The organism is Pseudomonas putida (assembly GCF_009883635.2).
GTDB lineage: Bacteria > Pseudomonadota > Gammaproteobacteria > Pseudomonadales > Pseudomonadaceae > Aquipseudomonas > Aquipseudomonas putida_W.
Genome location: NZ_CP026115.2, coordinates 280,499 through 337,852, shown reverse-complemented (window position 1 = coordinate 337,852; position 57,354 = coordinate 280,499). Strand labels below are relative to the sequence as shown.

Below are 57,354 nucleotides of genomic sequence, written 5' to 3'. Positions count from 1 at the left end.
CTTGCTCACCTGTTCGCTGAGGTCGCCTTTCATCAGGCCCAGCCAGTTGCGGTAGACGTTGACCTTGTCCTCGGCATCCACCGCCGCGACCGAGTCTTCGCAGTCGATGATGGTGGTCAGCGCCGCCTCGACGAGGATGTCCTTGACCCCGGCACGGTCGGCCTTGCCGATGGTGCTGGCCGGGTCGATCTGGATCTCGAAATGCAGGCGATGGTGTTGCAGCAGGATGGCCGCTGGCTGGCCGGGCTCGCCTTGATAGCCGCGCAGTTGCGCAGGCGCTGCGAGGCCGACCTGGCGGCCATCGCTCAAGGTCACCTGCAGTTTGCCCTGATGGATCGCGTAGGCCTTGGCGTCTGCGTGGGAAGCGTCTGCAAGCGGTGCCGAGCGGTCGAGAAAATCCCGGCCGAAAGCGATCACCCGGGCGCCGCGCACCGGGTTGTAGCCCTGGCCGCGCCCGGCGCCGTCGCTGTCGGGGATGGCATCGGTGCCGTACAGCGCGTCATACAGTGAGCCCCAGCGGGCGTTGGCGGCATTCAGCGCGTAGCGGGCATTGCTCAGCGGGACCACCAGTTGTGGGCCGGCCTGCTCGGCGATTTCGCGGTCGACCTGGGTGGTGCTGATGCGCACTTGCCGTGGGGTTTCAACGAGGTAGCCGATGCTGCGCAGGAAAGCCTGGTAGGCGGCCATGTCGCTGATCGGGCCCGGGTGCTGGCGATGCCAGGTGTCCAGTTCGTGCTGCAGGCGGTCGCGTTCGGCGAGCAGTTCACGGTTGCGCGGGGCGAGGTCGTGGACCAGGGTGCTGAAGCCTTGCCAGAAGCTGGCGGCGTCGATGCCGGTGCCGGGCAGCACTTCATCCTCGATGAAGCGTTGCAGGATCGGGGCGACCTTGAGTGCATGGGTCATTGTCTTCTCGCTCGGTGTTAAGTCTTCGGGGAATGCTTTGCTTGTACTGACCTCGTCGCGGGCATGCCCGCGAAGAGGCCGGCGCAGATTCAAAGGGCGGCCACGCCCGCCTTGGCCACTTGGGCATCCTGCTCCGGCTTGACTCCGGAAACGCCGATGGCGCCCACTACCTGGCCATCGACCAGCACAGGCACGCCGCCTTCCAGGCTGGTCAGCAACGGCGCGGTGACGAAGGCGATGCGCCCGCCATTGACCATCTGTTCGAAGTCACGGGTTTCCTTGCGCCCCAGGGCGGCACTGCGGGCCTTTTCCACGGCGATGTAGGCGCTGGACGGCGCACAGCCGTCCATGCGCTCCAGGGCCAGTGGATGGCCGCCGTCGTCGACCACGGCGATGGTCACGTTCCACTGCTGCGACTCGGCTTCCTGGCGGGCGGCAGCGAGCAGGCGGGACACTTCCGCCTGGCCGATCACGGGCTTGCTATGCATGGCTGTTCTCCTGGTTCAAGGCTGCTTCGACGATTTCGATCCAGTGCCGCACCGGCGTGCGCCCGGCCCCGTCGAGGTGGGTCTGGCAGCCGATGTTGGCGGTGGCGATGACTTGCGGTTTGCCGCTTTCCAGCGCATTCAGGCGGTTGTCGCGTAGTTGCCGCGACAGTGCGGGCTGAGTCAGCGAATAGGTGCCGGCCGAGCCGCAGCACAGGTGGCCGTCCGGCACCGGGGTGAGGGTGAAGCCCAGGCGCGTCAGCAGGCTTTCCACCTGGCCGCCGAGCTTGAGCGCATGCTGCAGGGTGCACGGGCAATGGAAGGCCAGGCGCTGTTCGGCGCACAGGCCGAGCTGTTCGACCGGCTCGTCACGAAGCACTTCGACCAGGTCCCGTGATAGCGCACTGACCCGTGCAGCCTTGACGGCGTAGTGCGGGTCTTTTTCCAGCAGGTGGCCGTAGTCGCGCACGAAGGCACCGCAGCCACTGGCGGTCTGTACGATGGCCTCGGCACCGGCCTCGATGGCCGGCCACCAGGCATCGATATTGCGCCGGGCACGATCCAGGCCCTGCGCCTGGGCATTGAGGTGATAGTCCACCGCGCCGCAGCAGCCGGCTTCGTATACCGGCTCCACGCTGATCCCCAAGCGGTCCAGCAGGCGCGCGGTGGCGGCATTGGTGTTGGGCGACAAGGCGGCCTGCACGCAACCTTCGAGCAGCAGGATGCGCCGGGCATGGCGAGGCGCGGGCCGCTCGCCGGGTGGCGTCACCTGGGCCGGCAGTTTGCTCTTGAGGTTGGCCGGCAGCACCGGCCGCAGGGCCTGACCGGTGCGGGTCAGGGCCTTGAACAGCGCAGGGCGTGGCACCACGGCGCGCAAGCCTTGGCGCAGCAGGCGCTGGCCGAGCGGGCGGGGTACCTGCTGCTCGACCACGGCGCGGCCGATGTCCAGCAGGTCGTGGTACTTCACCCCCGACGGGCAGGTGGTTTCGCAGTTGCGGCAGGTCAGGCAGCGGTCCAGGTGCAGTTGCGTGCTGGCGGTGACCGGCGCGCCTTCGAGCACTTGCTTGATCAGGTAGATGCGCCCACGGGGCCCGTCCAGCTCGTCGCCGAGCAACTGGTAGGTCGGGCAGGTGGCCGTGCAGAAACCGCAGTGCACGCAGGAACGCAGAATGCTTTCGGCTTCTTCGCCACGGGGCAGGCGCTTGGCGCTCTCGCTCAGGTTGGTTTGCATGGGCGTGGCCTCACAGGTCCGGGTACAGGCGGCCAGGGTTGAACACGCCCTGGGGATCGAGTTGCTGCTTGAGCGCGAGGTGGTAGCGCATCAACGCCGCCGGGAGCGGTGCGCTGCTGTCGTCGCCGGGGGCATAGCGGGTGGCGTGGCCGCCGACCTTGGCTGCCTGTTCGCGGATCAAGTGCGCCGGAGCCGTCGACTTCAGCCAGCGCTGCGCGCCGCCCCAGTCGACGAGTTGCTGCCCCGGCAGGTCGAGTTCGCCGCTGGCCGTCGGTACCGACAGCCGCCACAGCGGTGCCGGGTCGTTGAAGAAGGCCAGGCGCTGTTCGCGCAGGTCGCTCCAGAAGCGGCTGTCGAGCACGTCGCCGCCCAGGCGCTGGCGGGCCGATTGCACCGAGCCTTCACCACCTTCCAGGCGCAGGTGCAGTGCTTCGCCATCGTGGCAGGCGGCACTGATCGGCAGCGGCTGCTGGCCCCATTCGGCCAGTTCGGCCAGGGCCTGGTGGCGGTCCATCGGCAGGCGCAAGCTGAGGCATTCGCGTGGGCGTGGCAGTACTTTCAGCGACACCTCGGTCAGCAGCCCCAGGCAGCCAAAGCTGCCGGCCATCAGCCGCGAAACGTCGAAGCCGGCGACGTTCTTCATCACCTCGCCGCCAAAGCGCAGCAGCTTGCCGTGCCCGGTGATGACCCGCGTGCCGAGCACGTAGTCACGTACCGACCCGGCCCAGGGCCGGCGTGGCCCGGACAGCCCGGCCGCGACCATGCCGCCCAGGGTCGCCTCGGCGCCCAGGTGCGGTGGTTCGCAGGGCAGCATCTGCCCGGCCTCGTGCAGTGCCGCCTCAATTTCCAGCAGTGGTGTGCCGGCGCGGGCGGTGAGCACCAGTTCGGTCGGGTCGTAGCTGACGATGCCCCGATGGTTGCGGGTATCGAGGATCTCGCCAGCCACCGGGCGGCCGAGCATGGCCTTGCTGTTGCCGCCCTGGATGCGCAGCGGCGTGCCCAGGTTCAGGGCCTGGTTGACCTGTTCGAGCAGGTCCTGACTCATGTCGCGGTCCATGCTCATCAGAAACGCTCCAGCTCGGGGAAGGGCAGTTGCCCGTGATGCACGTGCAGGGCGCCGAACTCGGCGCAGCGGTGCAGGGTGGGGATGTTCTTGCCCGGGTTGAGCAGCCCTCGGGGGTCGAACGCCGCCTTCACGGCATGGAACAGGGTGATTTCGTCGCTGTTGAACTGCGCGCACATCTGGTTGATCTTCTCGCGCCCCACGCCGTGTTCGCCGGTGATGCTGCCGCCCACCGCAACGCACAGTTCGAGGATGCGCCCGCCAATGGCTTCGGCGCGCTCCAGTTCGCCGGGCAGGTTGGCATCGAACAGGATCAGCGGGTGCATGTTGCCGTCGCCGGCGTGGAACACGTTGGCCACGCGCAGGCCGTATTCCTCGCTCAGCTCGCTGATGCCCTTGAGCACCCTTGGCAATTCGCGGCGCGGGATGGTGCCGTCCATGCAGTAGTAGTCCGGCGAAATCCGCCCCACCGCCGGGAAGGCGTTCTTGCGCCCGGCCCAGAAGCGCACGCGCTCGGCCTCGTCACAAGCCAGGCGCACTTCGCGGGCACCGGCCTGCTTCAGCACCTCGTCTACCCGCTCGCAGTCATCCTGCACATCGGCCTCGACGCCATCCAGCTCGCACAGCAGGATGGCGGCCGCGTCTACCGGGTAGCCGGCGTGGATGAAGTCCTCGGCGGCGCGGATCGCCAGGTTGTCCATCATCTCCAGGCCACCGGGGATGATGCCGGCGGCGATGATTTCGGCCACCGCACGGCCGGCATCCTCGACGCGGTCGAAGCTGGCCAGCAGGACCCGCGCCACCTGGGGCTTGGGCAGCAGCTTGACGGTCACTTCGGTGACGATGCCGAGCATACCCTCGGAACCGGTGAACAGTGCCAGCAGGTCGAAGCCTGGGCTGTCGAGGGCATCACTGCCCAGGGTCAGGCGTTCACCCTCGACGGTGAGAATCTCCACCTTGAGCAGGTTGTGCACGGTCAGGCCATATTTCAGGCAGTGCACGCCACCGGCGTTTTCGGCGACGTTGCCGCCGATCGAACAGGCGATCTGCGAAGAAGGGTCGGGTGCGTAGTACAGGCCGTGGGGCGCGGCAGCCTGGGAGATGGCCAGGTTGCGCACACCAGGCTGAACCCGGGCGAAGCGGCCTTGCGGGTTGACTTCGAGAATGCGGTTGAAGCGCGCCATCACCAGCAGGATGCCCTTGGCCAGCGGCAGCGCGCCGCCCGACAGGCCGGTACCGGCGCCGCGCGCCACCACTGGCACGCCACGCGAGTGGCAGAGCTTGAGCAAGGTCTGCACCTGTTCCAGGCGTTCGGGCAGCACTACCAGCAGCGGCACGGTGCGGTAGGCCGAGAGACCGTCGCACTCGTAAGGCTTGAGGTCTTCTGCGCGGTGCAGGATCTCTAGGTCGGGGAGGGCGTCACGCAGCGCCTGCAGCAGCGCGGGCAGGTCCACTGCGGGCAGCGCTCCGTCGACACGTTCGTCGTAGAGGATGTTCATCAGGCTCACTCAGCGGCAATTTTGTTGTTGTTGGAAAACCGTTCGTTCATGCAGCCTGCGCGCTTGGCTAGGGGTGGTCGAGGGAGCAGGTAACTGGTCCTACCAGTTTTTCCGCGAAGTACTGGTTATCCATGGCTTTAACCGGCTAGATTTGAACCGTCCACAGCAGTGGTCCTACCAGTTGGAGTCTGCGCATGGGTATTGAAGGCAAGGCCAAGGTTGCGGACCAGGTCGCCGAGCGGGTCGAGCGGCTGATCGTCGAAGGCGTGCTCAAGGTCGGCCAGGCCTTGCCATCGGAGCGGCGCCTGGTGGAGAAACTCGGCTGTTCGCGCTCGGCGCTGCGTGAAGGCCTGCGCATTCTGCGTGGGCGCGGCATCATCGATACCGAGCAGGGGCGCGGTTCGTTCGTCGCCGACCTTGCCGGGCAGGCCAGCGCCACGCCGTTGATGCACCTGTTCAGCTCGCAGCCCCGCACGCTGTTCGACCTGCTGGAGGTGCGCGCCTTGCTGGAGGCCGAGTCGGCGCGCCTGGCGGCCTTGCGCGCCACCGATATCGACCGCTTGCTGATCCGCAGGCGCTACGAAGACATGCTGGACGCCCATGCTTCTGCCGAAGCGCTTGACCCACGGGAGCATGCCCGGCGTGACCATGCCTTCCATCGGGCGATCAGCGAGGCGTCGCACAACCCGGTGCTGGTGCATACCCTGCAGTCATTGAGCGACCTGACCCTGAGCACGGTGTTCGCCTCGGTCAACAACCTCTACTGCCGCCCGGCGCAGAAACGCCAGATTGATCGCCAGCATGCGCGCTTGTATCACGCGGTGATGGAGCAGCTGCCCGAGCAGGCACAGCGGGCGGCACGCGAGCATATCAACGGGATTCGCGACAGTTTGCGGGAGATCGAGCAGGAAGAGCAGCGCTTGGTCAGGGCGACCATGCGTATGGATGGGTGGGGGTGAGGTCATCCTGTGCCGGCCCTTTCGCGGGGCAAGCCCGCTCCTACAGGCTATGTGTAGGAGCGGGCTTGCCCCGCGAAAGGACCGGTGCAGGCGCTACATCAATGATGGGCGATCGGGTCATCCTGGGAGAGGATTGCCCGGGCCAGCTCTTCGTCACTGGCCTGCAGCCCAGGATTATCCTTGCGGGCCTGTTCCAGCGCCGACTCCACATAGGCGCCACGGATGGTCCCGCCACTGGCTACGAAGGCGGAAAGCTCATCCCGGGCAGGGATGATCCGTTTGTCATCCTTGAAGGTCGAATACAGCGAGGCGGAAACACCGGCCGAGGTGGCGACGTCGCCCGCATCGACGCGGGCCAGGGCCGCACCGGCAGGCAGCAGGAGCAGCAGCGCAGGGGCGAGGAGTAGGTGGCGCATGTCGTGTTCTCCAGTAACGTGAAGCACAAGGAAAAAACCACTCACTGCTTAAGATGGCGGGCGAGTGGCGGGAGTTCCCTGTTTTCTGCCGGAGCGTCGTTGCGCCTTACACCTTGCTGCCCAGCAAGCGCTGCAGCGAAGCGTCGAAATCGCGCAGGGCATCGGCCTTGGCGGCCTGCTCATCTTCCAGCATCCGCGCCACATTGCTGACATCCTTGCGCGCACGCCCTTCGGCGCGGCCGATGTAGGTCAGCTGGCTGTCGAAGAAGCGCGCCACTACTCGGCTCTCCACGTCTGCCGTAGCCAGGCGGCTTTCGCTGTCCAGCAACACAATCACGTCCGGGTGGTCGGCGAGCAGGCTGTCCAGGTCTTCATAGAAGGTCACCTCGGCGAACTGCTGGGCCAGTGAATGCGCCAGCCAGTCGTAGGCCTGGCTGCCACCTCGCAGTGTGGCCACCGGGATGCTGCGCGGCTGTGATTTGGCCACCGCGTCGCCACGGTGCTGCTGCAGGTAGCTGAGGGTGCTGTCGGCGTTGCGCCCAAGCAGCACGGCCACATGCTGCCCTGGGGCCAGCGCGACGCAGGAAATGGCGGTGGCCGAGTAGAAATGCCCGTAGGGCTGGGCAGCCTGCTGGACAGCCGGCGCGGCACAACCGCCAAGGCCAGCGAACAGGGCGAGCAGGGCAGCGAGCATGCCGGTTTTCATGGGTAGCACCTCATCGATCAGTGAATGCCGCCATCTTCCGTCCGCAGTGGCTGCGGCGGAACTTGATGGCATTCATGGTGGCTATCGATGAGGTCGATGAATCAGCTCGGGCGGGCCATGTACTGCAGGATGCGCTCGCGCAGCCAGCGCTCGGCCGGGTCGTTGTCGTGGGCGCCGCTCCAGACCATCGACAGCTCGGCCTCGGTGATCTCGAAGGGGGCCGGGTCGGCGCGCAGGCTGCCATCGTCGGCCAGGGCACAAGCGGCGTAGTCCGGCACGGTGGCGATCATTTCGGTGTTGCGCAGCAGCGCGCGCAGGCTGCCGAACTGTGGCACGGCCAGCACCACCTTGCGGCAGCGGCCGATACGGGCGAGGTCGAGGTCGATGTTGCCGCTCATGTCACCGGAGAACGACACCATCACATGGGGCCGGGCGCAGTACTCATCGAGGGTCAGCGGGCCCGGGCGGTCGTCGGCGCGCAGCACCCGCACGCCGATATCGCGCAGCTTGCGACGCTTGGCGGTGGCCGGCAGGTCGGTGGTGTAGCTCACACCCACCGAGATCTCGCCGCTGGCCAGCAGGCCCGGCATCAGCAGGAAGTTGGCGCGGCGCACCACCACGCTGATATCCGGCGCCTCTTCGCGCAGCGCCTGCAGCAAGGCGGGGAACAGGCCGAACTCGGCGTCGTCCGACAGGCCCAGGCGGAACTGGTTGCAACTGCTGGCAGGGTCGAAGTCGCGGGCGCGGCTGATGGCGGACGAAATCACATCCATGGCCGGGCCGAGCTCGGCGAAGATCTGCATGGCCCGCGGGGTTGGCTCCATGGCCCGGCCGCTGCGGATCAGCAGCGGGTCGTCGAACAGTTCGCGCAAGCGGGCGAGGGCGGCGCTGACGGTGGACTGGGTGATGAACAGCTTTTCGCCGACGCGGGTCAGGTTGCGTTCGATCATCAGGGCTTCGAACAGCACCAGCAGGTTCATGTCGACGCGGCGCAAGTCGTTGCGGTTCATGGGGCTTGGCTCACCGGGGCTGGAGGGGTTGGCGGTGTATTGAAGCACGACGCTGACGCTTGTGCCTTGTATGGATGTGCCGGGGCTATCAGCCTGGAAGAACCACTCTATTAGAACTCTGCCCAAGCTCGACTAGTCTTTCCCCTGCGCCGCGAAATCCACGTGGACGCGGCGTGTCAGCACCTGCGTGCAAGACCGCGCCGCGCGTGATGTGAAAGCTTCGCAAGCCCCGTGTCGGCACGTGACCGACCAGACCTGATGAGGGGAAGGCATGAGCCCAAGTGCTCGGCTCAAAGAACACCTGGCATAGACCGGAAATCTGAATAACCGACCCAAAGGTAACAGCAGATGTCGAACGAATCGAAATGCCCGTTCCATCAAACCGCAGGTGGCGGCACCACCAACCGTGACTGGTGGCCTGACCAGCTCAACCTCAGGATCCTCCATCAACACTCGTCCAAGTCCAGCCCCGACCCGGACTTCGACTACGCCAAGGCGTTCAAGAGCCTCGACTTCCAGGCCCTGAAAAAAGACCTGACCGCCTTGATGACCGACTCCCAGGACTGGTGGCCGGCCGACTTCGGCCACTACGGCCCGCTGTTCATCCGCATGGCCTGGCACAGCGCCGGTACCTACCGCATCGGCGATGGCCGCGGCGGTGCCGGCTCCGGCCAGCAGCGCTTCGCCCCGCTCAACAGCTGGCCGGACAACGTCAGCCTGGACAAGGCCCGGCGCCTGCTGTGGCCGATCAAGCAGAAGTATGGCAACAAGATCTCCTGGGCCGACCTGATCGTGCTCACCGGCAACGTCGCCCTGGAGTCCATGGGCTTCAAGACCTTCGGTTTCTCGGGTGGCCGCGCCGATGTGTGGGAACCGGACGAAGACGTGTACTGGGGCTCGGAAAAAGTCTGGCTGGGTGGCGACACCCGCTACGGCAAGGATCAGGTCAAGGCGCAGCCGCCAGGCCAGGGTGACCTGGTTGCAGAACCGGCCAAGCGCCCGGAAGAAGAAAGCCGCGATCTCAGTGGCGAGCGCAACCTGGAAAACCCCCTGGCTGCCGTGCAGATGGGCCTGATCTACGTCAACCCGGAGGGCCCGGAAGGCAACCCTGATCCCGTGGCCTCGGGCAAGGACATCCGTGACACCTTCGGCCGCATGGCCATGAACGACGAAGAAACCGTGGCGCTGATCGCCGGCGGCCACGCCTTCGGCAAGACCCACGGTGCCGGCCCGGCTGACAACGTCGGCCCTGAGCCTGAGGCTGCAGGCCTGGAACTGCAGGGCCTGGGCTGGCCCAACAAGTTCGGCACTGGCAAGGGCGGCGATACCATCACCAGTGGCCTGGAAGTGACGTGGACGTCAACGCCGACCCAGTGGAGCAACGAGTACCTCAACAACCTGTTCAACTTCGAGTGGGAACTGACCAAGAGCCCGGCCGGCGCCCACCAGTGGCGACCGAAGGATGGCAAGGGCGCGGGTACCGTGCCGGATGCCCACGACGCGGGCAAGCGCCACGCACCCTCGATGCTCACCTCTGACCTGGCCCTGCGCTTCGACCCGATCTACGGGCCGATCGCCAAGCGCTTCAAGGACAACCCGGACCAGTTGGCAGACGCCTTCGCCCGAGCCTGGTACAAGCTGATCCACCGTGACATGGGCCCGCTGGCGCGCTACCTGGGCCCGGAAATGCCCAACGAAGAGCTGCTGTGGCAAGACCCGCTGCCGAAAGCCGACCAGCCCGCGCTGGGCGAGCAGGACATCGCCGGGCTCAAGGCCAAGATTCTCGCTTCGGGCCTGAGCGTCGCCGAACTGGTCTCCACCGCCTGGGCGGCGGCCTCGACCTTCCGTGGCTCGGACAAGCGCGGTGGCGCCAATGGCGGTCGGCTGCGCCTGGCACCGCAGAAGGACTGGGCGGCGAACCAGGGCACTGGCAAGGTGCTGGCGGCGCTGGAGAAGATCCAGGGCGAATTCAACGCCGGTGGCAAGAAGGTCTCCCTGGCTGACCTGATCGTCCTGGCCGGCTCAGCCGCCGTGGAAAAGGCCGCCAAGGATGCCGGGCACAACGTCACCGTGGGCTTCCGCCCAGGCCGTGTCGATGCCTCCCAGGCACAGACCGACGTCGAGTCATTTGCCGTGCTGGAGCCGCTGGCCGATGGCTTCCGCAACTTCAGCAAGGCCCGCTACAGCGTCAAGGCCGAGAAGCTGTTGCTGGACAAGGCCCAGTTGCTGACCCTCACCGCGCCTGAACTGACCGTGCTGATTGGCGGCCTGCGCGTGCTCGGCGCCAACCACGGAGGCAGCAAGGACGGTGTGTTTACCGACAAGCCCGGCACCCTGAGCAACGACTTCTTCCGCAACCTGCTGGACATGGGCGTGGAATGGAAGCCGACGTCGGCGGATAACGAAAGCTTCGAAGGCCGCGATCGCAAGACCGGGCAGGTGAAGTGGACGGGCAGCCGGGTCGACCTGGTGTTTGGCTCGCATGCCCAGTTGCGGGCGTTGAGCGAGGTGTATGGCAGCAGCGATGGCAACGACAAGTTTGTCAAAGACTTCGTCGCCGCCTGGGAAAAAGTCATGGAGCTGGATCGATTTGATCTGAAGTAAATTGCGGGCGCTTTGCGCGCGATTCGCGGGCAAGCCCGCTCCCACAGGTTCTGCGCCCCCTGAAAGGTGCTCGGGCCCCTGTGGGAGCGGGCTTGCCCGCGAATGGGCTGCTTGCAGCCCCAAGGCCAGTGGCGATAACGCCAATTCCAGGTCGGATAGATACAAAAGCGTCCTTGTTCGTTCTGTTGCAATGCTTCTCAGGCGGCCGGCCTGAACAGCGTGCTCACAACGACAAGGAACACCGACCATGCAAATGCCCCAGACCCTGAAAATCCGCAATGGCGACAAGGTCAAGCCGACCTTCTCCGCACAGGAGTACGCCGCCCGTCATGCCCGCCTGCGGGCCTACATGGCCGAGCAGGATATCGAGGCAGCCATCTTCACCTCGTACCACAACGTCAACTACTACAGCGACTTCCTCTACTGCTCGTTCGGCCGCCCCTACGCGTTGGTGATCACCCAGGACAAGGTGGTGTCGATCAGTGCCAACATCGACGGCGGCCAGCCCTGGCGGCGCACGGTGGGCACCGACAATATCGTCTACACCGACTGGCAGCGCGACAACTACTTCGTCGCCATCCAGCAGGCCCTGCCACTGGCCTCGCGCATCGGCGTCGAATACGACCACCTCAACCTGCAGAACCACGCCAAGCTCGCGGCCTGCTACCCCAAGGCCGAACTGCTGGACATCGGTGCACCGTGCATGCGCATGCGCATGATCAAGTCGGCCGAGGAGCAGGCGCTGATTCGCCATGGCGCGCGGGTTGCCGATATCGGTGGGGCGGCGGTGGTCGAGGCCCTGCGCGACCAGGTGCCGGAATATGAAGTGGCGCTGCATGCCACCCAGGCAATGGTCCGCGAAATCGCCAAAAGCTTGCCGGACAGCGAGCTGATGGACACCTGGACCTGGTTCCAGTCCGGGCTCAACACCGACGGCGCGCATAACCCGGTCACCAGCCGCAAGGTCAACAAGGGCGACATCCTCAGCCTCAACTGCTTCCCGATGATCGCCGGCTACTACACCGCGCTGGAGCGCACCTTGTTCCTCGACCATTGCCCGGACGACCACCTGCGCCTGTGGCAGGCCAACGTCGAGGTGCACGAAGCGGGCCTCAAGCTGGTGCGCCCAGGCATGCGCTGCTGCGACATCGCCCGTGAACTGAACGAGATCTTCCTGAGTCATGACCTGCTGCAGTACCGCACGTTCGGCTATGGCCACTCGTTCGGCACCCTGAGCCACTACTACGGCCGGGAAGCCGGGCTGGAACTGCGCGAAGACATCGACACGGTACTGGAGCCGGGCATGGTGGTGTCGATCGAGCCGATGATCATGCTGCCTGAAGGGCGGCCAGGGGCGGGCGGTTACCGCGAGCATGACATCCTGATCGTCAATGAACACGGGGCTGAGAACATCACCAAGTTCCCGTATGGGCCGGAGCACAACATCATTCGCAAATAAGCACCGGCGTCGCCTGCTTCGCGGCTGAAGCCGCTCCCACAGAGTTACCACCACCCTGAAGGCCGGTGAAATACCTGTGGGAGCGGCTTCAGCCGCGAAGAGGCCGGCCCGGACAACAAAAAAAACTGTATGACCACCAGACCCTGCCGCCAATTAGAAGAATCAGAGGGTACCCGTCATGTCCAGCACCACCTTCAACGCTCCCTCCCTCGACGGCGCCGCACCCGACGCCGAACGCCAGGCCCTGCGCAAGGCCGCGCGCGCCAGTTTCATGGGCAATTTCGTCGAATGGTTCGACTACGCCGCCTACGGCTACCTCGCCACCATCATCGCCGCCACCTTCTTCCCACAGGCCGACAAGACCAGCGGCCTGCTGGCGACCTTCGCCGTCTTTGCCTTGTCATTTCTGGTCCGCCCGCTGGGCGGCGTGGTCTGGGGGCATGTTGGTGATCGCCATGGCCGGCGCAACGCCCTGTCCTTGTCGATCCTGATCATGTCGATTTCAACGTTTTGCATCGGCCTGCTGCCAGGTTATGCGCAGATCGGCCTTTGGGCGCCCGGCCTGCTGTTGCTGATCCGCCTGGTCCAGGGGTTTTCCGCCTCGGGCGAATACGCCGGTGCCGCGGCGTTTCTTGCCGAGTATGCACCGCCCGGCCGGCGTGGCCTGTACACCAGCATCGTCCCGGCCAGCACGGCGGCCGGGCTGCTGTTTGGTGCGGCATTCGTCGCGGTGCTGCATGAGCTGCTGAGCAGCGAGGACCTGCACAGCTGGGGCTGGCGCCTGCCTTTCCTGCTGGCCGCACCGTTCGGCCTGGTCGGCCGTTACATCCGCATGAGCCTGCAGGACACACCGAAATTCCTGGAGATGGAGCAGCGCCTGGAGCACAAGGCCTGCATGACCCCGGCGCCGATCCGCGAGCTGTTGGCGCGCCATCGTCGCAGCCTGGCCATCGGCCTCGGTGTCACCTGCCTCAACGCTGTGGCCTTCTACCTGCTGCTCAGCTACATGCCGACCTACCTGTCCAACGAAATGGGCATGAGCGAGCGCGATTCGTTCATTGCCTCCACGGTATCGTTGGCAACCTACATCGGCCTGATCTTCCTGATGGGACGGCTGTCCGACCAGTTTGGCCGCAAGACCATGCTGGTGGTGGCTTCGTTGCTGTTTCTCGGCCTGACCGTACCCTTGTTCAAACTGCTCGACGGGCAGCCGTTGCTGGTGATCCTGGCCATCCAGATTCTCTTCGGTGCAATGCTGGCGATGAACGACGGTACCTTGCCGTGCCTGCTGGCGGAGATATTCCCGACCCAGGTGCGTTTCAGTGGCTTCGCCCTGAGCTTCAACCTGGCCAACGCGCTGTTTGGCGGGACCGCGCCGTTCATCGCCACCTGGTTGATCCAGGCCACCGGTAGCAAGCTGGCCCCGGCAGGCTACCTGCTGGCAGCCGCACTGGTAGCCTTGCTGGCCATGTTGATGTGCCGGGAAACGGCGCACTCGGCCCTGCAGGACTGAGCCGCTGCCCTCAGTGCAACGAGGCCTGGCGCCGTTCGCCCAACGGTGACAGGCCGAAGAAGCGGCTGTAACTCTTGGAAAAGTGCGCCGGTGAGCTGAACCCGCAGGCCAGCGCCACTTCGCGCACCTGCACATCGCTGCGCAGCAGCAGTTCCCGCGCCCGTGACAGGCGCAACTCCAGGTAATACTGGCTGGGGGTGCGCTGCAGGTATTTATGGAACAACCGCTCCAATTGGCGCACGGTCACTTCGTTGAGGCTGGCCAGCTCCTCCAGCCCCAGCGGCTCCTCCAGGTTCGCCTCCATGATCGCCACCACCTGGCTCAGCTTGGGCTGGGCACTGCCGAGCAAGGTGCGCAACGGCACACGCTGGCGCTCGCGCTCACCCCGTACCCGGTCACACAGCAACAGCTCGGCGGCCTTGGCGGCGATGGCCTGGCCGCCGGCCTGGCGGGCGACCAGTTGCAGCATCATGTCCATGGCCGCCACGCCACCGGAACAGGTGAAACGGTCGCGATCCAGCTCGAACAACTGGCTGGAGATGACAATGTCGGGGAAGTGTTCCTGCAGGGTCTGCAGGTCTTCCCAGTGGATGGTGCAGCGGTAGCCGTTGAGCAGCTCGGCCTTGGCTAGCAGGTAGCTGCCGGTGCAGATCCCGCCCAAAGGCAGGCGCTGGCGGGCCAGTTGGCGCAGCCAGTCGATCAGTGCCCGGTTGTTGCCACGGCTGCGGTCGATCGGGTTGGCGCCGACCACGAACAGGGCGTCCAGTGCCGGGGCGTCGGCGATACTGTGGTCGGGCAGCACACGCATGCCATTGCTGGCTACCACTGGCTCCGGGCTGGCGGCAATCAGCACGGTACGGTACAAGGGGTGGCGCGCTGCCAGGTTGGCCATGCGCAGCGTTTCCACCGCCGATGCCAGGCCGATGGTCGTGAAATTGGGCAACACCAGAAAACCGAAGGTTCTGGTTGGGCAAGGCGTTACGCTGATGGAAGCGGGGTGGACCATTGCGATCTTCCTGTGCAAGCTGAGGCGACGTTCGTCAGGGGCAGTGGCTAAACAGGCCTCGCGTGTTTCTTGTTGTTATGGGTCGTTGCCGGGCTGATCTTACACCCCGGGCACAACGGCCAGGAATGGACCTGATTGCAGAATAAGAAGGTGATCTACGTGAACCCCGAATCCATGCTGGCGGCGCTGCCAGGTTTCGCCATCGCCCCTGAGGCGATCCAGGTATTGCCCGATGCCGCGGCCTACCGTACCTGCCTGCTCGAACGCATCGCCAGCGCGACCCGGCGTATCGTCATCGTCGCCTTGTACCTGCAGGAGGACGAGGCTGGCCAGGAGGTGCTCGATGCCCTGTACCAGGCCAAGGCCGAGCGGCCGGGCCTGGAAATCGTCATCGTGGTCGACTGGTTCCGTGCCCGTCGTGGCCTGCTGGGGGCCGGGCGCCAGCCGGGCAACGCGGCCTGGTACCAGGCCCAGCGCCAGTTGCGTGGGCTCGACGTAGTCATCCATGGCGTGCCGGTGCAGACCCGCGAGCTGTTCGGCGTGCTGCATCTGAAGGGCAGCGTGATCGACGATTGCGTGATCTATACCGGCGCCAGCCTGAACAACGTCTATCTGCACCGCTTCGACCGTTACCGGCTGGACCGTTACCACCTGTTCCAGTCGCCGGACCTGGCCGACGCCATGGTCGACCTGGTCCGGCGCCTGTTGCACCACACCGCCACGCCGCGCCTGGACCTGCCCGCGCCACCGGCTACCCGCAGCCTGCGCGGCGATATCCGGCGCCTGCGCGCCCGCCTGCGGCGCATGGCCTATGAAGCACCCGTCGCCATGGCAGGGCAGGGGCTGCGGGTGATCCCGCTGCTCGGCGTCGGCCGTGGCAACCCGCTCAACCGCACGTTGTGCGCGCTGCTGGCGGCGGCGCGCGCGCAGATCATCATCAGCACGCCGTATTTCAACCCGCCCCGGGTGGTGATGCGCGAGATCGACCATGCCCTGGACCGTGGCGTGCGTATCGAGCTGATTGTCGGCCACCGTACCGCCAATGACTTCTACATCGCGCCGGGCGAGCCGTTCAGCGCAAGCGGCGCATTGCCGTACCTGTACGAAGACAACCTGCGCGCCTTCGCCCGGCGTCGCCACGCGGCGATTGCCAGTGGCCAGTTGCAGATACGTATCTGGAACGACCCAGGGCATACCTTTCACGCCAAGGGGGTGTGGGTGGACCAGCGCTATTCGCTGCTGACCGGCAACAACCTCAACCCGCGCGGCTTCAACCTGGACCTGGAGAACGGGCTGCTGATCGATGACCCGCACGGGCAGTGGCTGGTGCCGCGGGCGGTGGAACTGGAGGGCATTCGCCGGCATGCGCCGCAGATCGGCACGGCGGATGAACTGGGCGAGAAGGCCGAGCATCCCAAGGAAGTGCGCAAGTTTTTGCGGCGCCTGCGCTACAGCCGGCTGGAGCCCCTGATCAAACGGGTGCTGTGAAACCGACACCCGCAGTGCACCAGTCGTCAGTTGTTGCGATCATCGCCAGCCTTTGCCAGTCAACTTCGATGAACCCCTGGCAAAAGGCTCGCCCTGAATGGATGCAACCCTTGGCAATGGCTCGCCGCGCAGCCATGTAGTGCGCCAGCTGATCCTGGCATTCTCTGGTTTGCTGATCCTGACCCTGGTTCTCGGCCTGGTCTCGTTGTATCGCATCGCCCAAACCCTGGATGACCGGGAGCAGGCGCAAAGCCGCTTCCTCGCCGAGTCGGCGCTGGGCCAGCTGCAGAAGAGCGAGCGCAGCTATTTGCTGACCCATGCTTTCTGGCAGGCAGCCTACGACCACCTGGCCGGCCCGGTGAACAGCCACTGGGCCTACGATGAAGACAACGTCGGCCAGACGCTCTACAGCGAAGATGGCTACGAAGGCGTGTTCGTGCTGGATGACAACGGCACCCATTACGCCGTGCTCGACGGGCAACTGAGCGCGCAGGGTTTCGAGCGCCACAGCGCCAGCAGCGGCAGGGTGTTGCAGCAGGCGCGCAAGGCGGGTGAGCAGGAGCAGGCCGCATCCGGCTACTTGCTGTTCCGTGGTCAGCCGGCATTGTTCACGGCGGCGGTGATTCGCCCACCGTCCATGCCACATCATCTGCCTGCGCCCACTGCGGTGCTGCTGTTCGTGCGCGAACTCGACCCGACCATGCTCGACGCCCTGGGCAAGACGGTGGGCCTGTCGGACTTTGCCGTTTCCATCGCAGCGAGCTTCGCGGCCGACCGCGGTTATCTGCCGCTCGAAGGCAGTGGCTACACCTTGACGTGGCACATCGAACAGCCCGGCACTGAACTGATCCGCCAAGTGGTGCTGCCGCTGGCCTTGGCCTTGCTGGTCATCGCCCTGTTCATGGCGGTGTTCGCCCGCCACGCGATGCGCAGCAGTGCCGGTATCGACCGCAGCCACCGCCAGCTGGCGGCCTCCAGGAACGCGCTGGAAACCAGCGAGGCACGGTTCAAGGCGGTGGCCGAGGCGGCGTCGGACTGGATCTGGGAAACCGATGCCCAACAGCACCTGACCTACCTGTCGGCGCGCTTCGCCGAGCTGACCGGGCACCCTGTGGAACACTGGTTGCAGCGTTCCCTCAAGCAATTGCTCGAATGCGATACCGGTCACATCGAAACCTGGCTGCATGGCCTGGCCGCCACTGAATCAACCGGGAGCCTGCGCTGCCAGTACCGTGACCGCCTGGGCCAGCTGCGTGAATGTCGCATCGCGGCGCGGGCGATCATCGAGCAGGGCATCTGCAAAGGCTTTCGCGGCACCTGCAGCGATATCACTGACGAAGTGGCCGCCCACGCGCAGATCCAGCATCTGTCGCAGCACGATGCGCTGACCGGGCTGCCCAATCGCAACAAGCTGTTCCGTTTTCTTGAACAGGGCGAGGCCGCGCCCTTGGCGTTGCTGATGCTCGACCTGGACAACTTCAAACCGATCAACGACAGCCTTGGTCACCCGGCCGGCGACACGGTGCTGATCGAGGTGGCCCGGCGCCTCGGCGAGGTGACCCGTGACAGTGACCTGGTGGCGCGCCTGGGTGGGGACGAATTCATCGTGGTGCTGGCCCGGCCAGGCCAGCGCGAGGAAATGGACCGTTTCTGTGTACGGCTGATCGAAACCTTGCGCCAGCCGATCAAACTCGATGGCCATAGCGTGCAGGTCGGCGCCAGCCTGGGTGTGGTGCTCTCGGCCGAGTATCCAGGTATGGCGGGCGACCTGATTCGCTATGCCGACGTCGCCCTTTACAGTGCCAAACACGCTGGCAAGAACACCTGGCGCTACTTCTCGCCGCAAATGAACGCGGCGCTGCTGGAGAAACGCACCCTTGAAGGTGAACTGCGCGAGGGGATTGCGCGTGGCGAACTGGTATTGCATTTCCAGCCACGTTTCAAGGTCGATGGCACCACGGTGCAGTCTGTCGAGGCGCTGGTGCGCTGGCGTCACCCCCGCCTCGGTTTGCTGCGCCCGGATCGGTTCATCCCGCTGGCGGAAGAGTCGGACCTGATCGTGCAGCTCGGCAACTGGGTGTTGCACGAAGCCTGTAGCCGCGCCTGCAGTTGGCCGCTGGCGGTGATGGTTTCGGTGAACATGTCGCCGGCGCAGTTCCGCCGCAGCGATGTGGTGCGCGACGTCGCCGAGGCGCTAAAGTTTACCGGCCTGCCAGCCCACCGCCTGGAGCTGGAAATCACCGAAAATGTGATGCTCAACGATGTCGAGGGCGCGCTGCACACCATGAATGCGCTCAAGGAGCTGGGGGTACGCCTGAACATGGACGACTTCGGCACCGGTTATTCGTCGCTCGGCTACCTGCGCACCTACCCGTTCGACAGCATCAAGATCGACAAACGCTTCGTGCAGTCGCTGGGCAAGAGCGACAGTGACCGCAGCGTGGTTCAGGCTATCATCAACCTGGGTAACGCCATGGGCATGACGGTCACTGCCGAGGGCGTCGAGACCGAAGAACAGCTGGCGCTGCTCAGCGATGACCAGTGCCACGAGGTACAAGGCTTCCTGCTCAGCAAACCGGTGGAAAACCAGGCGTTGGTGCGTTTGATGGAGGCGGTGAAGACCACGGATCGTGTCGTGCCTTGAACGGTGACATTCATTTGCATGCAACGCGACGCTTCGCCCCTCTGAAAAGTCATCTCAAGCGCATACAATCACGCCTTTTCCACGTTAACCAGACAGGCCAATCCGTATATGGCGCTTGATCCACCCACGATGCTGACGATCACCATCGCCCTGGCCGCTGCGGCGGCATTGTACCTGGCGATCGAGTGGCGCAGTGTCCGCGAACCGTCGCTGCTGTTCTGGAGCGCCGGTTTCGCCACCATCACGGTCGGTTCGACCCTGGCTTTGCTGCGCGGGATTGGCCTGCTGCTGATCGGCATCTGGTTCGCCAACGGCTTGCTGGTGGTCGCCCATGCGTTCTTTCTGCTGGGCGTGGTGCGTTTCACCCAGGTCCGGCTGTCGCGGGCGTGGCTGCTGATCGTGCTGGTATGGTTCGGCTTGTTGTTGCTGCCCGTGGGGCCGCAGTGGTCGAAAGTGATGCTGATGGTCAACTCGCTGCTGGTGGCGTTGCTCACGCTCAAGGCCAGTTACCTGCTGCGCCCCCATGGCAAGTCGCTGAGCGTTGGGGCGGTGCAGTTGCGTTACGTGCTGCTGGTCCATGGGCTGTTCTATGTGGCCAAGGCGATCGTGGCGGTGACGCCGGGCTCGCTGATCGACCTGGCGACCTTTGGCGGCCTGATCATCCAGGTTTCCCTGGTCGAAGGGGCAATGGCGATCATGCTGATCGCACTGTCGATGACCGGCACCGTGCGCTATCGCCGTGAAGAACGGATTGCCCGGCTGGCCGCCCGCGACCCGCTGACTGCGCTGTACAACCGCCGTGCCCTGGAAGTTCGCGCCACGCACCTGTTCAAGGCGGTCACCCCGGCCCAGCCTGGGGCGCTGTTGTTGATCGATATCGACAACTTCAAGCTGGTCAACGACCTGCATGGCCATGCGGCGGGTGACCGCCTGTTGATTGCCTTGAGCGAGATGATCCGCGCCGTGCTGCCGGAACGGTCGTTGGCTGCGCGGCTGGGCGGCGATGAGTTCGTGATCCTGCTCAGCGATGCCAGCAGCGAGAAGGTGGTGGCGCTGGGTAGCCAGCTGCGCGACCAGTTCCAGCAGTTTGCCCGGGAGGCGATGCCTACCCCGCAGGCGGTGACCTTGAGTATCGGTGCCAACTTGTTCGACCAGCCACCGGCCAGCCTGGCGGCGTTGATCGAGCAGGGGGATGTGGCGTTGTATCAGTCCAAGCGTGGCGGGCGTGACAGCATTCGCCTGGTGGGCCGGACCCTGGTCAATTCTGTGAAATAGCAGGGGCCGCAAAGCGGCCCCGTCGATCTCAGGTCACTACCTGATAACAAGGCACATACGCCGCCCCACCCGGCAATTTCATCCGGTGCTGGTCGACAAACGCTTGCAACAGGCGTCCCAGCGGCTCCAGTACCGCCGCATCACCGCGGATCTGATACGGCCCGTGTTCCTCGATCAGCCGGATCCCCTTGTCCTTCACGTTGCCAGCGACGATCCCGGAAAACGCCCGGCGCAGGTTGGCCGCCAGTTCATGGGGCGGTAAATCACGGCGCAGGGCCAGTTCGGCCATGTTGGCGTGGGTCGGATCGAACGGGTGCTGGAAGCCGCCGTCGATCTTCAGCAGCCAGTTGAAGTGGAAGGCGTCGTTGCGCTCGCGGCGGAACTGCTTGACCTCCTTGAGCCCCTCGACCATGTGCCGGGCCACTTCGGCCGGGTCATCGATGATGATCTGGTAGTGACGCTGCGCTGCCTCGCCGAGGGTGGCGCCGACGAACGCATGCAGCTGCAGCAGGAACGGTTCGGCGCTGCGCGGCCCGGTGAGCACCACCGGGAAAGGCAGGGCCTGGTTGTCCGGGTGCATGAGGATGCCGAGCAGGTAGAGGAATTCCTCGGCAGTACCGGCGCCGCCGGGGAAGATGATGATGCCATGGCCGACACGGACGAAGGCTTCCAGGCGCTTCTCGATGTCCGGCAGGATCACCAACTCGTTGACGATCGGGTTCGGCGCCTCGGCGGCGATGATGCCCGGTTCGGTCAGGCCCAGGTAGCGGCTGCCGTGCATGCGCTGCTTGGCATGGGCGATGGTCGCGCCCTTCATCGGGCCCTTCATCACGCCCGGGCCGCAGCCGGTGCAGACGTCCAGCTTGCGCAGGCCCAGTTCGTGGCCGACCTTCTTGGTGTACTGGTACTCCTCGCTGCTGATCGAGTGGCCGCCCCAGCACACCACCATCTTCGGTTCCACCCCAGGGCGCAGGGTGCGGGCGTTGCGCAGCAGGTGGAAGACGTAGTCGGTGATGCCCTGGGAGCTTTCCAGGTCGATGCGCTGGCTGGCCAGCTCGCTTTCGGTGTAGACGATGTCGCGCAGGGCGCTAAACAGCATCTCGCGGGTGCTGGCGATCATTTCGCCATCGACGAAGGCGTCGGCTGGAGCGTTCAGCAGCTCCAGGCGCACGCCGCGGTCTTGCTGGTGAATGCGGACTTCGAAGTCCTTGTACGCCTCGAGAATGGTCTTGGCGTTGTCGACATGGGCGCCGGTATTGAGAATGGCCAGGGCGCACTGGCGGAACAAGGTGTAGAGGCTACCGGTACCGACTTCACTCAGTTGCTGGACTTCACGTTGCGACAGCGTCTCCAGGCTGCCTTTGGGGCTGACGGATGCATTGATGACATGGCGTTGAGGCATCTAAGTCGTTCCTGTGCAGGTAAAAACATCCTTGCAAGACAACACCATACCGATCCCTGCACGTCAACCTAAAAGGCGTTGCACACCCAGGGTGATCGCCATGCCGCCACCCACCAGCCACAGGTTGAGCAGCGCACCGGTGATCAGCGCCTTGGGCCCGGCCTGGCGGATCTGGCTCCAGCGAGTTTCCATGCCCAGCGCGGTCATGGCCATGGTCAGGGCGAAGGTGTCCAGGCTGTTGATCGTCTGGGTCACGCTGCCCGGCAGCACCTGCAGCGAGTTCACCAGCACCAGGGCGAGGAAGCCGAAGGCGAACCAGGGCATGGCGATGCGGCCATTGCCTTGTGCCTGGCCGGGTTGGCGCGACCGGCTGATCCACAGGCCGACCACCAGCAGTACCGGCACCAGCAGCATCACCCGGGTCATCTTGACGATGGTGGCGATGTGCGTGGCTTCGGGGCTGACGTTGCTGGCCGCGCCCACCACCTGCGCCACTTCATGAATGGTACCGCCGAGGAACAGGCCGGTGCCCATCGTGTCCAGGGGCAGCCAGCCGGCATTGATCGCCAGTGGGTAGAGGAACATCGACAAGGTACCGAACAGCACCACGCTGCCCACCGCCATGGCGCTCTTGTGCGGGGCGCTGCGCAGCGCCGATTCGAAGGCCAGCACAGCGGCGGCGCCACAGATCGCGCTGCCCGCTGCGGTGAGCAGGGCGGTGTCGCGGTCGAGTTTGAACAGCTTGGTGCCGCACCACAGGCCGATCAGCAGGGTGCTGGTCACCACCAGCAACGATACGGTCAAGCCGGACCAGCCGACTTCGGCGATCTCCTGCAGGCTCACGCGCAGGCCGAAGAAGGCCACGGCAATGCGCAGCAGCCCGCGGGCCGAGAAGTTGATACCGGCCGCCCAGCTGGCCGGCACGCCATCGCGCAGGGCGTTGCCGTACAGGGCGCCGGCGACGATGCCGACGATCAGCGGGCTGATGCCCAGGCTGGCAATGGCGGGCAGGGCCGCCAGCTGGGTGACGGCAAGCGCGAACAGGGCGACGAACAGGATGCCGTTGAGCCGCCCACGGGTAGAGAGGGTGGGCGCCAACGCAGGGTTGGAAGTTGCCGTGGCCATGTGAGTCCTCCGGGAAAGTGTTTCGACATGGACTACGTTAATCTGGTTATAAGCTTATAAAAAATCGTAATTTAGGATGGCAAATATCCGTCTAGCTGATACTTTGAAGATATGACCCCAGAACAGCTGATAACTTTCGCCACCGTAGCCGAGCACGGCAACATCAGCCATGCGGCCCTGGCCCTGCATCTGTCGCAACCGGCGGTGTCCGGCCAGCTCAAGTTGCTGCAGGAGGACTTTGGCGAGCCCCTGTACCAGCGAGCCGGCCGTGGCGTGCGCCTGACCGCTGCTGGCGAGCAACTGCTGGCCCACGCCCAGCGCCTGCGGGACACCTTTCGCCAGGCCCAAGCCTTGTGCGAGGCAATGCGCGGTCTGGAACGCGGCACCTTGCGCATTGGCGCCAGCACCACGCCGGCCAGCTACCTGCTGCCGTACCTGATTGCCGACTTCCATGGGCGTTATCCAGAGGTGCTGGTGACCACGTCCCACGGCAACACGGCGGAAATCGTCGCAGCGCTGGACAGCGTCGATATCGCCCTCATCGAAGGCCCGCCAGGGCAGGAGCTGCCGCTGGGCACCGAAGTGACGGCGTGGCGCGAGGACGAGATCGTGGCCATCGTGCCGCGCGACCACCCCTTGGCTGGTGCCGAGCAGCAAGGCTTGCAGGCGTTGGGGGCGTACCCGCTGGTGCTGCGAGAGAGTGGTTCGGGGGTGCGCCAGATCGTCGAGCGGGCATTTGCCCGGCACGGTGTGGCCATGCGCGTGGCGCTGGAGATCGCTGGGGTAGAAGGCGTGAAAGAGGCGGTACGGGCCGGGATGGGGATTGGCTTTGTCTCGGCCATGTCGATCCGTCATGAGGATGGCGTATTGCGGCAACTGAGAATCGCGCCTGAACCGCTGGTGCGGCGCTTTTCCATCCTCTTGCCCCATGCCGCCACACCGTCGCGGGCGGCAGCGCGGTTCATGGAGCTGTGCGTGGGCCAGATCACCGAGGCCCCGTAACCCGCCCCTGCTGCCGGGAGCTGCGGCAGCAGAGGCGGGCAAGGCGGCTACTGGATATTGGCCTTGGCCGGCGTGGCCTGGTTGTACTTGATCGACGCTACGCTGTTGCACAGCCCGACCAGTGTCTGCCAGTCCTGATTGGCCAGGTTAAGGTTGCGTTGCAGCTCAGGCAGGTTGAGGTTGTTGACATTGCCCTTGCAGTTGCCGAGGTCGGTCAGAACGGTATTCAGTTCACCCTCGAGTTCCTCCCACACGTTCAACAGCAGGCCGATCAGCGAACCCGCAGACTGGGACAGTTGGATCAGCTTGTTCAGTTGATCATTCAATGCCGCGAGGCTGGCAGATTGCTGGGTCACGGCGTTCATGCGCGTGGTATCGGCTTCGATCTCGCTGCGCAGCTGCTTGATCTTGACCTCGGCGGCGACCATGGTCGCAATCCCCGCCGCTGCGCCGACGATGCCGAAGGCCAGGCCGAATCCGAGGCTGAAGATCGCAATCACGGCCCCGGCGAAGAATGCTACGCCAGCACCGATTGCCGAGGCGGTTTCCACCACCTGCCAGGTCTTGATCTGTTTGCGCATCTCTTCGATCTTGGCCTGATACTGGCGGACCTGGTCGCGATTGACATCCTGCTGTTGGGTGGAGTCAGTGACGGCCTTGGCGAGTATCTGGCTGTCCTGGATCAGGTTGTTGGAATAGTCGTTGATCGACTGGTGCACCGACACGGCGCTTTGGCTGAACGCGCGAAGCTGCGAAATCAGCCCGGTGAACTGCTGCTTGAGCGAACTGATGGCCTGGGTATTGCCTGGGTCGACTTGAAGCACCGCGATCAGCGAGTTGATCGTCGACATGCTGACGTTGAAGGCAATGCCATAGCCGGCAATGGCGTTGGGGATGCTCACCAGGTTTGCGGATATCCCGTACCAGGCGTTGGCGTGGATCTGGGCGTTGCTGAAGGCAGTCTGGAACGTGCTGTACCAGGAAGGGGCAGGGGTGATGGTCGGCAGTTGGGTGTTGGTGATGCCGAGCACGTAGGCCATCACATCGTTGTTGGCATTGAAGGCATCTGCCAGTTGCTGATCGATGGGCAGGTCGTTGGACGCCCTCAGTGCGGCGGGGACGCTGCCGAGCGCGGCGATGCTGACGACGTTTGACAGGGGGTTGAGGGTGAACGGGAAAAACTGTTTCTTCAGTGCATCCATGACACTTCTCCTTGAACAGTGACCGATCGACCGGTGCTGATTGTCGGGGCGTTGTGTGTGAGGCAGATTCCTTGCGCAGGCGCGGGGCGTGCCTGCAATCCACTATGCAGAGGCCCGAAGAGGCTTGGATAGCGAACTCATTTAAGCAGCGCCCAGGGGCAGGGCAAGGTGCTATCAGGTGTGTTTTTCGCTCTCGAACGGTGAGCGAAAAAGCACAAGCAGACAGAACAAGGCCTTAGGCCCGGTGCTGGCAATCGGCACGCAGAGCGGTGCTTTTTCGACGCAGCCCCGGTGCCTGCCCAGGCGGGGTCAATTCACCTTGAACACATGCTTCATGTAGGCCACGAAGTTCTCGTCCCGGCACTGGGTCTTGCCCGGGCTGTCGGAAATCTTCGCCACCGGCGCGCCATTGCAGTCGGTCATCTTGATCACGATGTTCATCGGCTCCACCCCCGGGATATCGCAGGTCAGCCGGGTACCGATGCCGAAGCTCACGTTGATCCGCGAGTGCAATGCCCGATACAGGCCCAGTGCCTTGGCGAAATCCAGCCCGTCGGAGAAGATCAGCGTCTTGCCCTTCGGGTCGATCCCCAGCCGTTCATAGTGGGCGATGGCTTTTTCCGCCCACACCAGCGGGTCTCCGGAGTCGTGGCGCAGGCCATCGAACAGCTTGGCGAAGTACAGGTCGAAATCACCCAGGAAGGCGTCCATGGTGATGCAGTCGGTCAAGGCGATGCCCAGCAGGCCACGGTACTCGCGCACCCAGCCTTCCAGCGCGGCGGCCTGGCTGTCGACCAGCCGTGGGCCGAGTTGCTGGTGCGCCATGAACCATTCGTGGGCCATGGTGCCGAGCGGCTTGAGTTCGAGCTCGCGTGCCAGGTGTACGTTGCTGGTGCCGACGAAGCGGCCGGGGAAGTCGTGCTTGAGCAGGTACACCACTTCTTCCTGCACCCGGTAGGAAAATCGCCGCCGGGTACCGAAGTCGGCCAGCTGGAAACCGGCCAGCTCGTCGGCACTGGCTTCGGCCTTGAGCCAGTCCATCTTCTGGTACAGGCGCTCGCCCACCTGTTCGATCACCACGTCGCGATAGCGGTAGCGGTTGCGCACCTCGCTGATGATCGCCAGCAACGGGATCTCGTAGAGAATCACGTGCAGCCACGGCCCGCGCACGCGAATCGCCAACTGCCCGGCGGCGTCCAGGCCGACCTGCACGTAGCGCAGGTTGAAGCGGAACAGGCTGAGGAAGCGGATGAAGTCCGGCTTGAGGAACGGGATCTTTTCCAGGTAGGCCAGCTGGTCGTGGGTGACGGTGACCTCGCTCAGTTGCTCGATCTGGTAGCGGATTTCTGCCAGGTAAGGGGAGAGGTCTTCATTGTTGCGGCAGCGGAATTCCCACTCCACCTCGGCGTTGGGGTAGTTGTGCAGCACCGCCTGCATCATGGTGATCTTGTAGAAGTCGGTGTCCAGCAGGTTCTGGATGATCCGTGGGCCGAAAACGCTTTCGCTCATGGGCGGCTTTCCTTGATCAGAGAGAGCTGGTAGTCGAGCGCGGCTTCATCTCCGCACAGGATCACGCCCTCGGCGGCCAGCGCACCGCAGGCAGTGATGGCGCCTTCCTGGGTCAGGGCGCGGCAGGCCGGCAGGTAAAGCAGCACCTGGAAGCCGGCCTGGCGCAACTGCCGGGCGGTGGTCTTGACGCAGTAGTCCAGGGCCAGGCCGCCGACGATCACAGCGCCGACCTGGTGCACCTTGAGAAATTCGATGACCCCGGTGGAGCGGCGCTCGGCGAGGTCGTGGAAGCAGGCGCCGTAGGGGTGCAGGTCGGGCTCGACGCCTTTCCAGACAAAGTAGTCGTAGTCGATCGGGGCGGGCAGGCCGGGCAGCAGTTCGAAGCCGGGGGTACCGGGGACGCAGTGGCTGACCCAGGTCAGGTCGGCGTTGGCCAGGGTCAGCGGCTGCAGCATCTGGCCGGGCTCGGCCACCACCCAGGCCGCGTTGGCCGGGTGGGCGTCTTTGCTGCCCAGGCGCAGGTCGGCGCGCAAGGCCATGGCGTTGAGGTCCGGGGCAATCTCGTTGCCTTCCGGCACCGGCAGCTCCTGTGGGGCGTTGGCAGTGAAGCCGTTCTGCGCGTCGACATCGAAACTGGCGATCTTCATGGCGGGTCTCCTCGCTGGAATGACCATATAATTCACCTGGTGCATTAAGTGTGTCAAGTGACACTTGCTACGCGATTGCGGGTTGCCATACTTAGAAGCTCTGGTGGATTATTGCGCTGATGAACAAGGAGTCCCCGGTGAGTACAGTCGAAGTTCTGGCCAGTGTCGATATCGTCGCCCTGCGCCTGGCCCCTGATGCCCAGCATCTGCAAGTGTTGTTGCACCGTCGTGAGCGCGAGCCCCATGTCGGCCAGTGGGCCTTGCCTGGCGTGATCGTCAATGGCCGTACCCCGGACACCAGCCTCGAGGGCGCTGCCGAACGCGCCCTGCGCGAGAAAGCCCTGGTACTGCCGCGCTACCTCGAACAGGTGGGTACCGAAGGCAATGCCTTCCGTGACCCGCGTGGGTGGTCGTTGAGTACCTTCTACCTGGCATTGCTCGATCCGCAGCAGCAGGTCGAGGGTGAGCAGCTGGCGTTTTTCGACCTGGACAGCGTGATTGACCGCAAGGTGCTGCTGCCGTTCGACCATAACCTGCTGGCCGAGCGTGCCCGCGAGCGGTTGGCTTCGAAGACGGTGTACAGCAGCTTGCCGTTGTACCTGCTGGCGCAGAAGTTCACCGTGCTCGATGCGCTGGGGGCGGTGCAGGCGTGCCTGGGGCAGGCGGTGAACAACACCTCGCTGCGCAAGCGCCTGGAGCGTTTGCGCGAGCTGGGGTGGGTGCGGGATACCGGGGAGAAGAACCAGCCCAGGCTGGGGCGGCCGCAGCAGTTGTATCAGTACACGCCGCAGGGGGAGCGGGTGTTCATGTTCGACCGGAGCCTTCTACCCGAAGGCGCCTGAGCGACGCCTTACTTGTGGGAGCGGCCTTGTGTCGCGAAAGGGCCGCGTAGCGGCCCCGGGATTTCAGCGCAAACGCACAAATTGCGGGGGCCGCTTTGCGGCCCTTTCGCGACACAAGGCCGCTCCCACACAGGTCAATGCGCGCAGCGGCTGGTATCGCCTTGTTCAGCCGGGGCCTTGCGTGCCGCTGCCAGAATGGTCGCCAGTACGATCAGCGCAGCACCGGCGGCCATGCGCAGCGTCGGCTGGTCACCGAACAGCCACCAGGCGCCGAGAATCGCATAGACCGGCTCCAGCGCGATGATCATGCCGGCGGTGCGCGCCTCCAGCCCTTCCAGACTCTTGACGAACAGGAACTGCGACAGCCCGGTGCAGAACACCCCCAGCAGCGCCAGGTTGACCCAGTCATTGCTGCCCAGGCTGGTGTTGCCCAGGTGGCTGAAGGCGAACGGCGCGACCAGCGCAGCTACCACCACGTTCTGCCAGAACGCCACCTGCATGGCATTCATGCTCGAGCCGTTACGGCGGTTGGCCACGGTCAGCAGTGCGAACGCCAGGCCCGAGCCCAGGCCCCAGAGCAGGCCGACGGTGCCTTTGTCGAGCAGGTCGAAGGTCGGCACCACCAGCACCAGGCCCGCCGTTACCATCAACAGCAGCAAACCTTGCACGGCGCCGATGCGCTGGCCGAACACGCCGCGTTCGATCATGGCGATGAAGGCCGGGAAGCTGGCAAAACCGAGGGTGGCCACGGCCACGCCGCCCACTTTGACAGCGATGAAGAAGGTCACCCAGTGGGTCGCCAGCAGGGCGCCGGTCAGGCCCAGCACCGGCAGGTTGCGCAGGGTCAGCGCGTCGAGCAGGCGGGTGCCCTTGAGCCCGGCGACGAAGCCCAGGGCGATGAAGGCGAAGGTGGCGCGGCCGAAGGTGATGATGCTGGCGTCGGCGTCAATCAGGTGACCGAGGATACCGGTCAAGCCGAACAGCACAGCGGCGATGTGGGCAACGCACAGGGCGTTACGGTGGCCGGTGGCAGCACCGGCTACGGGGATTGAAGTCGCGATCATGGCAGTCAAGTCTTCACAATGTGGCGCGCGCAAACACTCCCGATTGGCGCGGCGCGGGTCTCTAATACTGGGAGTTTTATCGTTATGAGCCCGGACGAACTGCCCGGTGCAAAAAGGCGCCACAGCGTTGGAATTGTGAAGCGAGGCTGTTTTACTCGCGAATACCACATCGATCAGCCCACGGCGCGGGGCTGGTCGATGTGTGTATTATTTTTGTAGACACGGTTTGCAAGCCGATTGCGGGCGACGTGTGCTTGTCTGATCGCGACATTGGCTGTTGCCTTGCAGCGCCTTGTTATTCCTCACCGTAGTTCATGATCGACAGCAGGCGGATCGGCACCTGTACCAGCTGCTCAGGGCCGTGCGGGGTTTCGCCATCGAAGGTCAGGCTGTCGCCGGCCTGCATGTGGTAGAGCTGGTTGCCGTGGCGGTAGACCAGCTCGCCCTCCAGCAGGTGCAGGAACTCGGTACCGGGGTGGGCGAAGGTCGGGAACTCTTCGCTGGCGTCATCCATGGTCACCATGTACGCCTCGAAGTTTTTCTTCGGGCCCCTGGCGTGATTGAGCAAATGGTAAGTATGGCCCTTCTCGGTGCCGCGGCGCACCACCTCAAGCCCTTCACCGGCCTTGACCAGCAAGGCATTGCCATCGGGCTGGTCATATTGGCTGAACAGCTTGGCCATCGGCATCCCCAACACATCGCACAGTCGGCTCAGGGTATCGAGGCTGGTGGATACCTGGGCGTTCTCGATCTTGCTCAGCATGCCCTGGCTGATGCCGGCGATGCGCGCCACATCGGCGAGCTTGAGCGACTGGGCCTGGCGCTGGCGCTTGATCTGCAGGCCCAGGTATTGCTCCAGGCGAAGGCGCGGTGGGGTTTCGGTTGGCATCGTATGTCCTGCACGGTTTCAGTTCAAGAATAAATTTTTCGCACCGGGAAAGTGCGAAAGGCGGCTGCGTTGGCCGTCGATTTCCTCAGATGAAAACAATTTTCCCATAAATACAGCATGAAAATCTGCCCCATTTATGTGTTGCCTGTACCGGCCTCTTCGCGGAGCAAGCCCGCTCCTACAAGGGATACGCGTCCCTTGTAGGAGCGGGCTTGCCCCGCGAAGGGGCCGGTACAGACGCAACATAACTTGGGTTGATCATGAATTGGCAAGCCCATTGCATTCCTGTGAGGAAAGTAAGTTTCTCATGTGGAATTAGTGCCCCTCACCCAGGAGTGATCAACCCATGTTGCCAGCAGAAACCCAGCGCACCCTCGACCAGTACGGCATCAAGTATGTGCTGGCGCAGTTCGTCGATATCCACGGTTCGGCGAAGACCAAGTCGGTGCCGGTATCGGGCCTCAAGATGGTGGCTGAAGAGGGCGCCGGCTTTGCCGGGTTCGCCATCTGCGGCATGGGCATGGAGCCCCATGGCCCGGATTTCATGGCCCGTGGCGATCTCTCCACGCTGATCCCGGTACCTTGGCAGCCGGGCTATGGGCGGGTGGTGTGCGTGGGCCATGTCAACGGCCAGCCGTGGCCCTACGACAGCCGTTACGTTTTGCAGCAGCAGGTGCAGCGCCTGGCCGACAAGGGCTGGACCCTGAATACCGGCCTTGAGCCCGAGTTCAGCCTGTTCCGCCGCGACGAAGGCGGCAAGCTGCAGCTGGTGGACGCCTCCGACAACCTCGACAAGCCTTGCTACGACTACAAGGGCCTGTCGCGCTCGCGGCTGTTCCTCGAACGCCTTACCGAGGCCTTGCAGCCGGTCGGCTTCGACATCTACCAGATCGACCATGAAGACGCCAACGGCCAGTTCGAGATCAACTACACCTACAGCGACGCTATGGAGTCGGCCGACCGTTTCACCTTCTTTCGCATGGCCGCCGGCGAGATCGCCAACGACCTGGGCATGATCTGCTCGTTCATGCCCAAGCCCGACCCCAAGCGCGCCGGCAACGGCATGCACTTCCACCTGTCGCTGGCCAGCAGCAGCAACAAGAACCTGTTTCACGACCCCTCCGACAGCAGCGGCATGGGCCTGTCGAAACTGGCCTACCACTTCGCCGCCGGCTTGCTGGCCCACGGCCCAGCGCTGTGTGCCTTCGCCGCACCCACGGTCAACTCGTACAAGCGCCTGGTGGTCGGCCGCTCGCTGTCCGGCGCCACCTGGGCGCCGGCCTTTGTCGCCTACGGCGCCAACAACCGTTCGGCGATGGTGCGCATCCCCTATGGCCGCCTTGAGTTCCGCCTGCCGGACGCCGGCTGCAACCCATACCTGGTCACCGCCGCGATCATCGCCGCCGGCCTCGATGGCATCGACCGCCAGCTGGAACCGGGCGAGATGTGCAACGAGAACCTCTACAACCTGAGCCTCGAAGAAATCGCCGCACGCGGCATCAAGACCTTGCCGCAATCGCTCAAGGAAGCCGCTGATGCGCTGGAGGCCGACCCGCTGTTCCGCGAGGTGCTCGGCGCCGAGATCGTCGACGAGTTCATCAAGCTCAAGCGCATGGAGTGGGTGGAGTACTGCCGCCACGTCTCCGACTGGGAAATCCAGCGTTACACCGAATTCTTCTGACCGCCAACCCTATACCTGGGTGGCGGCGAATACAGCGGCTACCCACTGCCTGGAAGGAGTATCACCATGTGTGGAATCGTAGGTCTGTACCTGAAAAAGCCAGCGCTGGAAGCCCAGCTCGGCAAGCTCTTCGAACCCATGCTCGAAGCCATGACCGACCGTGGCCCGGACAGCGCCGGCTTCGCCATCTACGGTGACGAAGTGGCCGAAGGCTGGGTCAAGCTGACCCTGCAGGCAACGGACATCAACTACCCTTGGGCGACCTTGATGGGCCAGCTGGAAGGGCGCCTGGGGTGCTCGCTGGATTGGTTCCAGAACGCCAGCGCGGCGGTTCTCAAGGTGCATGCCGATGAAGCCAGCGCCCGCGCCGCGCTCGCCGAACTGGCGCCGGGCGTGCGCATCATGAGTGCCGGGCAGAGCATCGAGATCCTCAAGGGTATGGGCCTGCCGGCGGAAATCTCCAGCCGCTTCGGCCTGGCTGGCATGCAGGGCAGCCACATCATCGGCCATACCCGCATGGCCACCGAAAGCGCCGTGACCATGGAAGGCAGCCACCCGTTTTCCACCGGTGCCGACCTGTGCCTGGTGCACAACGGCTCGCTGTCCAACCACTTCCGCCTGCGTCAGGCACTCAAGCGCGAAGGCATCAGCTTCGAGACCGACAACGACACCGAGGTGGCGGCCGGCTACCTGGCCTGGCGCCTGCAGCAGGGCGACACCCTGGCCCAGGCCCTGGAAGGCGCGCTGCAAGACCTGGACGGCTTCTTCACCTTCGCCATCGGCACCCGCAACGGATTTGCCGTGATCCGCGACCCGATCGCCTGCAAGCCTGCCGTGCTGGCCGAGACCGACGACTATGTGGCCATGGCCTCCGAATATCAGGCCCTGGCCAGCCTGCCGGGCATCGAGCACGCCAAGGTCTGGGAGCCGGCGCCGGCCACCCTGTACGTCTGGGAACGCGAAAGCGCCTGACCCCCACCGAATCACTGGAGACATTCATGAAGACGATCGACCTTTCCAGCGCCTCGGTGCGCATGCTCAACCAGGCCCTGCATGGCGAGGTGCAGGACCGCGAGTGGCGGGTGACCCACCCTGACGGCAAGCACAACCTGGCGGTGGGCATCAACGCCGCCGTGTCGGTGGATATCGAAGGCCATGCCGGCTACTACTGCGCCGGGATGAACCAGCAGGCCAGCGTCACCGTGCATGGCAACGTCGGCGTGGGCGTGGCCGAGAACATGATGTCCGGCTCGGTGCGGGTCAAGGGCAGTGCCTCCCAGGCCGCTGGCGCCACCGCCCATGGTGGCTTGCTGGTGATCGAGGGCGATGCCGGCGCGCGCTGTGGCATCTCGATGAAGGGTGTGGACATCGTGGTCGGCGGCAGCATCGGCCACATGAGCTGCTTCATGGGCCAGGCCGGGCGCCTGGTGGTGTGTGGCGATGCCGGTGATGCGCTGGGCGATTCGCTGTACGAGGTGCGCATCTACGTCAAGGGTTCGGTGCAGTCGTTGGGTTCGGACTGCATCGAGAAAGAGATGCGCGCCGAGCACCTGCAAGAGCTGCAGGACTTGCTGAACAAGGCGGGGCTGGAACACAAGGCCGCCGATTTCAAACGCTACGGCTCGGCCCGCCAGCTGTACAACTTCAAAGTCGACAACGCCAGCGCGTACTGATCCAGGAGCATTCCCATGAGCGAGCAATTCCCCCCGGTTCTGCGTGAGTCGGCCACCTTCGATCGCCTGACCATCCAGGAAATCCAGCGTGCCGCCGAAACCGGCATCTACGACATCCGCGGCGGCGGCACCAAGCGCCGCGTGCCGCACTTCGACGACCTGCTGCTGCTCGGCGCCAGCGTGTCGCGCTACCCGCTGGAAGGCTACCGCGAAAAATGCGGCACCGACGTGGTGCTGGGCAACCGCTTCGCCAAGAAGCCGATCCACCTGAAAATCCCGGTGACCATTGCCGGCATGAGCTTCGGCGCACTATCGGCCAACGCCAAGGAGGCCCTGGGCCGTGGCGCGACCATTGCCGGCACCAGCACCACTACGGGTGACGGCGGCATGACCCCGGAAGAGCGCGGCCAGTCGCAGCACCTGGTGTACCAGTACCTGCCGTCGCGTTACGGCATGAACCCCGACGACCTGCGCAAGGCCGACGCCATCGAGATCGTCCTCGGCCAGGGTGCCAAGCCCGGCGGTGGCGGCATGCTGCTGGGTATGAAGGTTACCGAGCGCGTCGCTGGCATGCGCACCTTGCCGATCGGCGTCGACCAGCGCAGCGCCTGCCGCCACCCGGACTGGACCGGCCCGGACGACCTGGCGATCAAGATTGCCGAAATCCGCGAAATCACCGACTGGGAGAAACCGATCTACGTGAAGATCGGCGCCAGCCGCCCGTACTACGACGTCAAGCTGGCGGTGAAGGCCGGTGCCGACGTGATCGTGCTCGACGGCATGCAGGGCGGCACCGCGGCCACCCAGGAAGTGTTTATCGAACACGTCGGCATCCCGATTCTGCCGGCCATTCCACAGGCGGTGCAGGCGCTGCAGGAAATGGGCATGCACCGCAAGGTGCAGCTGATCGTCTCTGGTGGCATCCGCAACGGTGCCGACGTGGCCAAGGCCATGGCCCTGGGCGCCGACGCGGTGGCCATCGGCACGGCGGCGCTGATCGCCCTGGGCGACAACCACCCGCGACTGGACAGCGAGCTGAAGACGATCGGCTCGGCTGCCGGCTTCTACGACGACTGGCAGAACGGCCGCGACCCGGCCGGCATCACCACCCAGGACCCGGAACTGGCCAGGCGCCTGAATCCGGAAGAGGCGGGCCGGCGCCTGGCCAACTACCTGCGGGTGCTGGTGCTGGAAGCGCAGACCATGGCCCGCGCCTGCGGTAAGTCGCACCTGCACAACCTCGACCCCGAGGACCTGGTGGCACTGACCGTCGAGGCCGCCGCCATGGCCCGGGTGCCGCTGGCCGGCACCGCCTGGGTGCCGGGCCAGGCCCAGTACTGAACCGCCTCGACACCGCCGGCCTTCGCGCCGGCGGTTCTAATTTGCACAGGAGTGACTCCATGAAGCTTGCCCTAGCTGTTGTGCTGTTCGCGTTGACGCCGTTGGCCTACGCCGCCGAACCTGCCCTGGATACGGGCAACACCGCCTGGATGATCTGCGCCGCGATGTTTGTGCTGATGATGTGCATCCCGGGCCTGGCGCTGTTCTATGGCGGCATGGTACGGGCGAAGAACTTCCTTTCGGTATTCACCCAGCTGTTCGCCGTGGCCGGGGTGATCGGTATCCTCTGGGTGCTGTTCGGCTACAGCCTGGTGGTGGACACCACCGGCATGGTCGAGGGGCAGCTGACCCTCAACAGCTTCATCGGCGGGTTGGACAAGGCACTGATGCTGAACATCGGCCACGACAGCCTGGTCGGCACCATCCCGGAAGGGGTATTCGCGGTATTCCAGCTAACCTTCGCCATCATCACCCCGGCACTGATCGCCGGTGGTTTTGCCGAGCGCATGAAGTTCAGCGCCTCGCTGCTGTTCATGGCGGCCTGGTTCGTCCTGGTGTACGCGCCGATCGCCCATATGGTGTGGGGCGGGCCGGGGGCGCTGATGGTCAACTGGGGGGTGCTGGACTTTGCTGGCGGCACTGCGGTGCACATCAACTCCGGTGTAGCGGCATTGGCCGCCGCGTTGATGCTGGGCAAGCGCAAGGGTTACCCGCAGGTGGCCATGCCGCCGCACAACCTCGGCTTCACCCTGGTCGGCGCGGGACTGCTGTGGGTTGGCTGGTTCGGCTTCAACGTAGGCTCCGGGCTTGCGGCCAACGAAGGGGCAGGGGTGGTGATGCTGGCGACCATGGTGGCGGCGTGTGCCGGGATTGTCGGCTGGTTGCTGACCGAGAAGGTCATGCATGGTCGGCCTACCGCGTTGGGTGCGGCCTCGGGGGCATTGGCCGGGCTGGTGGGGATCACGCCGGCCTGTGCGTTTGTCGGGCCGTTGGGGGCGGTGGTCATCGGCTTGCTGACCGGGGCGATCTGCTTCTTTGCCGTGACCCGCTTGAAGCAGGCGCTGGGGTATGACGACAGCCTGGATGTGTTCGGGCTGCATGGGGTAGGCGGGATGGTCGGGGCGGTGTTGACCGGGGCGTTTGCGGCGCCGGCGTTGGGCGGGTATGTGGAGGGCGCTTCGCCGATCGGACAGGCGCTGGTGCAGCTCAAGGGTGTGGCGTTCACCTTTGTTTACTGCTTCGTGGTGAGCTGGGCGATTCTTGGGGCGATCAAGCTGACAGTGGGGTTGCGGGCCAGCCGGGAAGAGGAAGAGCAGGGGCTGGACCTGGCGAAGCACAATGAGCGGGCTTACAACCTTTAATCGGACACTGTGCGAACGCCCTGACCTGATATTTCTGCCAGTTGGTTTGGTAGGTGCACTTGGCTTAGATTTTTTCTTGGCGCAAGGGGCTTCAAGGGGGGGATATGGCACTTGACGATGGGAAGAAGCTGCATACTGGGACGCCAGATATGACGGTGCTGGCGTGCAGTTCAAAGATTGTTCTGGCTCTGTGCATGCGTCGCTCACCTCACGATGTGCTTACAGGTACCCCCGCCCAGCTGTTGCGCACGCGTACTGAAAGCGAGCCATTAACGCGTACCATTCGGACCTTCGGCCCGCGCAACCTCAAGGTCACTCCAGAGCTGCCCCTGCTGCCTGATTCCGTCATGGTCGCCAGCCTTGGGGGCAAGGTACTGTTCTTTGATACCGCTGACGGCGATGCCAGCCTGGGCTTGTTTGACAGCGCTGGCCGCCCACTGTGGACACGCAACGCTCAAGGTACCGATAGTCGCTGCATGTACGAAGCGCGTGAGAACGGCGGTCGTCTTGTAGCCGTTATTGAACAGCCCGCTGCGGGCCAGCCTCGCGTGCGACAGAAGCTTGCGTACGGGGATGTGCTGGATGGTCAACGGCAACGCAATCTTGTCGGCGTAGTGACTGTAGAGCATGACAATGCCGGGGAGTTGAAGACGCAGGCGGTGGCTTTGACCGGAAAGGTCATGCTGACTGGTCGACGGTTGTTGCATGCACAAGCAGAGCTGCCTGACTGGGCCGGAGAAAGCGCTAATGATCTTGACGATGATGTCCTGACGGTTGCGGCGGGTTTCAATTCAGTTGGGGCGTTACTGATACAAACCAATGCTGCTGATGTCATGACAGCATACAAATACGATATCAGCGGGGCGCCATGCTTGACGTCGCTCGGCAAAGAGTTCGTCGAGGCGATGGAGTTTCGAACGTTGCAAAGACGCGCTGAAGGAGCGCTGCTGTTGCAGGAAATGAGTAACGGCGTAGTTGAAAGGTTTGATTACGAGCCGAAAACGCAGCGTCTCGCGCGCCATCTTGTATTCCGCCCGGCCAGTCACCGTTCCGGAGGTCTGGTCATCAGCGACCTGAATTACCGGTATGATCCGGTGGGTAACGTCATCTCCGTCGTTGATCAGAATGTTGGCCCCTATGTACACCGCAACCGAATCTCCGACGGACAGCGTCTATATACCTATGACACGCTGTACCGATTGGTAGACGCTACGGGTCGGGAGCGCAGCCCGGTCAATCATTTTTCCCAGGAGTCCATTGCTTTCAGTGGAGGTAGTGTTTGGCGCAATTACACCGAGCATTACACTTACGACGACGGTGGCAACTTGACCCATCTCAAACACAATGGTGGGGCAGGTGATCGGACCCGAACACTTGTCGTGTCGGAACGCAGCAATCGGGCGATGGTCGATGGCCACGCACTCACGCCTGATAACGGGTTCTTGTCGGGCGGGCTGCAGATGCAACTGGAAGACGGTCGAGCATTGCATTGGATGGCTGACGGTCAACTAGGCAGCGTCAGTTTGCTCAGACGCTTGAGTGCATCTGATGACACTGAACGTTATTGCTATGCGAGCCGTGGTGAGCGAGTTCGCAAAGTCACAACGCTGAAAACAGCTGGAGGCGTCCAGACGACCACTACCACCTATGCGGGGGGCTGTGAAATCCGTCAGAGAGCGACAGAGGGGCGGGGAGTAACACAACAGTCAGTGCTCATTACCGAGGTAGCGGGTGGGCGTTTGCTAGAGGATCGCCAGGAAGGCAAGCAGTACCTGCGTTTTGCGATCACCGATCATCTGCGCAGTTGTATGGGTGAAACAGATCAAGAGGGAAAACTCACAGCGCGTGAAGAGTTTACGCCATATGGTACAACTGCGGGCCTTGATGAGGGTGTCATTGAAAGTTCTGGCCTTTTGCAGCGAACCTACCGTCATGCCGGAAAAGAACTCGATGCAACGGGGCTCTATTACTACGGATGGCGTTATTATCAACCAGGCCTCGGTAGGTGGTTGAGTGCGGACCCCGGGGGGATGGTTGATGGCAGCAACCTATACACGATGTGCGGTGACAATCCGATAAGCTTTGTTGACCCCGATGGTCGCATGAAGGAGGACGCGACCTCATTGCCTCTGGTTGGGAATTTTCCATCATTTAAAGCTGCCAGAAGGAGCAGTCAAACTGATGTCAGAAAAAATCAGTTCGCGCAGGTCGAGGCCGAAAAAATTGGTGAAAGTGTTATCGGTGAAGGGCTTGCTGATATCGGAAAACGCGATCCGGTTTTTGCGAAAAGTTTGTCGAGGGCTCATGCAGCCGCCAAGCTGGGTATAAGTTTCGCGAAAGGTGTGATGGAGAGAATGAATGTGGGGCAGGGCTCGGACAAAGAGCTTGCTGTTGTCTCGGGTTACTTTTTTGACAAGAATCGAGCGACGCTCACGCCTGAGAACATTGATAAAATCCATGATGATCTAAGTTTGTTGAGTCATGAAATAATGGCGTTTTCAACAGATAATCTGATAGGGGTTTCGAGTCGCGCTTCTTCCAACGTGGCTGCTTGGGTGGTAGAAGGTGACGAGTCCAAGAGAATATTTGTAAGAGATAATTACAAAGCAAGTCCGAGGTTGTTGACGTGGAACATTATTCACGAGCTTACTCATTTTAAACTGGACTCGCTTGATATGTGGTACGTGATGTCGCCTTTTCAAAAGCTTCCCGGTCACGAGGGGGAAGGCAGCTTCAGAAAGATTTTGAACGCCGATATAGTTAATCAGCGAGACATGAATCTCAAAACCAAAGGAGGGTATGTTTTTTTGGGGGCGGATGCCGCTGAGTTTGAGGTCGGCAAATTCAGCGACGTGTCTGAGGCGGATTACGTAGTCGATCAGATGATGAAAAATGCGGACTCCATCGCAATGTTAATCTACGTGGTTAATTATCATTTGAATGGGCCGTTAAAGGCTCAAGCCAATCGTAAGAGCGATTTATCTCGAAATTCTGCAGGCAACCTGCCCGTCAGGCGGTATAGCATATGAGTCTGCTGCCCGCTTTCCTTGCTGGTAGCAGCCTGTTCCTTGCCCGGATTTTTAAAGCCGAATTAGGGACAGGCTGTTTGAATCGCGGTGTTAGGCTGCAGTTGCCAACTTGGCACTGGTCTGCCGACGGCGATAGGCACTGTCACGGCTGGCCAGCCACCAGTACAGCGGCGAGGTCACTGCCAGGCCTACCAGCCACGACAGGTCGGCCCCGTTTATGTGCTCGGAGATCGGCCCGACGTACAGCGGCGTGTTCATGAACGGGATCTGCACCACGATACCCACCGCATAGGCAATCAGCGCCTGCGGGTTGTAACGGCCGTAGATGCCGCCATCGACCTGGAAGATCGACTGGATGTCGTAGTCGCCCTTGTGGATCGCGTAGAAGTCGATCAGGTTGATCGCGGTCCACGGTACCAGCACCACCAGCAGCACCAGCACCATGTCGACGAAGTGGCCGATGAAGTCCGCCGAGGCGAACACCGCCACCACGCAGCAGGCCGACAGCACGATCAGCGACAGTACTGCACGGCTCTTGGCGGTCGGGATCCAGCGGTAGGCGAAGGTCTGCACCAGGGTGATGATCGACAGTACCGCGCCATAAAGGTTGAGGGCGTTGTGGCTGATCACGCTGAGCAGGAACAGCACCAGCATGATCGGGCCGAGGGTGCCGGTGGCCAGCTTGACCGCGTCCATGGTGTCCATGCCGGCCGGGATCGCCAGCACCGCCACGGCACCGAATACGAACGACAGGCTCGAACCCAGGGCAGAGCCCAGGTAGGTGGTCCAGAAGGTCGAGCTGACTTTCACGTCGGCCGGCAGGTAGCGCGAGTAGTCCGACACGTACGGGGCGAAGGCGATCTGCCACAGCGCCGCCAGCGACACGGTGGCCAGCCAGCCGGCCAGGTTGAAGCCGCCGCGGGTGAGGAAGTCGTCACTTTGCACATGGCTGAAGATATAGCCGAAGCCGACCACGATGCCGATGCCCAGCACCCAGGTGCCGATGCGGTTGAGCACGTGGATGAAGCGGTAGCCGATGATGCCGATGATGCCTGAACCCAGCGCACCGATGACGATGCCCACCGGCACCGGGACGGCCTCGACCACGCCATGCAGCGACTTGCCGGCCAGCACGATGTTGGAAGCGAAGAAGCCGATGTACATCACCCCGGCGATCACTACCACCAGCAACGCGCCGAGGGTGCCGAACTGGGCGCGGCTCTGGATCATCTGCGGGATGCCCATCTGCGGCCCTTGGGCCGAGTGCAGCGCCATCAGCACGCCGCCGACCAGGTGGCCAACGAGGATGGCGACGATGCCCCATAGCAGGTTCAGGTGAAACAGTTGCACGCCCAGCGCGCCGGTGACGATGGGCAGCGGCGCGATATTGCCGCCGAACCACAGTGTAAACAGATCCCTCACCTTTCCATGGCGGTCTTCCGGCGGCACGTAGCCGATCGTGTGTTTTTCTATCAGGGGTGCCGAATTGGCTGCACTGGTCATGACTGACTCCAAGGCAAGGTGGGGCATCGGGTGCTGCCCGGGTGCGTGCCGGCGAAGGGCGACGCGTTCTTGTTGGAGCGATGATGCGGGGCGCGGGGATAACGAGAAATTAGTAAATATGTGCCCATAAACCTTAAAAAACCTAAGGCTGACAAAAGCTTAAGCGGTGGACGGTAGCAAGGAGGGTGCCAGCTGGCTGGAGGGCCTGAGGTAGAGGGCGTGCCGGTTGCCGGGGGAAGTTGGGGTGGGCTGTGTTGGTGCGCAGTGCGCATTAGCAGGGCAATTCAAACCGTTGCCTGTGCCGGCCTCTTCGCGGCACAGGAGAAAAAATCTACATGGGCAGCAGTCGATCCTGAATGACTTCCTTCATCACCAGGGTCGAACTCAGGCGCTTCACATTGGGAATGCTGGTCAAGTGCTCGTCATATAGCTTCTGAAATGCCGGCAAGTCCTTGGCCACCACATGCAGCAGGTAATCCGGATCACCGAACAGCCGTTGCGCCTCGACAATCTGCGGGATCTCGGCCAACGCCGCTTCGAAGTCCGCCACGGGCTGGCGTGTGACCTCGCGTAGGGTCACGAACACCAGCGCGGCGAAGTTCAGCCCCAAGGCGCTTGGTGCCAGGCGGGCGTGGTAGCCCAGAATCGCCCCGGACTCTTCCAGTGCCTTCAGGCGCCGATGGCAGGGTGAGAGACTTAGCCCCACGCGGTCGGCCAGCTCGGTGACCGACAGCCGACCGTCTTTTTGCAGCTCGGCAAGGATTTTTCGATCCGTTCTGTCCATTGGCAAGAATCTTCCAGTAAGTGAGTGCTGAAAGGGAATATACGAAAGAAAATCCCCGGGCGGAATCCGTAATCTTTCCTCATCCCAAGGCAGTAGATAAGGAAGATTCAAGTGGCTATCAGTGTGCTGACGGCGTTCTGGGCTGTGTCGATGCTGTTCGTGATTACCCCCGGAGCAGACTGGGCCTATGCCATTTCGGCGGGCATGCGCGGGCGTTGGGTGATGCCCGCAGTGGCGGGGATGTTGTCGGGGCATTTCCTTGCCACGCTGGTGGTGGCGGCCGGGGTCGGCAGCCTGCTGGCGGGCCACCCGCTGGCGTTGACCTTGCTGACCCTGGCGGGGTGCAGCTACCTGCTGTGGCTGGGCGGTAACCTGTTGCTGAGCCCGGCATTGCCTTCGGCCGGGCAGGGCGGGGCGGGGGAGTCGGGCTCGCGCTGGGCATTGAAAGGCTTTTGCGTGAGTGGGCTGAACCCCAAGGTGTTCCTGCTGTTCCTGGCCCTGCTGCCGCAATTCACTGACCCGCAGTCGAACTGGCCGGTGCCGTTGCAGATCTTGCTGCTGGGCCTGGTGCACCTGTGCAGCTCGCTGGTGATCTATTCGCTGGTCGGCTTTGGCGCCAAGGCTGTGCTGAGTACCCGGCCAGGGGCGGCAAAGCTGGTCGGACGGGTGTCAGGGGTGGCGATGATTACCGTGGCGCTGGGTTTGATAGCCGGGCAGATCCACTGACTTCACCGGTTATGAACAGCTTCGGATACACTCGCCGCATTCCCGCGCACCCAGGATGTGCCCCATGCCCGATACCACCCAGCTGCTTACCTTCGCCCTGATCTGCCTGGGCATGGTCCTGACCCCGGGGCCGAACATGATCTACCTGATCTCCCGCTCGATCTGCCAGGGCCGCAAGGCCGGGTTGATTTCCCTTGGCGGTGTGGCGCTGGGCTTCGTCATCTACATGTTCTGCGCTGCACTGGGCATCACCGCGCTGGTTATGGCTGTGCCCTTTGCCTATGACGCACTGCGCATTGGTGGCGCGCTTTACCTGTTGTACCTGGCCTGGCAGGCACTGCGCCCCGGAGGCCGTTCGCCTTTCCAGGTGCGGGACCTGCCTGCCGACAGCCCGCGGCGGCTGTTCACCATGGGGTTTGCCACCAGCCTGCTCAACCCCAAGATTGCCGTGATGTACCTGTCGCTGATGCCGCAGTTCATCGAGCCAGGCCATGGCAGCGTGCTGCTGCAATCGTTGGTACTGGGCACGACGCAGATCGCCATCAGTGTCACGGTCAACGCTCTGATTGCGGTCATGGCCGGCTCTATCGCCGTGTTCCTCGCCGGTCGGCCACTGTGGCAGCAGGTTCAGCGCTGGCTGATGGGCACGGTGCTGGCGGGCCTGGCCGTGCGCATGCTGGCTGAGGGTCGCCGTTGAGTGGCAGCAGAAGCTCAGCGCAATTGTGGCGGTTATGGCTTTACACGCCTAGCACTTTGCCGAGCAGCTGGCACACCTGTTCGGCCGAGTAGGGTTTGGCCAGAAAGGCAAACCCTTGGTGCCCGCCTTCGGCAATCGCTTCGCTGTAGCCGGAGGTGAGGATAACCGGCAACTGCGGCCGCTGGCGGCGCAGCTGCCTTGCCAGTGCCAAGCCGCCCATGCCTGGCATGACCACATCGGAAAACACGGCATCGAAGCCTTCGGGCGCGTTATCAAGCTGCACCAGGGCATCTTCGGCCGAGCTGGCCCAGCTGATCTGGTAGCCGTGGTCTTCAAGGATTTGCGCGGTAAAGCTGCCCACATCGGGATTGTCCTCGACCACCAGGATGCGCCGCCGCTGGCCGCTGAGTTGAGGCCCGTTGTGCGGGTCGCTGGCAGGTGCGTCGCTGGCCGGTGCCGGCTCTTGTGGCAGGTACAAGGTGAAACGGGTGCCCTGGCCCTGGACGCTATCGACCTTGACGTCGCCATCGGACTGCTTGGCAAAGCCAAATACCTGGGACAAGCCCAGACCGGTGCCTTCACCCGGCGCCTTGGTGGTGAAGAACGGATCGAAGATGCGCTCCAGCAACTCGGGGGCAATGCCGACCCCACTGTCACTGACCGAAATGGCCGCGAATAGCCGGTCGTGGCCGGGCATCTGCTGATCGGCCTGCAGGCGCAGGCGCAGGGTGCCTTCACCGGCCATGGCGTCGCGGCCATTGAGCATCAGGTTGATCACTGCGGTTTCCAGCTGGCTGAGGTCGGCGCGGATATGGCAGGGCGATTCTGGCAGCTGCAGCTCAACGTGGATGCGTGCGCCGGTGGCCGTGTCGAGCATGTCGGCCATCGCCTCCAGCCGTGGCCCGGCTTCGAACACTTGCGGGCTCAGTGCCTGGCGGCGGGCGAAGGCGAGCAGTTGGCCGGTCAGCTTGGCGCCGCGGTCGACGGTGTCGGACATGGTCTTGAGGTAGCGTTCGCGGCGCTGTTGGTCGAGATTGGGGCGCTGCAGAAAGTGCAGCGACGAGCGGATGATGGTCAGCAGGTTGTTGAAGTCGTGGGCCACGCCACCGGTCAGCTGGCCGATGGCTTCGAGTTTTTGCGTCTGGCGCAGCACGGCCTCGGTGTGCAGCAACTGCGCGGTACGCTCTTCGACCCGGTGTTCCAGGGTCGCGTTGAGCGCTTCCAGGGCGGCCATTGCCTCGCGCATTTCGGCGTGGGCCTGGATGCGCTGGATGTGCGCCCAGGAGCGCTCGGTGACTTCGCTGAGCAGCGCTTGCTCGTAGAGTGTCCAGGTCCGTGGCTCATGGTCATGGATTGCCATCAGCGCCGTCAGCCGGCCATTCTTGATCAGTGGCATGCAGACGGTGGCGGTGATGCCGATGGCCTGGAAGGTGGCAGACTCTTCGCTGGCCAGTTCGTTGAGGTTGTCGTTGATCACCAGGGGCAGGCCGGCGCGCAGGCGGCTGACGGCCAGGCGGCCGAAATCGGCCAGGCGGTACCGCCCGAGCAGGCGCGGCGAGCCCGGTGCGACCCAATCGCCACAGATGGTGAAGCCGTCTTCGTCGGCGTCCATCACGGCATAGGCGCAGCTCGACAGCTCCAGGTTTTCCACCAGCATGCGCGTGGTGATCGCCATGATGTGGTCCGGGTCGGTGGCATTGGCCACGGCGCGGCCCAGGTTGTCGAGAAAGTTCAGGCGCTGGTTGGTGACCACGCTGGCGGTGGTTTCGGTGACCGTGTCGAGCATCCCCACCACACTGCCATCCTCACTGCGGATAGGGCTGTAGCAGAAGGTGAAATAGGCTTTTTCCAGGCTGCCGCAGCGGTCGATCAGTAGCGGGAAGTCCTCGATGAACACAGCCTCGCCGGCGAGTGCCCGCGCGGCCATGTCAGCGATCTCGTGCCAGGCTTCCTGCCAAACCACACTGAAGGGGCTGCCCAGGGCCAACGGTTTGTCGCCGAGGATCGGGGTGAAGGCGTCGTTGTGCAGGGTGATCAGCTCTGGGCCCCAAAGCACGGCCTGTGGAAAGCGCGAGTCCAGGCACAGGGCTACGCTGGTCCTGAGTGTTTCAGGCCATTGGCCAAGTGGCCCCAGAGGGGTGGCAGCCCAGTCGTGGTTGCGAATGCGCTCGGCCATCAGCCCGCCGCCGTCTAGCCAGTTTGCCATGTGCAGTGCCGGTCCGTTTGCTTGAGGTCTCTAGAGTGCACCGAGAATAGACGGTTGGCGAGGGAAGCGGCGCCTCAGCGCATGAAATGCACCTTGCCGGTGTCGTCATTGCCCATGTAGATGCCATACACCCCGGCCTGCCGTTCAAGGATGTAGCGCTCGAGAATCTGCCGGATCGCCGGATAATAGATCTCGTCCCAGGGGATTTCGTCAGGTTCGAAGAATTTGTACGCCAACGTTTCCGGCCCGTACTGCCCCGTCTCTTCGGTGGCGATGGCGCGGAAGATGATGTAAACCTCGCTGATTTTCGGCACGCTGAAGATCGAGTAGGGCGAGACGATGTCGGCGCGCACGCCGCTTTCTTCCCAGACCTCGCGCAAGGCCGCCTGTTCGGTGGTCTCGCCGGCTTCCATGAACCCGGCCGGCAAGGTCCAGGTGCCGGGGCGCGGCGGGATGGCGCGCTGGCACAATAGATACTTGCCGTCGCGCTCGATGATGCAGCCGGCGATGATCTTCGGGTTGATGTAATGGATATAGCCGCAGCCGGTGCAGTGCAGGCGTTCGTGGGTGTCGCCTGTGGGAACGCCCCGGGCCAGTTCCGTGGTGCAGTGCGGGCAGTAGCGCGGGGCGTTGGGCATGGTCAGCGGCCTATGCGGGGTTCGATGCGGGGTTCCTTCAGCGCCAGGGGCTCGACCATGTCGCGCACCTTACTGTTGTCGTCCTGCTTCTGGCGCAGGTAGTCCAGGGCCACCTTGGCAGCGGCGCGGACGTGGTCGACCGAGGCCTGGTGGGCCACCAGCGGGTCGCCGCCCTTGATCGCCTCGACGATCTTTTCCATTTCGCGGTTGCTGGCGCCGCGGCGGTTTTCCTGCGACACCGAGGTGGCACGCAGGTAGCTGATGCGTGCCTGCAGCTGGCGCAGCTGCTGGGCGGCGACCTGGTTGCCGGAGCCTTCCAGGAGCACGTCGTAGAAACCTTGCACCGAGTCCAGCACCTGCTGCAGTTCGCCTTCTTCGAGGGCTTCGCGGTTGACCTCGAGCGCGCGTTCCAGGGCACGGATGTCCTTGGCCTTGGCGTTGAGGGTGAACAACTGCACGATCAGGCCTTCGAGCACGCAACGCAGCTCGTAGATATCGCGGGCGTCTTCCAGGGTGATGATGGCCACGCGTGGGCCCTTGGCGTCGGCGAACTCCACCAGGCCTTCAGACTCCAGGTGGCGCAGGGCCTCACGCACCGAGGTGCGGCTGACGCCGAGACGGTCGCAGAGGTCGCGCTCGACCAGGCGGTCGCCCGGCAGCAGGTGGAAGTTCATGATCGCGCCGCGCAGCTTGTCGAGCACGATTTCGCGCAGGGTAACGGGGTTGCGGTTGACCTTGAAGCTGTCGTCGAGTGGCTGGCGTTTCATCAGGTGCGCTCTTTATGAGGCTGTTGCGCCAACATCACGGAGCCCCCTGAACCGAGGCACTCCTTGCAGTGGTTCGAACAGCCCGTTGTTAACGGGTTGACTCCGCATCGGCTTCGGCGAATGCCTCGCGGGCCAGGCGGAAGCTGTCCACCGCCGCGGGCACGCCGCAATAAATGCCGACCTGGAGCAGGATCTCGCGAATCTGTTCACGGCTCAGGCCATTACGCAATGCGCCGCGAATGTGCAGCTTGAGCTCGTGGGGCCGGTTGAGCGCGGAAATCATGGCCAAGTTTATCATGCTGCGGTCTTTCAGCGAGAGGCCTTCGCGGCCCCAGACGTGGCCCCAGCAGTACTCGGTGACCAGCTCCTGCAGCGGCTTGGTGAAGTCATCAGCATTCTGGATCGAGCGGTTGACGTATTCCTCGCCCAGCACCTGGGTGCGGATCTGCAGGCCTTTCTCGTACTTTTCATTGCTCATGCGCAGTACTCCGGAATAAAAAGGGGCCGCAACCGAGGGTGAGACGATTAGTGCGGCCCCTGGAAATGGGGCGAAAGGGCTGCACAGCAGCCCCGGCGCTCTCAAGGTCAGCCCAGCGGCGGCAGGGCGCCCAGCTTGCCTTTGTGGTAGACCATCGGGGTCACCGGCTCGGCCGGCAGCACCAGGTTCTTCACCGCGCCGACGATGATCGCGTGGTCACCGCCGTCGTATTCGCGCCACAGCTCACACTCGATGATCGCCGTGGCCTTGGTCAGCAGCGGGTTGCCCAGCTCGCTCAGCTGCCACTCGACGCCCTTGGCCTTGTCCTTGCCCTTGCCGGCGAAGGCATAGGCCTCGGCGGTCTGGTCGGCGGACAGCAGGTGAATGGCGAACTGCTTGCTGTCACGCAGGATCGGGTAGGTGTCCGATGCGTAGTTGGGGCAGAACAGCACCAGCGCCGGCTCGATCGACAGCGCGCTGAACGCGCTGGCGGTGATGCCGACGATGCCGCCGTCGGCGTCCAGGGTGGTGACCACGGTGACGCCGGACGGGAACGAGCCCATCACGTCTTTGTAGATGCCAGGTTCGATCATCTCGTGCTCCCTCTTAGCGCATCACAAACGGGTCGGGCATCGGCGCGGTGGACAGGTTGATCCACACGGTCTTCAGCTCGGTATAGGCCAGCACCGAATCGATGCCGCTCTCACGGCCGTAGCCGCTGTTCTTGAAACCGCCGATCGGCGCCATGGCCGACACCGCGCGGTAGGTGTTGACCCAGATGATCCCCGAACGCACGTCGCGGGCCAGGCGGTGGGCACGGCCCAGGTCGCGGGTCCAGATGCCGGCAGCAAGGCCGAACTGCGAGTCGTTGGCGATGGCCAGGGCCTCTTCCTCGGTCTTGAAGCGGATCACCGCGGCGACCGGGCCGAACACCTCTTCCTGCATGATGGTCATCGAGTTGCTGTCGCACTCGAACAGGGTCGGCTCGTAGAACCAGCCGTCACCCTCGACCTCGGCACGCTTGCCACCCATGTGCAGCTTGGCGCCTTCGGCCTTGGCCGCAGCGACCAGGCCTTCGACCACGGCCAGCTGCTGTGCGGTGGCCATCGGGCCCATTTCGCTGGCGTCGTCCTGCGGGTTGCCGATGCGGATGCGCTTGGCACGGGCGATCAGGCGCTCGACGAACTCGTCGAAGATCTCGTCCTGCACCAGCAGGCGCGAGCCGGCCACGCAGCTCTGGCCCGAGGCGGCATAGATGCCGGCCACGGCACCGTTGATGGCGCTGTCCAGGTCGGCGTCGGCGAAGATGATGTTCGGCGACTTGCCGCCCAGCTCCAGCGACAGCTTGGCGAAGTTCTCGGCACTGCTGCGGACCACGTGGCGGGCAGTGGCGGCGCCGCCGGTGAAAGCGATCTTGCGCACCAGCGGGTGGCGGGTCAGCGCCGCACCAGTGCTTGGGCCGTAGCCGGTGACCACGTTGACCACGCCTGCCGGGAAGCCGGCTTCGAGCGCCAGGCGAGCCAGTTCGAGGATGGTCGCCGAGGCGTGCTCGGAGGGCTTGATCACGATGGTGTTGCCGGCAGCCAGGGCCGGGGCCAGCTTGATCGCGGTCAGGTACAGCGGGCTGTTCCACGGGATGATCGCGGCGACCACGCCGATCGGCTCGTGCACGGTGTAGGCGAACAGGTCTGGCTTGTCGAGGGGCAGGGTGCCGCCTTCGAGCTTGTCGGCCAGGCCCGCGGTGTAGTGGAAGAACTCCGGCAGGTAGCCGACCTGGCCGCGGGTTTCGCGGATCAGCTTGCCGTTGTCACGGCTTTCCAGCTGGGCCAGGTGTTCCTTGTTCTCGGCGATCAGGTCACCCAGGCGACGCAGCAGCTTGCCGCGTGCGGTGGCGGTGATGCTGCGCCACGCCTTGCTGTCGAAGGCACGCTGGGCGGCCTGTACGGCCAGCTCGACATCGGCTTCGTCGGCGTCGGGCAGTTGCGCCCAGGCCTGGGCGGTGGCCGGGTTGAGGCTGTCGAAGGTCTTGCCGCTCTGGGCATCGAGCCATTGGCCGTCGATGCACATCTGGAAACGAACGAGGGTCATGCAACAATCCCCTTGGCGGATTCGGTGAGGGTGCGGGCTTGGGCGAGGAAGTCCAACAGCATCTTGTTGACTTCACGCGGGGCTTCCACGGGCATCATATGCCGTTGCTCGGCGAGGACCACGCTTTGCGCGCCAGGAATGCTGGCGGCGAGCTGGCGGGTCATGGCCGGGGTGGAGCCCGAGTCGAGTTCGCCGGTGGCGATCAGCGTCGGCACCTGGATGTTGCCCAGGTCGCCGGCGCGGTACATGTCCTGGGTGGCGAACAGCGAGTAAGTGGTGTGGTATCCCTGTGGGTCGTTGTTCGCCAGCACCTGGCGAATGGCAGCGACCTGGGCCGGGTTGGCGGCCTTGTATTCACGGCTGAACCAGCGGTCGAGGGCGGCGTCGACGTTGGCGTCGGGGCCGAGCTCCGCGGCCTGAGCGGCGCGGGCGATGACGCCGGCACTCTGCTCGGGGGTGCGGTTGAACACGCTGTTGAGTACCACCAGCGCCGCCAGGCGCTGCGGGTAGTTCAGGGCAAAGGCACGGGCGACCAGGCCACCCATGGAGAAGCCGATCACGCTGGCTTGTTGAATCTGCAGGTGGTCGAGCAGTTCGGCGAGCTGGGCGGCGTAGCCTTCCAGGCCGGTGTCGGCGGCCGGCAATGCGCTTTGGCCGTGGCCGAGCATGTCGTAGGTGATGACGCGGTAGTCATTGGCCAGGCCAACGATCTGCCCGCCCCACATTTCCTTGTTCAGGCCCACGCCGTGGATCAGTACCACGGGTTGGCCCTGGCCGACGGACAGGTAGCTGGTGCCGGCAGGTGTACGTTCAGCGACAGGCTGAATCATGGAGGGCGCTCCTTGAAGGTCGGGCGCGGCGGGTAAGCACGCCACGCCCCGGCCCGTCTTGGTTGTTGTTATTGAGCGTTGGCTTTTTCGGCAGCCAGTTCTTCCAGGTCGATGTAGCGGTTGCCGATGCGCGGGTGCAGGCGGCCGCCGTCGGCTGCGCCCAGGACCACGACGATTTCATCGGCGCGCGGGGCGTCTTCGATCTGCATTTCCAGGGTGATGTAGTGCGAACGCAGGCCTTCGTCGTCCTTCTGCATCATCGGGATCTGGATCGAGGTGCCTGGGCCGCCACGCTTGTTGGTGAAGCTCAGGTAGCTCTTGGCTTGCACCGCTTCGCGGTAGTGATTGCCGAAGCGCAGGGTGTGGATTACCGCCGAGGCGTGCTCGATCTCGCCGTCGGCGCCGACGACTGCAGCCTTACCGTAGGCCTCGATCTTGTCGGCACCGCCGATGGCAGCGGTCAAACGCTCGACCATCAGAGCACCCAGCTCCGAGCAGTTGGCGCGGATTTCCGGCTTCAGATCTTCAACGAAACCGCGACCGGCCCATGGGTTCTTGATCACGACGGCCAGGCCGACCATGGTCACCGGCTTGTCGGTGGCCTTGCCGCCTTCGATGCGGGTCTCTTCGGAGTAGGTGACGATCTTGCGGATTTCGAAACTCATGGGTGGCTCCTGGTGAGGGTTATCAGCTCTTGTTGTCTGATGGTATACCATAATATTTGTTGTGCAAGAGGTGGCTGGAAATTTCTCTTGCGGGGGGACGAAAGGTGGGCATGCCTTGGGTTTTATGGCGCCTGGGAGATCGAGCGCCGCCCGCGCGGCGCATCGCGAGCTTTGCTCGCTCCTACGTTTGTTTCGGGCCAATTATTCCTGGGGGATTTGCGCGCGAACGTCTTGGCGCATGGCACGATGTCGCGTCATAGGAACAAGGCGGTCGCGCGCGCCTGCCACAGGCGTTACTGGCCCGAAACAAACGTAGGAGCGAGCAAAGCTCGCGATGCGCCGCGCGGGCGGCGCTCGATCTCCAACACATCACAAAATCAAAGGCGTACACCCCAAAAAAAGCCCGCTCACGCAGGCCACGGGGGCCCACGGGAGCGGGCGCGTCCCGCAATGTGCCAGGCAATGGGAATTCAGGCGAAGGCCGGCACCACTTCCTTGATGAACAGCTCGAGCGATTTCTTCTTCTCGGCGTGGGGCAGGCTGTTGTCGCACCAGAAGCTGAACTCGTCGACACCGAGCTCCTGGTAGTACTTGATACGGGCGATGATCTCTTCCGGGGTACCAATCATCGTGTTCTTGCGGATGTTCTCCAGCTGGAACGCCGGCACTTCGGCGAACTTCGACTCAGGGCTCGGCTCAAGGAAGCCGTTGACCGGGGTGGACTTGTTGCCGAACCAGGCATCGAAGGTGCGGTAGAAGCGCGAGATGGCCTGGGCGCCGATTTTCCAGCCTTCGGGCTCCGACGGGCTGTGCACGTGGGTGTGGCGCAGCACCATCAGTTGCGGGCGTGGTACGTCCGGGTTGTTGTCGCAGGCGGCCTGGAACTTGTTCTTCAGGTCCAGCACTTCCTCGTCGCCCTTCATCAGCGGGGTGACCATGACGTTGCAGCCGTTGGCCACGGCGAAGTTGTGCGAGTCCGGGTCGCGGGCGGCGATCCACATCGGCGGGGTGGCGTTGAACGGCTTCGGTACGCTGGTGGAGGTCGGGAACTTGTAGACTTCGCCGTCATGGGCATAGTCGCCTTCCCACAGCTTGCGCACCACCGGGACCATTTCGCGCAGGGCCTTGCCACCGTCGGTGGCCGGCATGCCGCCCGCCATGCGGTCGAATTCGAACTGGTAGGCGCCACGGGCCAAGCCCACTTCCATGCGGCCGTTGCTGATCACGTCGAGCAGGGCGCATTCGCCGGCAACGCGGATCGGGTTCCAGAACGGCGCGATGATGGTGCCGGCGCCCAGGCGGATCTTCTCGGTGCGCGCGGCGAGGTACGCCAGCAGCGGCATCGGGCTTGGCGAGATGGTGTATTCCATGGCGTGGTGTTCGCCGATCCACACGGTGCTGAAACCGCCGTGCTCGGCCATCAGGGTCAGTTCGGTCAGGTCTTCGAACAGCTGGCGGTGGCTGACCTGTTCATCCCAACGTTCCATGTGCACGAACAACGAAAATTTCATGGGGCTTTCCTCAACGCTTGAAAGTGTCTGTCGCCCGGCAGGGCAGGCGCCAGGTGTCTCGATTCAGAATAGGCTTCAGGCAAAGGCTGGCAGGCTGGCCATCTTGCCGCGGCAGTAGACCATCGGCCGAGGGGCTTCCTCGGGGACGATCAGGTTGTGCACCTTGCCGACCATGATGGCGTGGTCGCCACCTTCATATTCGCGCCACAGTTCGCATTCGATGACGGCGGTGGCGCCAGCCAGGATCGGGTTGCCCAGTTCGCTCAGGGTCCACTCGATGCCGACGGCCTTGTCCTTGCCCTTCTTGGCGAACGCGTAGGCTTCGGCCTGCTGACCACCGGAGAGCAGGTGAATGGCGAAGCGCTTGTTCTTGATCAGGACAGGGTAGGAGTCGGAGGTGTAGTTGGGGCAGAACAGCACCAGCGGCGGGTCCATCGACAGGGAGGAGAAGGCGCTGGCGGTCAGGCCGACGACCGAGCCGTCGTCGTCCAGGGTGGTGATGACGGTCACGCCGGACGGGAAGGAGCCCAGGACGTTCTTGTAGATGCTTGCGTCGATCATCTGGTGTACCTCTAAAGGGCTGCGGTGGTCCGCGGTTTTTATCGTTGATGTGTCTGATGGTATACCGTAATACCTATTTTGCAAGCGGAATTTTCAGCCCTGGTTTTTCACGATGAACGGCTCTAGGCCACGTAAACCGTGGGATTGAGCGGTGAGGCGGTTTGTCGCAGGGGTTGTGCGAGCAGATCAGCGGGCGTTTTTTACTGCGGATCAGTGTTGTCAAAAGCTTGGAATACCATAATATGGTCCGCAGCTGAGAGGCCGCCTAGATGCGGTTTCCTTACAAAGATAAAAACGACCTTTCGAGCTGAATCCTATGTCCCAACCGTCGTCGCAACACCAGTTTGTCGAGAATCACACGGTCGATTACGTTCCACCTGCCGAGCGCCATGGGAAGGCGCGCGACCTGTTCACCCTCTGGTTCAGTACCAACATCGCGCCACTGCCTATCGTCACCGGCGCCATGGTGGTCCAGGTGTTCCACCTGAACCTGTTGTGGGGGCTGATCGCAATCGTGCTGGGTCATCTCGTCGGGGGCGTGTTCATCGCCCTCGCCTCTGCGCAGGGACCGCAGCTGGGCATTCCGCAAATGGTCCAGAGCCGTGGCCAGTTCGGCCGTTACGGCGCCTTGCTGATCGTGTTCTTCACCGCGCTGATCTATGTCGGCTTCTTCATTTCCAACATCGTCCTGGCGGGCAAGACCATCCACGGCATCGCCCCAAGCGTGCCGATGCCAGGTGCGATCGTGATCGGTGCCTTGAGCGCCACCGCCATCGGCGTGATCGGCTACCGCTTCATCCACATCCTCAACCGCATCGGTACCTGGGTAATGGGTTCGGCGCTGCTGGCCGGCTTCATCATGATGTTCGTCCAGGAACTGCCGGCCGACTTCTTCAGCCGCGGCGCGTTCAACCTGTCGGGCTTCATCGCCACCGTGTCGCTGGGCATCATCTGGCAGATCAGCTTCTCGCCGTACACCTCCGACTACTCGCGCTACCTGCCGCGTGAAGTGGGCATCGCCAAGCCGTTCTGGGCCACCTACTTCGGCGCCACGCTGGGCACCATCCTGTGCTTCAGCTTCGGTACGATCGCGGTGCTGTGCGTGCCGGATGGCACCGACGCAATGGATGCGGTCAAGCAGGCCACCGGCTGGCTGGGCCCGATCCTGATGGTGCTGTTCCTGCTCAACATCATCAGCCACAACGCCCTCAACCTGTATGGTGCGGTGCTGTCGATCGTCACCGCGATCCAGACCTTCATCGCCGAGTGGACGCCGAGCATCAAGGTGCGGGTGATCCTGGCTACGGTGATCCTGGTGGGCTGCGGGATGGTGGCGCTGAATGCATCGGCTGGCTTCATCGGCCAGTTCATCGGCCTGATCCTGGCGCTGCTGCTGGTGCTGGTGCCGTGGGCGTCGATCAACCTGATCGACTTCTACCTGATCAAAAAGGGTCAGTACGACATCGCGTCGATCTTCCGTGCCGACGGCGGCATCTATGGCCGCTTCAACCACCACGCGATCATTGCCTATGCCTGCGGCATCCTGGTGCAGTTGCCGTTTGCCAACACGTCGCTGTATGTGGGGCCGTATTCGAACATTGTCGAAGGGGCTGACCTGTCGTGGCTGTTCGGTTTGCTGGTGACGGTGCCGCTGTACTATTGCCTGGCGACTCGTGGCAAGGCGGCCGAGCGGGCGGGGCGGGTTGTAGGCGTCAACGACTGATAGATGGTTGTTGCTGTGACAGGGGCTGCTTTGCAGCCCATTCGCGGGGCAAGCCCGCTCCTACAGGTACAGCGCAAGCCTTGGGAGCGGGCTTGCCCCGCGAATGGGCCGCAACGCGGCCCCAGCTCTTTCAGGTCAGACCTTGAACTGCGCGACCATGCCATTCAGATCCACGGCAAGGCGCGACAGGTCCTGCGCCGCCGCGCTGGTCTGGTTCGCCCCCGCCGACGTCTGCATCGCCAGGTCCCGAATGTTCACCAGGTTGCGATCCACCTCCCGCGCCACCTGCGCCTGCTCCTCGGAAGCGCTGGCGATTACCAGGTTGCGCTGGTTGATCGAAGCGATCGCCTCGGCAATCACCTCAAGCGCCTGACCCGCACCCTGCGCCACCTCCAGCGTGCCGTTGGCCCGGCCGCGGCTGCTGTGCATCGCCGACACTGCTCGTTCGGTACCGTTCTGGATCCCGGCGATCATCTGCTCGATCTCTGCCGTCGACTGCTGGGTCCGGTGGGCGAGGGCGCGCACCTCATCGGCCACCACGGCAAAGCCACGACCGGCTTCACCGGCGCGGGCCGCTTCGATCGCCGCGTTGAGCGCCAGCAGGTTGGTCTGCCCGGCAATCGCGCCGATTACGTCCAGCACGCGGCTGATCTCGTTGGCGTTGCTGGCCAGCTGCTCGATCTCGGTCGAGGTGCCGGTTACGTCATTGACCAGATGCTGGATCGAGGCCAGGGCCTGGTTGACCTGATCGCGGCCATCGCGGGTGTTCTGGTCGGCACCTTTCGAGGCATCGGCCGTGCTGACCGCGTTGTTCGCCACTTCTTCCACCGCTGCAGTCATCTGGTTGACGGCAGTGGCGGCCTGGTCGATTTCCGCGCTCTGCTGGTGCAGGCCACGGCTGGTGTCTTCGGTGACGGTGTGCAGCTCTTCCGAAGCCGAGGCCAGTTGGTCGGAGGAGGCGGCGATCTTGCGGATGGTGTCGCGCAGGCTGTTCTGCATGCGGCTCAAGGCGCGCAACAGCAGAGCTGGTTCGTCGCGGCCGACGACACGGATATCCTGGGTCAGGTCGCCGGTAGCCACGCGTTCGGCCACGGCTACAGCATCGGCCAGCGGTACCACGATACTGCGGGTGAGCACGGTGGCGATGGCAGCCAGGGCGAGCATGATGATCACCAGCGAGGCGATGATTGCGGTGAAAGCCTCGTCGGCTACATCGCTGCTGCGCTCCGAGGCATCATCGGCGCCTTTGCCGTTGTAGGCAATGAGCGCGGCCATGGCCTTCATCATGCTGTCGGCGTACTGGCTGAGCGGGCCACTGATCTGCTGCTTGGCGGCGTCCATGCGACCGGCAGCGATGTCCTGCAATACCCGCGACTGCAGGTCGAGGTATTGCTGGTGGGAAGTATTGAAGGCGTTGAACAGGGCGCGATCATCGGCAGCGATGATGGTGTCCTCGTAATCCTTGAGTCCACTTTTGAGCTGCTCGTTGATGCCCTTGAGCATGTCGATGTTGCGCGCACGCTCGCCGGTATTGTCATCCAGCGCGGCGCGCAAGGTGACGGCGCGGGCACGGCCGAGGTTGGTGCTGATTTCACTGAGGGCGACCACGGCGGGCATCCAGGTGACACGGATTTCGTCCGTGGCCCTGTCCATCTGCCGGGTTTCATAGATTGCGATAAGGCCCATGGCCAGGACCAATGCGCCCAGCAGCGCAAAAACGCTGGTAGCGCGGGTGCCGATCTTCATATTCCGTAACTGCATGGAATGCTCCTTGACGTTGGCGTGCAGGCGTCAAGAGCATGGACGGATGGCCGGGTCACCGGGGATGGCGCCAGGCTCTCGATGCGCTGCGGATTAAAGTGTGTGCCTCACCCTCTTGAATGTCTTTTTGATTTGAATGATGCCATATGGCCATCAATATTGACCAGTCATTCAATGTAACGACTTATGCTGACAAATCCGTCATTTATTGACGGATTTGTCAGGATTTTGCGCTTAAACGATCGCGATCAGCGGGTCGGCAGCGGCCAGTGCCAGGGCGCGGTCGGCGGCCGGTGGGTAGATCCATACCCCGTTGATCTGGCGCTTCAGCTCCTTGCCTTCCTGGCCCTGCAGCTTCAGCTCGCGCTCCCAGCCTTCACTGAAGGCTGCCCCCCATTCGCCGAGGTCCAGGCAGGTGACGTACTTGGGTTGACGGTAGATCACCGGCGCTACGCCCAGCAGGTCGGCCATGGCGTTGTTGCCGGAGTGGCGGCCCATGGGGATTGCGTGCTGGCAGGTCATCAGGGCGTGGTTGCCCAGGTCGTCGACCGCTGCCCAGGCGGTATCGCCGGTGGCATAGATGTGCTCCTGGCCGATCACCTTGAGGTGATCGTCGACCTTGAGGCGGCCTAAGTTGTCACGCTCGCCGGCGACCTGGGCGGTCAGCGGGCTGGCCTTGACACCAGCGGTCCAGATCACGGTCTTGCTGGCGATGTACTCGCCGCTGTCGAGGGTGACGCCGCCAGCATCCACCGCCACCACCGAGGTGCCGGTCAGCCACTCTGCGCCAGCCTGTGCACTGGCTGCGACGATCGAAGGGGTGATGCCAGCGCCGAGTGCGGCACCGACGCGGGTGCCACGATCGATCACCAGTACCCGTACTTCAATGTCGCTGCCGAGGATGGCGCGCAGGCGGACGGGGATTTCCGTGGCGGTTTCTATGCCGGTGAAGCCACCGCCGCAGACCACCACCGTGTTACGTGCAGGCGAGGCGGGCAGGGCGGCCAGGCCGAGCAGGTGCTGCTCGAGCTTCACGGCCGACTCCATCTGGTCGACATCGAAGGCATGTTCGGCCAGGCCTGGAATCGCCGGGCGCGCCACCTGGCTGCCGGCGGCGAGGATCAGGCGGTCGTAGGCAATCTGCTGACGCTGGCCATCGACATCGGTGTAGCTGACGCTGCGCCCTGCGGCATCGATGGCCTCGGCGTTACCGGTGATGAAGCGCACGCCGACCGCATCGAACAATTCACCGACCGGTGCCTTCAGGCTGTGCGCGTCGGCTTCGTAGAAGCGCGGGCGGATACGCAGTTCCGGTTGCGGGGCGAGCACGCTGATGCTCAGGTCGTCGCGCTGGGCCTGGTCGAGCAGGCGGGCGGCGCTCAGGGCGC

At 63.8% G+C, this 57,354-nt stretch carries 48 protein-coding genes (2 of these 48 only partly in view); 18 read left to right on the top strand and 30 right to left on the bottom strand.

All coding sequences use genetic code 11. The annotated features are described in order from the left end of the window. The 5 genes from C2H86_RS01510 to glcD all read right to left on the bottom strand — a co-directional run. Positions 1–903: the 5' portion of a malate synthase G gene (locus tag C2H86_RS01510; RefSeq protein ID WP_159411147.1), read on the bottom strand. The gene continues 1,266 nt to the left of window position 1, outside the view; 903 of the gene's 2,169 nt are visible here — the first part of the coding sequence; it begins with the start codon at positions 901–903; its stop codon lies off the left edge, out of view. A gap of 89 nt (positions 904–992) precedes the next feature. Next, positions 993–1,391, bottom strand: a complete 399-nt coding sequence (locus C2H86_RS01505) for a heme-binding protein (protein ID WP_159411146.1) — start codon at positions 1,389–1,391, stop codon at positions 993–995. Beyond that, a complete protein-coding gene (gene glcF, locus C2H86_RS01500) occupies positions 1,384–2,619 on the bottom strand; it encodes a glycolate oxidase subunit GlcF (protein ID WP_159411145.1) in 1,236 nt (411 codons plus the stop codon). The genes C2H86_RS01505 and glcF overlap by 8 nt, the downstream gene beginning before the upstream one ends. 10 nt (positions 2,620–2,629) lie before the next feature. After that, positions 2,630–3,682 carry a glycolate oxidase subunit GlcE gene (gene glcE, locus C2H86_RS01495; protein WP_159411144.1) on the bottom strand — a complete coding sequence of 351 codons (1,053 nt, stop codon included), beginning with the start codon at positions 3,680–3,682 and terminating at the stop codon, positions 2,630–2,632. Further along, positions 3,682–5,181 (bottom strand): glycolate oxidase subunit GlcD, encoded by a 1,500-nt coding sequence (gene glcD, locus C2H86_RS01490; RefSeq protein WP_159411143.1) that lies wholly within the window; start codon positions 5,179–5,181, stop codon positions 3,682–3,684. Before glcD ends, glcE begins: the two co-directional genes overlap by 1 nt. A 194-nt stretch (positions 5,182–5,375) precedes the next feature. Between glcD and glcC the strand changes: the two genes are divergently transcribed. Further along, the gene (gene glcC, locus C2H86_RS01485) at positions 5,376–6,140 is read left to right on the top strand and encodes a transcriptional regulator GlcC (RefSeq protein WP_060513357.1); all 765 of its coding nucleotides are present in this window, start codon (positions 5,376–5,378) and stop codon (positions 6,138–6,140) included. A 98-nt stretch (positions 6,141–6,238) separates the two neighbouring features. Here the strand turns inward: glcC and C2H86_RS01480 are convergent, their stop codons facing one another. From C2H86_RS01480 to C2H86_RS01470, 3 genes are all read right to left on the bottom strand, one after another. Continuing rightward, on the bottom strand, positions 6,239–6,556 hold the full coding sequence (locus C2H86_RS01480) for a DUF2388 domain-containing protein (protein ID WP_159411142.1): 318 nt from the start codon (positions 6,554–6,556) through the stop codon (positions 6,239–6,241). Positions 6,557–6,662: 106 nt separating this feature from the next. Continuing rightward, the gene (locus C2H86_RS01475; protein WP_159411141.1) at positions 6,663–7,262 is read right to left on the bottom strand and encodes a hypothetical protein; all 600 of its coding nucleotides are present in this window, start codon (positions 7,260–7,262) and stop codon (positions 6,663–6,665) included. A gap of 101 nt (positions 7,263–7,363) precedes the next feature. Beyond that, complete coding sequence (locus C2H86_RS01470; RefSeq protein WP_054887186.1) at positions 7,364–8,272, bottom strand: LysR family transcriptional regulator; 909 nt, start codon at positions 8,270–8,272, stop codon at positions 7,364–7,366. 348 nt (positions 8,273–8,620) lie between these two features. Here C2H86_RS01470 and katG point away from each other — a divergent pair, with 348 nt between their 5' ends. The 3 genes from katG to C2H86_RS01455 all read left to right on the top strand — a co-directional run bounded on the left by katG (position 8,621) and on the right by C2H86_RS01455 (position 13,848). Further along, the gene (katG, locus tag C2H86_RS01465) at positions 8,621–10,876 is read left to right on the top strand and encodes a catalase/peroxidase HPI (RefSeq protein ID WP_159411140.1); all 2,256 of its coding nucleotides are present in this window, start codon (positions 8,621–8,623) and stop codon (positions 10,874–10,876) included. A gap of 247 nt (positions 10,877–11,123) precedes the next feature. Next, positions 11,124–12,335, top strand: a complete 1,212-nt coding sequence (locus C2H86_RS01460) for a M24 family metallopeptidase (RefSeq protein WP_159411139.1) — start codon at positions 11,124–11,126, stop codon at positions 12,333–12,335. Between the two features lie 178 nt (positions 12,336–12,513). Next, positions 12,514–13,848 carry an MFS transporter gene (locus tag C2H86_RS01455; RefSeq protein ID WP_159411138.1) on the top strand — a complete coding sequence of 445 codons (1,335 nt, stop codon included), beginning with the start codon at positions 12,514–12,516 and terminating at the stop codon, positions 13,846–13,848. Positions 13,849–13,858: 10 nt separating this feature from the next. Here C2H86_RS01455 and C2H86_RS01450 read toward each other — a convergent pair whose 3' ends face one another. After that, positions 13,859–14,854, bottom strand: coding sequence for a GlxA family transcriptional regulator (locus tag C2H86_RS01450; RefSeq protein ID WP_159411137.1), 996 nt, complete (start codon positions 14,852–14,854; stop codon positions 13,859–13,861). Positions 14,855–15,013: 159 nt separating this feature from the next. Here C2H86_RS01450 and pssA point away from each other — a divergent pair, with 159 nt between their 5' ends. From pssA to C2H86_RS01435, 3 genes are all read left to right on the top strand, one after another. Next, positions 15,014–16,342 carry a CDP-diacylglycerol--serine O-phosphatidyltransferase gene (pssA, locus tag C2H86_RS01445; protein ID WP_159411136.1) on the top strand — a complete coding sequence of 443 codons (1,329 nt, stop codon included), beginning with the start codon at positions 15,014–15,016 and terminating at the stop codon, positions 16,340–16,342. 97 nt (positions 16,343–16,439) lie between these two features. After that, positions 16,440–18,986 (top strand): bifunctional diguanylate cyclase/phosphodiesterase, encoded by a 2,547-nt coding sequence (locus C2H86_RS01440; RefSeq protein ID WP_159411135.1) that lies wholly within the window; start codon positions 16,440–16,442, stop codon positions 18,984–18,986. 129 nt (positions 18,987–19,115) lie between these two features. Further along, a complete protein-coding gene (locus C2H86_RS01435; RefSeq protein ID WP_240349673.1) occupies positions 19,116–20,261 on the top strand; it encodes a GGDEF domain-containing protein in 1,146 nt (381 codons plus the stop codon). A 28-nt stretch (positions 20,262–20,289) separates the two neighbouring features. On the opposite strand, the gene ppnN is transcribed toward C2H86_RS01435, so the two are convergent. Together ppnN and C2H86_RS01425 are read right to left on the bottom strand one after the other, a co-directional pair. Beyond that, a complete protein-coding gene (gene ppnN, locus C2H86_RS01430) occupies positions 20,290–21,663 on the bottom strand; it encodes a nucleotide 5'-monophosphate nucleosidase PpnN (protein ID WP_159411133.1) in 1,374 nt (457 codons plus the stop codon). Between the two features lie 63 nt (positions 21,664–21,726). Further along, entirely contained in the window at positions 21,727–22,788 is a 1,062-nt protein-coding gene (locus C2H86_RS01425; protein ID WP_159411132.1) for a YeiH family protein, read from the bottom strand. A 111-nt stretch (positions 22,789–22,899) separates the two neighbouring features. On the opposite strand from C2H86_RS01425, the gene C2H86_RS01420 reads away from it, so the two are divergent. Beyond that, entirely contained in the window at positions 22,900–23,790 is an 891-nt protein-coding gene (locus C2H86_RS01420) for a LysR family transcriptional regulator (RefSeq protein WP_159411131.1), read from the top strand. Between the two features lie 47 nt (positions 23,791–23,837). On the opposite strand, the gene C2H86_RS01415 is transcribed toward C2H86_RS01420, so the two are convergent. The 3 genes from C2H86_RS01415 to C2H86_RS01405 form a co-directional block, all read right to left on the bottom strand. After that, positions 23,838–24,992 carry an HBL/NHE enterotoxin family protein gene (locus tag C2H86_RS01415; protein WP_159411130.1) on the bottom strand — a complete coding sequence of 385 codons (1,155 nt, stop codon included), beginning with the start codon at positions 24,990–24,992 and terminating at the stop codon, positions 23,838–23,840. 309 nt (positions 24,993–25,301) lie between these two features. After that, positions 25,302–26,501, bottom strand: coding sequence for a nicotinate phosphoribosyltransferase (pncB, locus tag C2H86_RS01410; RefSeq protein WP_159411129.1), 1,200 nt, complete (start codon positions 26,499–26,501; stop codon positions 25,302–25,304). Beyond that, positions 26,498–27,148: a nicotinamidase gene (locus C2H86_RS01405; protein ID WP_159411128.1), complete on the bottom strand. Its 651-nt coding sequence runs from the start codon at positions 27,146–27,148 to the stop codon at positions 26,498–26,500. The genes pncB and C2H86_RS01405 overlap by 4 nt, the downstream gene beginning before the upstream one ends. A gap of 137 nt (positions 27,149–27,285) precedes the next feature. On the opposite strand from C2H86_RS01405, the gene C2H86_RS01400 reads away from it, so the two are divergent. Beyond that, on the top strand, positions 27,286–27,990 hold the full coding sequence (locus C2H86_RS01400) for an NrtR DNA-binding winged helix domain-containing protein (RefSeq protein ID WP_159411127.1): 705 nt from the start codon (positions 27,286–27,288) through the stop codon (positions 27,988–27,990). A 134-nt stretch (positions 27,991–28,124) separates the two neighbouring features. Here C2H86_RS01400 and C2H86_RS01395 read toward each other — a convergent pair whose 3' ends face one another. After that, positions 28,125–29,054, bottom strand: a complete 930-nt coding sequence (locus C2H86_RS01395) for a DMT family transporter (RefSeq protein ID WP_159411126.1) — start codon at positions 29,052–29,054, stop codon at positions 28,125–28,127. Positions 29,055–29,349: 295 nt separating this feature from the next. Further along, on the bottom strand, positions 29,350–29,943 hold the full coding sequence (locus tag C2H86_RS01390) for a helix-turn-helix domain-containing protein (RefSeq protein ID WP_159411125.1): 594 nt from the start codon (positions 29,941–29,943) through the stop codon (positions 29,350–29,352). A 346-nt stretch (positions 29,944–30,289) separates the two neighbouring features. On the opposite strand from C2H86_RS01390, the gene glnT reads away from it, so the two are divergent. From glnT to C2H86_RS01360, 6 genes are all read left to right on the top strand, one after another. Further along, positions 30,290–31,624 (top strand): type III glutamate--ammonia ligase, encoded by a 1,335-nt coding sequence (gene glnT, locus C2H86_RS01385; protein ID WP_110634251.1) that lies wholly within the window; start codon positions 30,290–30,292, stop codon positions 31,622–31,624. Positions 31,625–31,690: 66 nt separating this feature from the next. Further along, complete coding sequence (locus C2H86_RS01380) at positions 31,691–32,596, top strand: class II glutamine amidotransferase (RefSeq protein ID WP_159411124.1); 906 nt, start codon at positions 31,691–31,693, stop codon at positions 32,594–32,596. 26 nt (positions 32,597–32,622) lie between these two features. Beyond that, positions 32,623–33,297: a protein glxC gene (locus C2H86_RS01375; RefSeq protein WP_159411123.1), complete on the top strand. Its 675-nt coding sequence runs from the start codon at positions 32,623–32,625 to the stop codon at positions 33,295–33,297. 15 nt (positions 33,298–33,312) lie between these two features. Further along, on the top strand, positions 33,313–34,638 hold the full coding sequence (locus C2H86_RS01370; RefSeq protein WP_159411122.1) for an FMN-binding glutamate synthase family protein: 1,326 nt from the start codon (positions 33,313–33,315) through the stop codon (positions 34,636–34,638). A 59-nt stretch (positions 34,639–34,697) separates the two neighbouring features. Further along, positions 34,698–35,999 carry an ammonium transporter gene (locus C2H86_RS01365; RefSeq protein WP_159411121.1) on the top strand — a complete coding sequence of 434 codons (1,302 nt, stop codon included), beginning with the start codon at positions 34,698–34,700 and terminating at the stop codon, positions 35,997–35,999. Positions 36,000–36,103: 104 nt separating this feature from the next. Next, positions 36,104–39,028: an RHS repeat-associated core domain-containing protein gene (locus C2H86_RS01360; protein ID WP_159411120.1), complete on the top strand. Its 2,925-nt coding sequence runs from the start codon at positions 36,104–36,106 to the stop codon at positions 39,026–39,028. A 90-nt stretch (positions 39,029–39,118) separates the two neighbouring features. On the opposite strand, the gene C2H86_RS01355 is transcribed toward C2H86_RS01360, so the two are convergent. Together C2H86_RS01355 and C2H86_RS01350 are read right to left on the bottom strand one after the other, a co-directional pair. Continuing rightward, positions 39,119–40,531: a purine-cytosine permease family protein gene (locus tag C2H86_RS01355; protein ID WP_159411119.1), complete on the bottom strand. Its 1,413-nt coding sequence runs from the start codon at positions 40,529–40,531 to the stop codon at positions 39,119–39,121. Positions 40,532–40,862: 331 nt separating this feature from the next. Further along, positions 40,863–41,315 (bottom strand): Lrp/AsnC family transcriptional regulator, encoded by a 453-nt coding sequence (locus tag C2H86_RS01350; protein WP_159411118.1) that lies wholly within the window; start codon positions 41,313–41,315, stop codon positions 40,863–40,865. 111 nt (positions 41,316–41,426) lie between these two features. On the opposite strand from C2H86_RS01350, the gene C2H86_RS01345 reads away from it, so the two are divergent. Together C2H86_RS01345 and C2H86_RS01340 are read left to right on the top strand one after the other, a co-directional pair. Beyond that, a complete protein-coding gene (locus C2H86_RS01345) occupies positions 41,427–42,041 on the top strand; it encodes a LysE family translocator (protein WP_159411117.1) in 615 nt (204 codons plus the stop codon). A gap of 64 nt (positions 42,042–42,105) precedes the next feature. Then, positions 42,106–42,738 (top strand): LysE family translocator, encoded by a 633-nt coding sequence (locus C2H86_RS01340; protein WP_159411116.1) that lies wholly within the window; start codon positions 42,106–42,108, stop codon positions 42,736–42,738. Positions 42,739–42,778: 40 nt separating this feature from the next. On the opposite strand, the gene C2H86_RS01335 is transcribed toward C2H86_RS01340, so the two are convergent. The 10 genes from C2H86_RS01335 to C2H86_RS01290 all read right to left on the bottom strand — a co-directional run bounded on the left by C2H86_RS01335 (position 42,779) and on the right by C2H86_RS01290 (position 52,482). Beyond that, a complete protein-coding gene (locus C2H86_RS01335) occupies positions 42,779–44,944 on the bottom strand; it encodes a GAF domain-containing hybrid sensor histidine kinase/response regulator (RefSeq protein ID WP_159411115.1) in 2,166 nt (721 codons plus the stop codon). Between the two features lie 74 nt (positions 44,945–45,018). After that, the gene (locus C2H86_RS01330) at positions 45,019–45,582 is read right to left on the bottom strand and encodes an NUDIX hydrolase (protein ID WP_110634226.1); all 564 of its coding nucleotides are present in this window, start codon (positions 45,580–45,582) and stop codon (positions 45,019–45,021) included. A gap of 2 nt (positions 45,583–45,584) precedes the next feature. Next, a complete protein-coding gene (locus C2H86_RS01325; protein WP_159411114.1) occupies positions 45,585–46,349 on the bottom strand; it encodes a GntR family transcriptional regulator in 765 nt (254 codons plus the stop codon). Positions 46,350–46,437: 88 nt separating this feature from the next. Beyond that, positions 46,438–46,827: a carboxymuconolactone decarboxylase family protein gene (locus tag C2H86_RS01320; protein ID WP_159411113.1), complete on the bottom strand. Its 390-nt coding sequence runs from the start codon at positions 46,825–46,827 to the stop codon at positions 46,438–46,440. A gap of 107 nt (positions 46,828–46,934) precedes the next feature. After that, on the bottom strand, positions 46,935–47,420 hold the full coding sequence (locus C2H86_RS01315) for a flavin reductase family protein (RefSeq protein WP_060513325.1): 486 nt from the start codon (positions 47,418–47,420) through the stop codon (positions 46,935–46,937). 13 nt (positions 47,421–47,433) lie between these two features. Beyond that, positions 47,434–48,915, bottom strand: coding sequence for an aldehyde dehydrogenase (locus tag C2H86_RS01310; RefSeq protein WP_110634220.1), 1,482 nt, complete (start codon positions 48,913–48,915; stop codon positions 47,434–47,436). Then, on the bottom strand, positions 48,912–49,745 hold the full coding sequence (locus tag C2H86_RS01305; protein ID WP_159411112.1) for an alpha/beta fold hydrolase: 834 nt from the start codon (positions 49,743–49,745) through the stop codon (positions 48,912–48,914). The genes C2H86_RS01310 and C2H86_RS01305 overlap by 4 nt, the downstream gene beginning before the upstream one ends. Before the next feature lie 68 nt (positions 49,746–49,813). After that, positions 49,814–50,410: an amino acid synthesis family protein gene (locus C2H86_RS01300; RefSeq protein WP_003256068.1), complete on the bottom strand. Its 597-nt coding sequence runs from the start codon at positions 50,408–50,410 to the stop codon at positions 49,814–49,816. A gap of 470 nt (positions 50,411–50,880) precedes the next feature. After that, positions 50,881–51,921 (bottom strand): LLM class flavin-dependent oxidoreductase, encoded by a 1,041-nt coding sequence (locus C2H86_RS01295; RefSeq protein ID WP_159411111.1) that lies wholly within the window; start codon positions 51,919–51,921, stop codon positions 50,881–50,883. A 75-nt stretch (positions 51,922–51,996) separates the two neighbouring features. Continuing rightward, positions 51,997–52,482, bottom strand: a complete 486-nt coding sequence (locus C2H86_RS01290; protein ID WP_159411110.1) for a flavin reductase family protein — start codon at positions 52,480–52,482, stop codon at positions 51,997–51,999. A gap of 316 nt (positions 52,483–52,798) precedes the next feature. On the opposite strand from C2H86_RS01290, the gene C2H86_RS01285 reads away from it, so the two are divergent. Continuing rightward, a complete protein-coding gene (locus C2H86_RS01285) occupies positions 52,799–54,205 on the top strand; it encodes a purine-cytosine permease family protein (protein ID WP_159411109.1) in 1,407 nt (468 codons plus the stop codon). Between the two features lie 135 nt (positions 54,206–54,340). Here the strand turns inward: C2H86_RS01285 and C2H86_RS01280 are convergent, their stop codons facing one another. Further along, complete coding sequence (locus C2H86_RS01280; RefSeq protein ID WP_159411108.1) at positions 54,341–55,966, bottom strand: methyl-accepting chemotaxis protein; 1,626 nt, start codon at positions 55,964–55,966, stop codon at positions 54,341–54,343. A 234-nt stretch (positions 55,967–56,200) separates the two neighbouring features. Beyond that, positions 56,201–57,354, bottom strand: partial view of an NAD(P)/FAD-dependent oxidoreductase gene (locus C2H86_RS01275; protein ID WP_159411107.1) — the 3' portion only. It continues 49 nt past the right edge of the window; only the last 1,154 of its 1,203 coding nucleotides appear in the window; its start codon lies beyond the right edge, outside the window; it ends in the stop codon at positions 56,201–56,203.

Bases quoted from the DNA above. Each gene is read 5' to 3' on its own strand.
- C2H86_RS01505 (WP_159411146.1), bottom strand. From the start codon at position 1,391: ATGCATAGCAAGCCCGTGATCGGCCAGGCGGAAGTGTCCCGCCTGCTC.
- glcF (WP_159411145.1), bottom strand. From the start codon at position 2,619: ATGCAAACCAACCTGAGCGAGAGCGCCAAGCGCCTGCCCCGTGGCGAA.
- glcE (WP_159411144.1), bottom strand. From the start codon at position 3,682: ATGAGCATGGACCGCGACATGAGTCAGGACCTGCTCGAACAGGTCAAC.
- glcD (WP_159411143.1), bottom strand. From the start codon at position 5,181: ATGAACATCCTCTACGACGAACGTGTCGACGGAGCGCTGCCCGCAGTG.
- glcC (WP_060513357.1), top strand. From the start codon at position 5,376: ATGGGTATTGAAGGCAAGGCCAAGGTTGCGGACCAGGTCGCCGAGCGG.
- C2H86_RS01480 (WP_159411142.1), bottom strand. From the start codon at position 6,556: ATGCGCCACCTACTCCTCGCCCCTGCGCTGCTGCTCCTGCTGCCTGCC.
- C2H86_RS01475 (WP_159411141.1), bottom strand. From the start codon at position 7,262: ATGAAAACCGGCATGCTCGCTGCCCTGCTCGCCCTGTTCGCTGGCCTT.
- C2H86_RS01470 (WP_054887186.1), bottom strand. From the start codon at position 8,272: ATGAACCGCAACGACTTGCGCCGCGTCGACATGAACCTGCTGGTGCTG.
- katG (WP_159411140.1), top strand. From the start codon at position 8,621: ATGTCGAACGAATCGAAATGCCCGTTCCATCAAACCGCAGGTGGCGGC.
- C2H86_RS01460 (WP_159411139.1), top strand. From the start codon at position 11,124: ATGCAAATGCCCCAGACCCTGAAAATCCGCAATGGCGACAAGGTCAAG.
- C2H86_RS01455 (WP_159411138.1), top strand. From the start codon at position 12,514: ATGTCCAGCACCACCTTCAACGCTCCCTCCCTCGACGGCGCCGCACCC.
- C2H86_RS01450 (WP_159411137.1), bottom strand. From the start codon at position 14,854: ATGGTCCACCCCGCTTCCATCAGCGTAACGCCTTGCCCAACCAGAACC.
- C2H86_RS01440 (WP_159411135.1), top strand. From the start codon at position 16,440: ATGGATGCAACCCTTGGCAATGGCTCGCCGCGCAGCCATGTAGTGCGC.
- C2H86_RS01435 (WP_240349673.1), top strand. From the start codon at position 19,116: ATGCTGACGATCACCATCGCCCTGGCCGCTGCGGCGGCATTGTACCTG.
- ppnN (WP_159411133.1), bottom strand. From the start codon at position 21,663: ATGCCTCAACGCCATGTCATCAATGCATCCGTCAGCCCCAAAGGCAGC.
- C2H86_RS01425 (WP_159411132.1), bottom strand. From the start codon at position 22,788: ATGGCCACGGCAACTTCCAACCCTGCGTTGGCGCCCACCCTCTCTACC.
- C2H86_RS01420 (WP_159411131.1), top strand. From the start codon at position 22,900: ATGACCCCAGAACAGCTGATAACTTTCGCCACCGTAGCCGAGCACGGC.
- C2H86_RS01415 (WP_159411130.1), bottom strand. From the start codon at position 24,992: ATGGATGCACTGAAGAAACAGTTTTTCCCGTTCACCCTCAACCCCCTG.
- pncB (WP_159411129.1), bottom strand. From the start codon at position 26,501: ATGAGCGAAAGCGTTTTCGGCCCACGGATCATCCAGAACCTGCTGGAC.
- C2H86_RS01405 (WP_159411128.1), bottom strand. From the start codon at position 27,148: ATGAAGATCGCCAGTTTCGATGTCGACGCGCAGAACGGCTTCACTGCC.
- C2H86_RS01395 (WP_159411126.1), bottom strand. From the start codon at position 29,054: ATGATCGCGACTTCAATCCCCGTAGCCGGTGCTGCCACCGGCCACCGT.
- C2H86_RS01390 (WP_159411125.1), bottom strand. From the start codon at position 29,943: ATGCCAACCGAAACCCCACCGCGCCTTCGCCTGGAGCAATACCTGGGC.
- glnT (WP_110634251.1), top strand. From the start codon at position 30,290: ATGTTGCCAGCAGAAACCCAGCGCACCCTCGACCAGTACGGCATCAAG.
- C2H86_RS01380 (WP_159411124.1), top strand. From the start codon at position 31,691: ATGTGTGGAATCGTAGGTCTGTACCTGAAAAAGCCAGCGCTGGAAGCC.
- C2H86_RS01375 (WP_159411123.1), top strand. From the start codon at position 32,623: ATGAAGACGATCGACCTTTCCAGCGCCTCGGTGCGCATGCTCAACCAG.
- C2H86_RS01370 (WP_159411122.1), top strand. From the start codon at position 33,313: ATGAGCGAGCAATTCCCCCCGGTTCTGCGTGAGTCGGCCACCTTCGAT.
- C2H86_RS01365 (WP_159411121.1), top strand. From the start codon at position 34,698: ATGAAGCTTGCCCTAGCTGTTGTGCTGTTCGCGTTGACGCCGTTGGCC.
- C2H86_RS01360 (WP_159411120.1), top strand. From the start codon at position 36,104: ATGGCACTTGACGATGGGAAGAAGCTGCATACTGGGACGCCAGATATG.
- C2H86_RS01355 (WP_159411119.1), bottom strand. From the start codon at position 40,531: ATGACCAGTGCAGCCAATTCGGCACCCCTGATAGAAAAACACACGATC.
- C2H86_RS01350 (WP_159411118.1), bottom strand. From the start codon at position 41,315: ATGGACAGAACGGATCGAAAAATCCTTGCCGAGCTGCAAAAAGACGGT.
- C2H86_RS01340 (WP_159411116.1), top strand. From the start codon at position 42,106: ATGCCCGATACCACCCAGCTGCTTACCTTCGCCCTGATCTGCCTGGGC.
- C2H86_RS01335 (WP_159411115.1), bottom strand. From the start codon at position 44,944: ATGGCAAACTGGCTAGACGGCGGCGGGCTGATGGCCGAGCGCATTCGC.
- C2H86_RS01330 (WP_110634226.1), bottom strand. From the start codon at position 45,582: ATGCCCAACGCCCCGCGCTACTGCCCGCACTGCACCACGGAACTGGCC.
- C2H86_RS01325 (WP_159411114.1), bottom strand. From the start codon at position 46,349: ATGAAACGCCAGCCACTCGACGACAGCTTCAAGGTCAACCGCAACCCC.
- C2H86_RS01320 (WP_159411113.1), bottom strand. From the start codon at position 46,827: ATGAGCAATGAAAAGTACGAGAAAGGCCTGCAGATCCGCACCCAGGTG.
- C2H86_RS01315 (WP_060513325.1), bottom strand. From the start codon at position 47,420: ATGATCGAACCTGGCATCTACAAAGACGTGATGGGCTCGTTCCCGTCC.
- C2H86_RS01310 (WP_110634220.1), bottom strand. From the start codon at position 48,915: ATGACCCTCGTTCGTTTCCAGATGTGCATCGACGGCCAATGGCTCGAT.
- C2H86_RS01305 (WP_159411112.1), bottom strand. From the start codon at position 49,745: ATGATTCAGCCTGTCGCTGAACGTACACCTGCCGGCACCAGCTACCTG.
- C2H86_RS01300 (WP_003256068.1), bottom strand. From the start codon at position 50,410: ATGAGTTTCGAAATCCGCAAGATCGTCACCTACTCCGAAGAGACCCGC.
- C2H86_RS01295 (WP_159411111.1), bottom strand. From the start codon at position 51,921: ATGAAATTTTCGTTGTTCGTGCACATGGAACGTTGGGATGAACAGGTC.
- C2H86_RS01290 (WP_159411110.1), bottom strand. From the start codon at position 52,482: ATGATCGACGCAAGCATCTACAAGAACGTCCTGGGCTCCTTCCCGTCC.
- C2H86_RS01285 (WP_159411109.1), top strand. From the start codon at position 52,799: ATGTCCCAACCGTCGTCGCAACACCAGTTTGTCGAGAATCACACGGTC.
- C2H86_RS01280 (WP_159411108.1), bottom strand. From the start codon at position 55,966: ATGCAGTTACGGAATATGAAGATCGGCACCCGCGCTACCAGCGTTTTT.